Origin of the sequence: Sulfuricurvum sp., assembly GCF_023229695.1 — a bacterium.
GTDB lineage: Bacteria > Campylobacterota > Campylobacteria > Campylobacterales > Sulfurimonadaceae > Sulfuricurvum.
In genome coordinates this window covers 1-57671 of sequence record NZ_JALNYS010000015.1, presented here as the reverse complement: position 1 = coordinate 57671, position 57671 = coordinate 1, and the positions used below count along the sequence as shown (strand labels likewise).

Below are 57671 nucleotides of genomic sequence, written 5' to 3'. Positions count from 1 at the left end.
CTCAACTAACCTTCTCATATGGGGTCGAACAAACATAAAGTGTTTCGGGGGCAATATCGATTTCATTAGGCCATACCAATGTACCATATTCTATTTTTGCTCTTTTAAAATAGTTTTTGTCTTCAAACACATGAAACGGTTTTTGATCGATCAGTGTCGCACAATCAAACTCTCTTTTTTCACCATTTTCAAAGGTTAAGAGTATTTTATATTCATCCAAAAAAACAAAATTTACAACATCTAAAAGCATTTTATCCCCTTATTTCAATGGGTCAATTTTATAAATTTGTTCACCGACAATCGCCAAGTCCCAATCCGCCATTAGCTCATCTCTGTGTATCTCGATCCAAGCTTGAACCATTCTGAGCTGTTTTTTCGGTAGCGTACCATCGATTAGTTCTGCATCGGGTATACCGATCACTGCTTTATCATCTTGATAACGGACATGAATATGCGGGAGATTATGCTGTTGATTGTCTCTGAAAAACATCATCACAACAATGCCGTAAAACATACTGATGGTTGGCATATAATCTCCTCACTTCAATTTAGATAATTATATCACACTCGTCATTCACGGAATAATCAGGCAAGGTATCTTTTAGCTTCCAACGTAAAAGTAGCCTGTCCCCTTTTATCTTTTATTCTTCTCTCTTTTCTTTTCTTCTGTAAAAAATCCCGTCATTCCCGACCTGATCGGGAATCTAGCTTAGGAGTTATAGTTATCACATGACCACTATTTTTTTATTTTATTCTTTGCCTGAATAGCTGAACATATTTTACCGACTAATGATTTTGATTCCGCCACCAAACTATTTAAATAATCTTGTTCTATAACTACCTTTTCACCTTCTGTCCACTTTGCTTTATTGCCAGACTTTTTCAAATACACTTCATTAGCTATCCCTGAATTATGTATAATAATATCTCTTGTAGCTTTATACTCTTTCCATTTATCGAAAAGCTCAAAAAGCTTTTCATCTATTTTTATATTTAAAACTTTTTCTAAATATTCAAATTGTTTTTCTGGTGAAGCATAAAAAATACTAATCAACTCTTTTTTTATTATGAGTTCTAAAACCTCATCAATATCATTTGAATCAATTATTTCAGCTATATCTATTTTATTTGTATGGTCAATCCCTTGTACTCTGATTTTTAACCGTCGTTTATCTATCCTCAAAACTCCACGCACCAAATCTGATAAAAATGCTTCAATTTGTGCAACAATGAAAGTAAATATTGAATAATTGAAGTCAATATCGGCTGCTGCATTTAGAACTTCTTCTAAAGATTCTTTTGAGCGTGAAATTTCCTTAGTTTTCGATACAGATCTTGACGGGACTTTAAACGTCGAACTCGATAAAATCTCTACATTAGCACTAGCAACATTTATAGCTTCATACGCAATAGATGCCCATATGTGTGTATTATTAATTTTTTTTTGATAAATTTTTCTTAATTCACCAGCAAGTTCATACATTTCTTGTTTCAAAATCTTCATACTCCAAACATATTTTTTAATAATTTTACACTTTAATAAAAATATTTGCAAGGAGGAGGAATGAGATAGATCCAGTACGGGATGACGGAGAAATGGATTCCCAATCAAGTTGGGAATGACGAAGCACCCTTCGACTAGCTCATGGCGAACGGAAAATGAAATGATGTGAATTTTGTTTTGCTTTAAAGCTTATCGTCTTCGTATGGCTCATTGCTTGGAACTTGATTTAAAGCATTTAAAAAATCTTTTTTTGCTTTTGCCATAACATCTTCAAAAGGGATATACGACGCTTTCGGTGTGCTTTTACGTTCGCGGATGAGTTCTGCCAAACCGATGTGTTCTGCCATATCTGCCATAATTGATCCTAAGATTTATTTATTTTTTCTAGTATCCACTAAGATTTTTAATAGTCTTATTTGATTTGTTAGGAATTTTCATTAGTTACTTCAAAACCAATTTCACTCAAACTGAGAAAAGTTAAAAAAACATTTTCATCTTTAGCTTTTTCACGAAAACGTTCAATTCTATCTGCATTTAAACCGGTCTTTGTATTGGTTACTACGATCAAACGAAACTCTGATTTGATACCTGTGATCTTCTGATATTTTTCTACAAGTTCTTTCGATCTTCTTATCGAATGCATTATAAGTTGCAAAGAATATTCTGCATTTCGTATCCACTTCACTTCAAAAACAATACTTTTTTGATTATTATTTTCAGAAATCACACCATCAAATTCAACTGACTCTCCATCTTTTCTAAATCTGACATTTCGTTCAATGTTACCGTAGGTTTGTGATAAAAAGTCAAGTGTTTTTTCTTCAATATCAAATGCATATTTCATCATTTCTGTTCGAGACATATCTTGTAACTTCGATATATCTATCTTCTTTTCTTTGGAGATTTCATCATCAATTGTTTTACTAGCAACATATTCTTCTTCAAGTACTTCTTCCGCTTTTCTACGAATATTATCTTCTTTTGACAAGACTTCTTTTTTATAGTTGAAATAATTCTCATCTTTTCTAAGGATAGCTGCAAGATTTTGTAAAAATTCCAATTCTGTTACAGCAGTCGCAACAATAAATATCGCCGCAAAATATGTACTCCAATGTGAAGCAAAAAATGCAAGGGACGCAACCAGCAATATTGAAAACATCTTCGTTGCATGGCTTCGTAGATTTACTAAAAATGATATAAATAAACATACTATTGCAATAATAAAAGCAATAGTACCTATAAAATTTGAATAGCTATCTGGTAAAATAGCTGTGAATAGAGATTCCATTTTTTGTACCTTTTATTCATTACAAAAACGTACTTTTCACCTAATCCATATATAGATTATTTAGATACACAGTATTTCTGAATATCAAAACCTATCTATCAAAATTAAACAAAATGACATATTTTTAAAGATTTTACTGTGAAATAAAAAGATTTGCAAGGGGAGTGCGAATAAATCCCAAGCAAGATATTTTGTCATGCTGAACTTGATTCAGCATCTAAAGTGTATATTAGATCCCGTATCGAGCACGGGATGACGGAGAGTGTTTCGTTCGTGGTGCGCACTTGTGCCCTACAAGGTATGTCGAACCATGAACATACTATTTGTTTACCCTTCGACACACTCAGGGCGAACGGATAGTTATAGACGAACGATCTTCGCCCCAAATCCCCCTAAATGCTGAGGAGCATCGGAAAAGCCTTTGACACTCGGATGCACTTTTAGAAACTCTTTGACCGCATAGGAAAGTTTCCCCGTTCCGATCCCGTGATAGATAATCACCTCATCAAACCCCTGCAAGAGTGCATCCGAGAGAAATTTATCCATCCGCTCGCACGCCTCTTCCCCTCGAAGCCCATGTAAGTCAAGTTTGAGACCGCTTTTTTGCTCCACTTGCATCGTATGGGTGGTTTTGGGCTTTTTCGGGAGGTTACCGGAGGGTTTGAGATCCGTTAGCTTCACCCGGATGCGCATCCCCTCCACTTCGATCATCGCGTCTTTATTCCCCAGACTCACGATAGTGCCGCGCTGAGTACGGTATTTGACACTCTGCCCTACGGTAAAGACGATCGGTTCGGGTTCAGCAATCTTTGGAGGCTGATTTTTCGGCACCATCGAAGCGGCTTTGTTAAGCTGACGGTGGATAGCGGCCATGTCCATCCCCTTTGCCGCTTCTTTCGCTTCGCGTATGGCGGCGTCATAGCCGTATCGAAGTTTGCTCTTTTCTGCTTCCAGCTCATTTCGTAGATTTTCACGTGCTTCTTTGAGTTCGCGTTCCTGAGTTTTCAGCGATTCGAGACGCTCATCGACCTCTTTGTTCTTGCGCTTCAGTTCCCGTTCCAGCTCGCTTCCCCGTTCGATGAGGATATTGAGTTTTTCGTGGTTCTCGCCATAGACGACTTTCGCTCGGCTGATAATAGAAGGGTTGATTCCATATCGGGCCGCCGTCTCAAACGCGTAGCTTTTCCCGATGACGCCGTGCAAAAACTCATAGGTGGGAACACGCCGTTCCTCGTCGTACAGCGCGGCGAGCAGTTCCACATCATCACGGTCGGCCATCAGGGCCGCGAGCCGTTTATGGTGGGTCGTGACGATGATCTTCTGACCCCGCTTGATCAGCTCATCAAGGACAACGGCAAAAAGGGCCGCCGCTTCGTCGCTGTCGGTCCCCAGCTCGATCTCATCCACCCCGACAAGGGCGTTTTTATGATCAAACAGGTGGCTGAACTGTACCATCCGCCCCGCGAACGTCGAGATATCGTTGCTGACGTTTTGGGGATCGTCGATGACCGCAACGAGGCGTTTGAATCCGCCGATGCGGGATTTGTGGGGGTTGAGCTTCATCGGGATCAGGTATTTGGCCATCGCTGCCGCACTGAGGATCGATTTGAGGAGCATCGTTTTTCCCCCGGCGTTGACCCCGGTGATCATCAGAAGGTTCCCTTTGAACCGGACGCTGATCGGTTTGGGTTTGTGCAATGCGGGATGGGAGAACTCTTCGAGAATGATCTCGTTGTTGTTCTGCGGTTTGAGGATGGCATAGTTTTGCGCCCGCGCAAACAAAACACGCGCCTGATAGTGGTCATACCGCTCAAATTCACGGTCGATGAATCCGATAAAGGGGAGCAGCGGAGCAAGTTTCATCGAGAATTTTTTGGCGTACTCGTAGAGTTTCGCCTCCCGCTCCTGCAATATACCGCGCAGCTGCTCTTTGGAGCGGAGGATCGCGTCGGGGGCGACGTAGAAAAATCCCGCCCCCGTCCGTCCGATAACGGAGCCTTTGAACACATGGTTAAACCCGCCGCGCAGCAGCAGACACTCTTCGTCATTGATATAATGGATCTGGCTATCAACCAGATAGGGGGCAAGCTTTTGGGTAAATAACAGCCGCTTCATCGATTCGTTGATCTCGGTTTTAATCGCCTTGATCCGCTGTGCGATACGGTGAAGCTCTTCATCACGCGATTCGATAAATTTTCCGCTCTCATCAAAGTACTCGTCAATCTCGTCGAAAATTTCGGGAATGCGGATCGTCCCCATCCACTCACCGATGATTCCGGGATAGTCGTTGTTGCGCATCAAACGAAAATAACGGACCACCTTGATCACTTCAAACATCTCTTCAAACCGCAAAACACCCTGCTTTTTCAGATGGTTGATAATCCCCTCAAACGCCAGGCTTTTCGGAGGGGCTTTGAACTCCAGCGCATCAAGCGCCTGAATGTAGCGAAAATGGCGTTCCTGATCCCCGGGGATAGCGATATTCTGGTGACGGGAGAAAAATTTCTCTAATGCCGACAAATGGGGGAGCAAATCGAGTTTACCGAATAATTCGGCCAAATTAGACGACATGGAACTCATCGGCACTCACGCAGATTGAAAATTTGTTGATAATGACTCGTCCCTTTGTTTCCGATAAAGCTTTGGGTCCCGTCGCTGTAGGAAAATTCGCTCCCGTTGACTTCGATCCCCTGACATACGACGCGCTCGCCGTGTCGGTATTTGAGTTCGATGTCCGTCACCTGTGCCCGTTCCTGATCGCTTCGGATATTGTAGAGAATGGCACCGGACACCACCAATGCAACCGCGAGACTGATCATTGCTTTTTGACGAATATCCAGTTCCGTGAAATAGTGCATTATCCCGAAAATAACGATAACGACACTAAGCCACAGCCAGTACCCCATACTTACTTGACTCCCCGAAGCTGATAGGTCAAATCCCCGGCTCCGAATCCGACAATCAGATCGCGATCATACGTTCGTACCGCTTCATCACCGACAAGAGCTTGTATCGTATCCCCTTTGCGGTAGAGTTTATCGACCATCAATGGTGAATATCGTCCGAACAGCCCTTTGAAATCGATCTCTACATGCTCTTCACTTGCCGCCCATACCGGAAGAATGACCAACTCATCCACCCCTTCGAAACATTCGATAAAGGCATCGATATTATCCAGCGTCCGTGAGTATTTGTGCGGCTGCCAGATCGCAATGATACGATCAAACTTTTTGAGCTGCGCATAGGTTTTGAGCGACTCCATCGTCGCTTTGATCTCGGTCGGGTGGTGGGCATAATCGTCGATGATGACACGATCCGATCCTTTGAAAATCACATCGAACCGTTTTTTGATCCCTTTGAAGTGGAGGATATTGGCACGAATCGCCGCGATGCTCATCGTCTGAGCCGCCGCCAAAATCGCCAGTGACGCGTCCATGGCGATATGTTCACCGAATCCCCATACTTCGAACTCTCCCATGTTTTTGAGGGTAAAACGGGTGTAGGGTTCATCGTCGATGAGGGTGTAGCGGATATTGGTAATGTCCTGACTCGGGTAGAGACGGATCGCCTCACATTCGAGGGTTGCCATAAACGGATCTTCGGCATTGATGACACGGATCGGTGCCATCTCGACAAAACGGCGGTAGGCGTTGTGAAACTCATCGAGGTTGTAGTGATAATACTCCATATGCTCCGGCTCGGCATTGGTGACGATGGAACAGTAAGGGTTCGAATTCAAAAAACTCCCGTCTGATTCATCGGCTTCGAAAAGCATCACGTCGGTGCTTCCGTCGTAGCGGACGTTGGAGCCGAAATCTTTCGACTCCGCACCGATGATCGCGCTTCCGCTCATGATCGAAGCAAGAATCGCCGTCGTCGTACTCTTGCCGTGGGCTCCGCATACCGCGTACACTTTTTTCTCTTTGAGGATACGAAGCAGCGCGTCGCGTCGGTGCAGGACATCGATCCCTCTGTTTTTTGCTTCGACGACTTCGACATTGGTGTCGCGGATAATCGCCGAATGGATGACCAGATCACACCCTTGCGGGATATTGGCCGCATCGTGGCCGATCATGACCGTGATTCCGCGATCACGCAGCCGTTGGGTAATATGGGTCTCTTTCATGTCCGAACCGCTCACCTCATGACCGCTGAAACGCATGTATTTGGCGAGTCCCGAAATGCCGATACCGCCGATACCGATAAAGTGAATTTTCATTTTTTTCCCTTATTGTGCATATCTAATTTATAATAATCAATCAGCATATTCTGTGGAATATACTCAATCAAAACTTTCTCCAAATAACCAATCTTTTGGTTCTTTATCTGATAACTCTAGTCGTATACTTTTTTTAATTATTTCTTTTTCTTCATCTGTCAAAATATTTATTTCATGCTCTTCATCCAGTATCTCTTTTAATGTATTATCTCCAATATTTATAAAATACTGAAATTCATGATCCCTAACAAGCTCTAAAACAATTTTAAAAATTGTAGACCGTTGCCTTCTATCCATTTCTGAAAACAAACAGCCATCATGTGCCAAAAAGTTCAACAAATCTTTATTCAGTTGGTACAATAAAACATCATAACAAAATAATTTAACCTCACCTCTTCCTTGTGAACCTTCTTTTGGGATATGTGAATTGATAGTAAAAAGATATTTTGCATTTGGAGCTTCTTCAATTTTAAAGGAACCGCCCTGATTGTCATAAAACTTTTTTACCAAATCTCTAAATTTAGTTTCTAATAGTTCTAGTTTTTGATGATTTTTTTCAAGATATGAGATGCTTTCTTGTTTTATCACTGCATTTTTAACATCCAAGTCACTTTTATCTTTTTTAAAATCAACTAGGATATGCTCGTACTTTTCTAAGTTTTTTTGTTCTGCTTCCAGTGTCTTTATTCTATCTTTTAAACTATCTCGCTCTTCAAGTGCACCACTATTGTTTAAGTCTTTCAGCATACTATCTCTTTTTATAGAAACCGTATTTAAATCTAATTGTATTTTTTCAAGGGAAATTTTTAAATCTCTAATTTCTATACCTAACCTTTTTTTTCTACTATTTATTAAGTTATTATGAAAAGCTTGAGCATCTTCTAGTCTTTTTGTAATTTTGTTTTCAAAAAAGAAATGTGCTTCATTAAAAAGTTCTTTAATTTTTTCAATATCTATATTAGTATTCTCTGAACTTTCAAAGTTCAGCTCTTTCATTTTTAATTTTTTAGTTGTAAAAAATATCTGGTTCCTAAATTCATTAATTTCGTTCGTTAAAGCATCTGCCTCTTTTTTGAGTTTATCATAGTTTTCTGCGATAATGAATTCATCAACTTGTTTATTTAGTCTTATAATTTCATCTTTTATGTCATTAATATTTGTTTTATCTAAAGCTTTTTCATACTCATTAATAGCTTTTTTTGCACTTTCTAATTTTAATAATCTTTCTTTAATATCAAAACTTCTTTTGACCAAAGACATATCAATTCCCAATAAATATAGATTAGTATATTGCTGCTTATAATCTTCTATTGAGCGACCTTGCTGAGTAAGTATGTTACTATAATAAATCATACCATTATCACTACTGTATCGTCTGGCAAAACAATTAAATACTTGTTTGAACGATAAAGTCGAATTCTCCTCTAAAAAAATCTCATTTAATTTTTTACGATAATTAGTTTTAGCAATTTTTTCTTCATTAATATAAAACTCCGATTGAGAAAAATCTTTTCTAATCCTGTATTCCTTTTTTTTATGTGAAAAGGTCAATTCAAACACACCATATTTAGCTAAATATTCTTCTAATTTTTTTTCTGATTTAGTTTTAAATGTTGAGCCAAACATATAATGAATCAATGACAATGACATACTTTTGCCAATACCATTAATTGATTTTTTCTGTTCTGCTGTTAGTTGAGAACCAACAACTATGTTAAGTCCACTTTCAAAATTTATTGTTCTAAATTTGGGATTTTCAGATGTTAATTGTAATAATTTCATTCTCATCCTTTATCTTGTTTATAATATATAAAAAATCAACAGATAAAATCAATTTTTCAATGCTAATCTTTTTATAATATCGCATATTTATCTCTTCTAATAAATCATCTATATTCATGCCATTTACTTTTAAAATTTCTATCACTGTTGCGGATATACTTATCAGACTATCAACAGGCTGTATAATTTTTGTAGGCATAATCATTCTTTAATCCCCACATCACAAATTTCAAAAAAGAATGCAATAATAATCCAACTAATTTCTGTTGCATTAAAATCATCAATGATAATATGCTTTTTTAATTCCATATGTAAATTATGAATTATTTTATTAAAATCTAAAGCATATTCTTTTGATAAATGATGAAGTTCTGTTATAGTTAAATTCTCTAATTCATTTTTTGAAATTTTAGAAAACAACAGATCTATTAACACTTTTCTATATAAGACTTCAATTACAAAACTTTGTAACTTACTTAATACATTTTCTTCATCTTCAATACTATTTAAAATTTCTCTGTAATCTAACCCATTATTTATTTTTGAGGAAAACCTATCATTTATATTATTCAGCTCTAATTTTACTTTCGTATCTATACTTACAAAGTCATCATCATAATTAAAATTCATTTTGGTGTGATTTTGAACTAAATGCTTAAAAACTAAATTTAAAATCATCTCTTCTGTATACTTATTTTCAATTCCTTGAAAATATTTAGTATTTAATTCGATAAGTTTTGTGGTTTCAAGATTATTTATATCCCTGATTAAATCAGTATAATCTAATAATAAATTCTCTAAATCAATACTATATAAACTATTAAGTTCATCTATAGTTTTCTTGTCTGGTTTTGATTTATCGAGTAAAAAAAATATTTTTAACGTGTATTCTTTGTACTCTGGTTTTGTTAATGCTTTGAATGTTTTCTCAATTTTTTCTTTTGTTCTTGTTGTTGTAATTTGATAAGCTATTTTTTCATTTCTATCAATTAAGTCAATACATGCAATATTCTGACTTTCAAAGTTTGCATTTTCAAAGTTATATCCATAAACAAATCTAAATACATCTCTAAAATAATTTTCTGCATGAATATTTAATCCATAATCATTTATATGCTGTCTTTGTTCTATATCGAATCGTGTTATTGCTAATACTCTACTGATATTATTAAATGCTTGCTGTCTTAAATCAATCACTCAAACATCCTTATATTGATTCTTGGTCATACGGAATATTTTTATCAGCACAATATTTGACTATTTCTTCCTCTTTTTCATAAAACTGATCACATTTTCCATTTAATTCATTAATCGTCGAATCCAAATACCTATCTTCTGCATTTAAAATTTTTTCGATTTGCTCTATAAAATCTTTGTATTTGTTGTTAATGTGGCAAAGTTTATCTATCGTTTGATAATCTAAGTCCCGATAAGAGGATTGAAATAGCATTTGACTTTCAAATGGATTTGAATGCAATTTAATTACACCAATTCCAAAAGCTTTATTAAGACGTTCAATCTCCTCTTTCAAGTGATCTCCGATTTCAAAAGCAACTAAATAACCTCTATTTGCCCAACTCGAATTCGATACTGCTTGAAAATAACATTTTTTTAGTTCAGTATCAGAATTTATCTCTTTTTTAAGCTCATACGAAACAATCTCACATGAATCTTTTTTTTCAAGAGTTTTTAGAAGTTTGACGCTTGCATCACTTTTTAGTTTAACGAATTTCACACCAACAATATCTGGATGCGCCCATTTTTGTGTATCATCTTTACTATTTTTTGATTCTTCATGAAGAATAGTCTTTGCATAAATACTTTTACTTTTAAGATAACTTACAAAGAGCGGATGTAGATCTCTTTCTGTAAAATCAGTTTTATTACTTTTTTTTACATCAATCTTTTCTTCAGAAAAACTATCTTCGATAGTTTCATTAATTACTTCATTTTTTGTCAAATAGTAATAATATGTACGCCCTTCTTTTGTTCTTCCAATTCTCGTATCATTCTTACGAATAAAATCACCTAATAATGCTGATACTGTTGCATCAGGTGTAGACCCGTCAAATACATATATTTTATTCTCTAAAATATATTTTGTAACATCCTGATAGGTTGATGGTTTATCTATCTCATCAAGAGTTTTCAAAATTGCATCTTTAACAGTCATTTGACACCTTTTTTTTAGTCAATATCATTATACTTTAGTTCTACTCAATCGATTTTTTAAAAAAACTGATATAAAATTTGCCGCCGTTTTGAGTCGCATTCATATCGACGTATTCATCGATGAAATCGTCAAACGGTATACGCGCATCGCATGCCGCCCGGTGAATTTTCATCGCTTCGCTGAAAGAGGCGTCATCACTTAAACCTCCGAGAACTTCGAATAAGGCACTTGCATCACCTGCCGATCCCGCACTGTAGTGTTCGATCGCATACTCGTACAACGCCCGCAGCGTTGCGAAATCCTGCACTTCGCTCATATCAAGCCGCTCCAGATTCTCCAGCGCGTTGGTAAGCCGCTCAAGGGCGACATCGAGGATATTGGCATAATAGGCCATCAGAGTCTCTTCGTCAAACTTCTCATGCGCCTGGGATTCAAGAACGTAGAGAGCAGCAATGTCCCCTTCGCTCTGGGCTTTGTAAATTTTTTCTTTCAACTCGATCATTGGAGGGCCTCCTTCAGGCGGTGTAGTGCTTCGATCGTACGTGCGGTCTCTTCGACGAGGGCGATACGGAGATATCCGATCCCGGGATTTTCACCGCAACTGTCTTCGCGTGCCAAAAACTCCCCCGGGAGGACTTTGACATTATAATCGCGGTACAGGCGCCGGGTAAATTCCAGCGGATCAGAAACTTTAAGCCAGAGATAAAACGTCGCATCGGAGCTCTCGACCCCTAAAATTTCCCGTGCCGCTTTGAAGTTTTGGGCATAGACCTCCCGCGCAGCCTGAACATGAACATCATCGGCCCACGCCATCGCGGCGGCAGCCTGAAGCGGCAACGGAGACGCACATCCGACATAGGTGCGGTACTGTGCGTACCCTTTTAATATCTCTGCATCTCCGGCGATAAATCCGCTGCGCAGTCCCGGCGCGGAAGAGCGTTTGGAGATCGAGTTGATCACGAGGACATTTTTAAACGACCTATTCCCGACATGGATCGACGCTTCGAGAAGCGAAGGGACTTTTTCGGCCGTATAAATCTCGCTGTAGCACTCATCGTTGATGAGACAAAAATCGTGTTTGAGGGCCAGTTTCACCCACTCCCCCAGCTCATCGAGGCTCAGTACCGACGCGGTCGGATTGTTCGGAAAATTGAGGATCACGAGATCGCACTCGGCCAACTTTGCTTCATCAACCACCGGCTTAAAACTATTTTGCTCGGTCAGGTTCAGGTGGATCACCCGTGCGCGCGACGCGATCGCTGAGCCCTCATAAATCTGATAAAACGGATTGGTGTAGGCCATCACGGGATTTTGTGTATCAAACAGATAAAACTGCGGAAAGTTAAAAAGCACCTCGCGCGTCCCGAACGTGCTGATCAGCTCAGAAGGTTTCAGCTCCACCCCGAAACGGGTAGCGACAAATCCCCGCATCGATTCATTCAAATAGCTCTCCCCCGCCGTTTTCGGATAGCGGCGCAGCTCTTCAGAGTGTTTGCACAACGATTTTTGGATAAATGCGGGAGTCTCGAACTGCGGCTCTCCAATGGTGAGAGCAATCGGCGAATAGTCAGAATTAGGGGTAATCCCCTCCAATAGGGCGGTCAATTTTTCAAACGGATACGGCTCAAAATGCAAAGGACAGTCTTTGTAATGGAATTGTGTAGATATATTATAGCGATATGAGGCTGTAAATTTTAAATAGTACCGTCACAATTGACGGATCGTAGAAATTTTTGCGGGTATGGGGAACCAATCCCCCTCTAACGGGTGAGGACGCGAAAAAGTTTTATCGTCGTATAGGTTACCCACATCGTAGAGATGATGTAGCTTACGTTCGACCACGTTGTCGGGTCAATACTCAATTCAAATGTTCCGATTATCAATAAAAGAAGCGAAATTTCCAACGCATAATAGATAAAAGGTTTAAACAGACTCGGCTCTCTCTGATCTTCCAGCGTACCATCGAGTTTGATTTTTCTTCGTTTTCGATTTTTACCTGAAAAATTTTTTTGCATTTAAAAACCTTCCATAAAACTAAAATTCATTGTACCATAATCTTTTTTCGCCTTGCATCACTTTTTTAACAAATCAATTTGCATTAAAAACAATTGTTTCAAATCGTGCCGCGTCATCCCCGTTTTGCATCAAAAATCGGGGCTGCCCCAGCATCCCCTCTTCTGCCGATGCCGGCCGGCGGCCGATAGAAAAGGCCGCTGTATATCCGCACTTCTTTGCTATCGCTTCCAAATAGAGGTCATGAATCCCGAATGCCCAGGCCAGATACTTCACCTCATGCCCCATCTCTTTTTCCAATACCGACTTCGATAAGCCGAGTTGTCCGGCAACGAGTTTTTCATACTCCGCAGGAGGGAGTCTGCGCTTCTCGATCTTAAAATTGGGGTGCCAGTAGGTGTGCGATTCAACGCTAAAGTATTTCGTCGCCTCAAGTTCTCTGAGCTGATCCCACGTCATCGCATATTTGGCATTCGAAATGGCACTGGGGTAGATGAAGAGAGTCACCGGTACACGGTATTTTCGGATCAGCGGCGCCATATCGGTATAAACGCTTTTGTGGCCGTCATCGACCGTAATGACGACCGATTTTAGAGGGATCTCCTCTTCTCCCCGAAGAAATTTCACCGCCCTCTCCATCGGGATCACCGCATACCCATGCTGTTGCAACCATTTCAGATGCGTTTCAAATACGCGGTTGCTCACCGTCATACGCTCTGGCGCATTCGGCCCAAAGCGGTGGTACGCTAAAATCGATATCTTCTGCTCCGCCGCCAACGGAGAGAGGAAGAGACACGCAATCCAAAAAAGAATGGATCGGGCAGGTAGCATCACTCCATTTCCAAACGCATTAACAGCAAATCTTCCCCCTCATCCACCCGCACATCGGTGCTCTCGCACTCCGGACAGCAATAATGGGCTCTCTCAAGGGCATTGGTCGCATGGCAGGAACGGCAGGTGACGACAATCGGCTGAATGTGCACCACCAGCTCCGCAGAATCGCAGAGTGTATGTTCTCTAAACGTCTCAAATGCCGTGGAAAGGAGATGCGGTTCCACCCCGCTCATCACCCCCACCTTGATCTCGACGCGGGTGATCTTTTCGGCATCGTTTACCTTTGCATAGCTCTCGCATTGATCGAGCAGCGCTTGGACGATCGAATACTCATGCATTAACAAATCCTCGGTAGTAATTCGCCGTTCGGAGTCTCTAAAAATCGAAACGTCCCCCACGGGCTTTTTAAAATAACCTTTTTAGGGTATTTTTGGGTTAATATTTGGTTTTTTATACCGAATATTATAGCAAATTTTTTACGGCAACCAATTTCCAGTTCGCCCTGCGCTCAAGAAAACATCACTTTACGATCGGTACCCTTGTTTTGTCGAAGGGTCAATCGTTCATGGTTCGACAAGTTTACCACGAACGGAAAGTCTAATACTTCACTAGAGTTCTTGCAGAACTCTCTTTTAAACGTGCTTTGAGCAAAGCCCAAAGCACTACGCTAGCCGCTATGGCGCTAAAGCTTGCCTCTTCGAGGCAGAAAACTTCTTGCATAACAAGGTTATGCAAGAAGTCTACTATATTTTTTTACGGTAACCGATACTTAAATATTTTCAAAATGATAATTGTATCTCCGACACTATCGACATAATAAGGAATGGTATACCCTTTGAAAACCAAATCCCGCGCATTTTCATCGTCATAATATTCGGACTCTCTGAATTTGAAAGGGAAATGAGGTAAATCGACTATTTTCGCATCCAGCTCTTTTTTGAATGCTTTTGCGTTGTGAGGATTGTTTTGTGCGATAAATTGAAGCGCCGTTATCAGCTGCGTATTAAACGTTTTGGATTTAATGATTCGCAACGTCTAAACCGTCCAGCCAGTTATCGATTGCGTCCATCCCCTCTTCATACGGGAGGAAATTTTTATCCCCGTTTGTTTTATAGTCATCGATGAGATTTTTGATCTCTTCACGATGTTGTTGAAATTCAGGGTCGTTGGCACTTCTCTCTTTTTTGAGAAGGATAACTTTGATTGATTCATTGTCCGCAAACCCGTACTCTTCTGGAATGGTGATCGTTCCGTTATGGTTAATGGTTTCAAATTCGACTGCATACATCGCAACAACCTTTTTTATCCATTTTTTCAATTATAGCAAGAGTTTTTCTTTTTAGGGAAAACTCCGCCATTTTCAATACTTCACCGTCTCTTTTTTCGCTGGCGCCATCCGATCTTCCGTCCCGTCCACCATCCACTCGAACGCTTTGATATCATGTTTGCTCACCACCATATAGCGCCCCTGCGCCATCATGTTGTTGCTAGATGTAGCATGCCGGCGGTCGATCGTGAACGCCAGCATACCCCGCTCATCACCCCACCTTGATCTCGACGCGGGTGAGCTTTTCGGCATCGTTTGCCTTTTCATAGCTCTCGCACTGGGTTAACAATACTTGCACAATAGAGTATTCATGCATTAGCAGATTCTCGGTAACAACTCGCCATTTGGGGTCTCTAAAAATCGTGACGTCCCCCACGGGCTTTTGAGGATCACTTTTTGTGGATACTTTTGACTCACTTCACCCACCACCGAAGCCATAGCGCACACCTCAAACCCCTTGAGTATCTCCAGGGCTTGAAGCGCGTGATCTTTGTGGATCGCCAACACAAACGTCCCCTCATTCGCCAATGCCGTCGCTTCAAATCCCAGCATTTCACAGATCCCTTTGACCTCATCGCTCACGGGAATTTTTTCCTCTTCTACTTCGATACAGACGTTCGACTGTCTCGCCCACTCGTTGAGCACCGCCGCAACCCCTCCGCGCGTCGCATCGCGCATCGCCGTGATCCGCACCCCTGCATCCATGAGAGCTTTGACTTGCGGATAGAGCGAGTTACAGTCACTTTTGAGGGCACTGCTCATCTCCATCCCCTCACGCGCGGCGAAAATCGTCGCTCCGTGGCACCCGATGTCGCGATTGATGAGGATCACGTCCTCTTCGCTCACGTTATTCGAGCTGATCCCCGCTTGGACGATCTCACCCAGCCCTGTGGTGTTGATAAATATCTTATCCACGCTCCCCTTCGGTACCACCTTCGTATCGCCGCTGACCACGACCGCACCGTTAATAAGAAGCTCTTGTCTCATACTCTCGACGATCCGCTCCAGTAACTCTACCTCAAACCCCTCTTCGATGATAACGCTGCAAGTGAGATATTTGGGCTGTGCACCCATCATCGCGAGATCGTTACACGTACCGCACACCGCGAGCTTTCCGATGTCCGCCCCCGCGAAAAAGAGAGGACTCACCGTAAAACTGTCGGTACTCATCGCCAAATTTCCGATCACCGCCGCATCTTCGCTTCGTTCCAATATCTCGTTGTTAAAGGCTTTGTAAAATACCTTTTTGATCAGTTCGTTGTTCTCTTCGCCGCCGTTGCCTTGGGCTAATGTAATTGTTTTGGTCATTGGCTATCCTCATTTAGTTTATATGCGTCCAACTCAATTGCGAATACAGTGCGTTCGTAATTGGAAATACTCTGTTGTTTTCCATATTTATAACCTTTTAAACAAGTCCCAATTCTTCGGAGATGTCTTTGATGAGTTTGGAAAACGGTTTTTTTGATAAATCATCATTTTCATCTATAAGATTGAAAATATCTTTTTTGATTTGCTGGAACGGTATACCCGTTAGATTTTGCAATTCTTTTAAACGACTTTCTGGATAAAGTTCGGCATTTTGAATCATTTCAAAAACTATATCCTTGTGAACTCTATACCGCTCATCTAAATAAAGTTTTTCGATGTAATCTTTAAAATCATTAGAATAATTTTCTTTGAGAGGTATTTCTATATCTTTTTTGGATTTTATTTGTAAGTTTTGACACATTCCATCTAAAAAGAGTTTAAATTTTACTTTTTGCTCAAAATCGTATTTTTCTGAACTAGGTGCCAAATTAGTAAATTCAATAATTCCTTTTAATTTGGAATTACATGTATAACAACTAGGTACAAAATTATAGAGAGAAAGGGCTAGGTAGGGATAAGTTGATTTATCATAATAATGATCTAATGTAAATTTATTTTTCTTCTTACTCTTTGTATTGTAAGTATTTACAAAATCAATATTACAATAATAACATGTTGAAATATCGAGATGATTTTCAAAAAAAAGGCTTATTACATCTGGTTGTAAATCTGTATAATTAAATAAGAACTTTATATATTTATTTTCTTTTATTCCACCATTTGACTTTATTTGTTTTTTAATTTGTTGTATCTTTTCAAAATCACCAATAATCAAATCTTCCAAAGATATACTCATAAATAAACTTTCAAAATTACCTATTTTTAGAGACTTATAAATATCAAATAACTCTAGAGTACTAATCGTTTTTTTATTCTTATCAAGAGATATGTCTTTTAGCTCATCTCTAATCACATATTCTATTTTCCCATCTTTTTTAATACATTTAGAGTTTACTTTTTTACATACTTTTATATCAAATTTTTTATTTGCAATACTCGTATAATAAATATTGTTGTCAAAGCTCTTAGAATAATTAATTTTTAGCATTTTTCAAACTTTTCAAGGATTGTTTTCTTTTTTCAAGTTCAATTAACTCTTTATCAATTAAAGTTTTTTCATCAGAAAAAATCAGATGTAACTCGTCTAAATAATTGCCCATAATAGTCTTTAAAAATGGTTCACCTATGATTTTTTGGATATTTTCAAAGTCATCAATATTTTCTTTAAATTCTTGCTCAAGTTCTTCTATATTATTTTTACCTACTTGTACTTTCTCATAAAAATCTTTTATTGCTGTTATCTTCCCTCTCGCAAACTCCCCCATCAACCCTTTATCCATAAAAAAACCATGAGAAAGGAGCATGTGAATATTTGCACCGAATGTTTGTTCTGGGTCTTTGAAAGGAGAATCTTGTTTTCCATTTTTGAGAAATATCACGTTTTCTTTTGGTAAGTCTGAGAGGATAAAAGGAGAATGTGAAGAGATTATTATATTAAGTGGAACATTCAATTTTGAAAAAAACGGTATAAAAGTGTTTATAAGTTTTTTTTGCCATTTGGGATTTAGTCCTGTTTCAATCTCATCAAGAAAAATATTAATTGTATTTTCATTATGACTGAAAAAATGGGCATAGTATATAAGTGAATATACTAAACTAATGAAATTTTTCTCACCATAGCTCAAATCATTAAAACAAATATTATCTTTATTGTATGCATTAACTCTTATACAGGATGGTATAACTGGTAATACTTTGAGTATAGTTTTTGTATCATTCAACCTACGATTTAATATGTTATCATCGTTTAATATTTTTACGGCATCGATAAGCTTTGCAATTTCAACTACATCTACGTTAAGTCTATTTGCGTTTTCTTTTAGAGAGTCTGCAAGTTTAATATTTGAAGTTAATGTCATAAACTCTTCAATGTTCTCTAACAAATATTTAGTAAGCTTATAAACAGGAGGAACGACATCATTTTTGGGAATTTGTTTCTTTTGTTCAATGTAATTTTTTCTTAAATAGTCTTTGATGGAACCATCTTGAAAAAAATAGTCCTCAAATTCTTTAGTATCAAAACTTTCATTTGCAATAGACATTATTGAGGTAATAAAATAAGCATATAAACTTTTTAAGCTTAAATCATTGTAATTACTAAACAAAATCTCTTTTATTTTTTGATTATCATGTTTAATTAAGTACTCAGTATCATCTAAATTAAAAATAAAATCCACTTTTTGAGGAACAAAATTGAGCTTTGTATTATTGAGAAGTTGATTTAGTTTAAAATCAAAGTTTTTAATTTTCGAAACTTCTATCGACTTATACATTGTCAGAACAGCATTGTTTTCTAACTTTTTAATGTCAATCAAACCCTTTTTCTTAGATGGAAAAGCATAAATATTTAATGTGTCTGGTTTAAAATCCAAATCATAAATTGCACCATATTGATCTTTTAAACCATCACTAATATAATCAAGAAAGAAAGAACTTACTAACTCAATCGAGGGATTATAAAAAATATTGTAGCAGTCTCTTTTTTTAAATTTAGAGTTATAAAAATAATATTTTTTATACTCACATCCAACACAATTTTCTTTTATACCATTATCATTGGTATTGATCTTATCAAATCCTATATTTTCTGTACTGAAATATTCAATAGCAATACACTTTGTTTCATTGTCATAAATCAATACCCAAGATTTACTTGTATCTTCGGCATCTTTTTGCGAAGCACTATAAAATAAAAGCATCAATTGCTCAAGAATACTACTCTTACCACTCCCATTTTCCCCAACAATCGCGGTAACATTGATATTTTTTGGAAATATATGAACATACTCTTTGTTTTCATCAATCGTTAATTCATTTTTCTCAGGGTCATAATCACATCGATACCGCCCGCTAAAATTAAATCCCTGATGTTTTATATTTTTGTATTTTTCAACCCATAAATAGACTAATTCCATTCAATCTTCCCTCTATTGTTCATCATCCAACACTTCCCAATGCCCACTTTTCAAACTACCGACCCTTTGAAGTCGCCCTTGCTCTTTGAGTGTTGCCATATCTCTTTTGATGGTTTTATCGCTTACTTTTAATCGCTCGGCTATCTGTATCGACGTGATCTCTTTGTTTTTTTCGATCAGTTTTAGAATCTCATTCAAACGATTTTTAGGGACATTTCTAGGGACATTTTTAGGGACACTTTCATTCGAAGCATTTTTCAATGTTTTGAGTATAATCTCCAACATAAATTCTATAAACGGTGTACTCTCTCCCGCACTTCCCGAAGCTTCCAAAGCCTTATAATACGATGCTTGATGTTCTCGAACGACACTCTCTATGGGGATAAATCCGAAAATCTTTTTGTACTGGTTCAATATAACACTCTGCCAAAGTCGTCCCACCCTGCCGTTACCATCTTCGAACGGATGGATAAACTCAAACTCATAGTGAAAGACACAGCTAACAATGAGAGGATGATCTTTGGTGTTTTGTAACCATTCAAATAGATTTCCCATGAGTTCAGGTACAGCTAAAGCAGGCGGAGCAACATGGGTCACACCATTTTGATCGCCAACACCTACGTTAGTATGTCTATAACTTCCCGCACTGGATACAAGTTTTTCCATCATCAGTTTATGTGACAAGAGGAGATCTTTTTCTTTTTTATAGACGTAATTATCAAAATGCTCATACGCTTTTATCGCCCCTTGTACCTCGGCGATCTCTCTCATCGTCCCTAAAACGGTTATGCCGTTTATAACATTCGTCACTTTCTCTTCGCTAAACGTATTGCCCTCTATCTGCAAGGTTCCCGTAATACTTTTTACACGATTTTTTTTACGAAGTTTCGGCGTTTTTAAATTGGTTTCTATGTGCTTAATATCCGTTATGATTTCAACAATATCACTTACTAAAGAGAGCATTTTAGAGGTGATCGTAAACGGCGGTTGATAACTCATACCAAATTCCCATATTTGTACAAAAGCAAAGCCTTATGCCGCCGTTTCACTCCACCGCGCCACTTCTACGGTTACCTGTTTCTCTCGTGCGGATTCTACGATCTTTTCGAGTTTCGCCGTCGTATCATCGCTCAGCCACTCCTCGCCGCACTGCGAACACACCTGCGCAGGTACATCACGTACAACGACTACGCCAAATCCTAAATCGACGGTAAAAGTACTCATACCATCGACAATGTGTCCTTTACATAATGGGCAGTTATTCATCGTTTTTTCCTTGTTTTAAAATCGTTTTCAAATTCTTCGTTGTTCGGATGATACGCCGTGATGATATAACACGTTTCACCCTCTAATGCCATCACGATGTGTAACGGCTCACTCACTAATTCATATACCAAAAACTGGGAAAAGGATAATCGTTCGGATACGATTCGATGATCTCACCATATTGAGCACAATGGATAATCTCCTCGCGTCCAATAGAACGCTCCATCATCCGCTGAGCTGCATGTTTACGCCAAATAAATTGAGTAATATTACACATTATTTCTCTTTCATCGTATTGTCCACTATTATACCAAATTCCAATATTTTCATATTTACCCCATATACTGGTATATTTTATACCAGCATACTATAGAATTTTATAGATTATCTCGAATCTCTACTTGCAAATTCCCATACTTATAATACGCCGAACACGCCCCCTCAGAACTCACCATACAGCTTCCCACAGGACTGCTCGGTTTACACGCGGTGCCGAAGATACTACACTGCGGAGGGGAGGCTTTCCCTTTTAAGATGTCGCCGCAGATGCAGAGTTTGTGATCGTCAATCTCCTCTTTGGGCAACACGGCATCATACATCTTTTCGGCGTTGTAGCGATCATACTCGCTCCGCAGACCCATCCCGCTTTGGGGAATATCACCCAATCCGCGCCAGCGAAAGTCCACTTTGTGGAAGTATGTATCATTCAATGCTTGGGCTTTGAGATTCCCCTCACGCGTTACGGCACGTTTGTACTCCACCTCGAGTTCGCATCGATTTTCGATAAATTGTTTGACGATCATGCTGATCGACTGCATCACGTCCACCGGCTCGAATCCGCTGACGACGACGGGTTTGCCCCAATCGCGCGGAAACTCTTCGTAGATTTTGCTTCCGCTGATAACGCTGACGTGGGAAGGTCCTAAAAACGCATCGATGATACACGCCTCGTCGCTGATCAGAGCGCGCATCGGTTCGGGCACCGTGACGTGGTTGACGTGCAGGAGGATGTTTTTGACATCTTGGCGGATCACCGTGTCTAAAAGTGCCGCGGTCATCGGGGTCGTCGTCTCAAATCCGATGGCAAAGAAGATGACCGTTTTATCGGGGTTCTCTTGGGCGATTTTGAGACAATCGAGCGGTGAGTAGACGAAACGGACATCCGCCCCCTTACTCCGTGCATCTTGCAAACTTCCGTTGCTTCCCGGAACTTTGATCATATCGCCCAGCGTCACCAAAATAACGTTCTCTTGCATACTCAACACATAGGCATGGTCAATCCGCTCTTTGGGCATGATGCACACGGGGCATCCCGGACCGTGGACGAAATGGATGGTGGAGGGGAGCAGTTGAAGGATGCCGTATTTCATGATGGTGTGGGTATGTCCGCCGCATACCTCCATGATATTGATCGGATGCGGGAGTTTTTGAGCATCTGCGGCGATAATCTTCGCGTAGGCTTTTATCGTATCGGCATCTCGAAAGTCATCATAGAGATTTTTGAGTTCCAGCCCCATCTCAGGCTCCGCCGTTCGGACAATTGTCACTCTCTGCTATCGCGGCTAGTCGCTCTTGTTCATCCATAACGTCCAATATTTCCCGATAGACTCTGAGCGATTCGAGGGCATCTTCTTCATCGATTTTGTTCATGATAAATCCGATATGTAGGAGTACGTAATCGCCGATAGCGACTGTCCCCTCTTCCATCAAATCAAGTCCTGCAGTGCGCTGAACCCCCATCGTATCGACGGTTGCGGTATTGGTTTCGGGATCGATTTTGACCACTTTAGAGGGGATCGATAAACACATAATCAGTTTCTCATCTTTCGCTTAAATTCGATCCACTCAATCACCCGTTTTACCGAAGCTTCATCATTGATGTTGACTTCCAAAATATCGACATTGGGTTTGATCTTTCGCGCTTCGGCTTTTTCACGCTCGATATCGTATTTGAAATACGGTAACAGATCGGTTTTCGTGATCAGGATCAGATCGGCAGTGCGGAACATCACCGGATATTTGGCAATTTTGTCCTCCCCCTCAGGGATCGAGACAAGGACGATGTTGAGATGCGATCCCACATCGTAGCTCGCAGGGCAGACGAGGTTCCCGACGTTTTCGATAAAGCAGACATCCAGTGGAGCTAAGGGCAAATCGTGGAGCCCTTTGTGTACCATAAACGCGTCCAAATGACACGCACTCCCCGTCTGAATTTGCACCGCAGGAATCCCTTTGGCGATAAGACGATCGGCATCGCGCGACGTCTCCAAATCCCCCTCGATCACTCCGAATTTAAAGGGTGAAATCTCTGCCATCGCTTCTAAAAGTGCCGTTTTACCGCTTCCCGGTGAGCTCATCAAATTAATCGCCAGTACTCCGTGCTCGTTAAAATGCTCACGGTTGTGGACCGCTTCCCGATCGTTTTTATCCAAAATTTTCGTAATGACGGAGATCGTTTTCGGGTCATTCAGCTGAGGATTTTGGTGAAGCGTCTCGTGTGCCGCCTGATGGGTGTGAGAGTGTTTATCATCATGGTGGTGATCGTCGTGGGTATGCGTATATTCGTTGCCGAATTCGTCGACATGGGTATGGGAGTGATGATCGGTGATCGAACAGCCGCAATCTTTACACATTAATAAAATCTCCTTGTTATTATCATCTGATGTTACGCACTTTACGGGCATAGCCCGTAAAGTGGCAGGGACTAGAGTCCCTACAACCCCCTAAAGCTACCCGCATCTTCCGGATGCGGGAGAATAATTCCCCTTTTCGCACTTGCTAAAGCAAGGTGCGTAAGGTCCGTTATCATTTTAAACGTCGCAGAAAAAAATTTCAGGTTACGCCAACAACATATTTCCGCCGACGAGGATAGAGATGACCCCCACCGCCGTAAATACGCGCCGTACGTTTTTGATCGTCGTTAATATATCTTTATTAATCCAAAAAATAACCAAACCGAAGGAAAAAAAGACAACCATCACCCCCAATACAAAGGCAAAAACCATCGAAAAATCGACGACCTGTCCCTGAAGCACCCCTAACGTTACCAGCATGCCGCGCACTCCTCCGATCCCCATCAACACCCCCACACCGAACGCCGAACTGCCGGAATATTCGTGTTTGTGTTCATCCCCGAACCAGATATGGACGTGTTTTTTCCCCTCATGGGTATGAGATTTCATATGGATCTTGTTTCGAAAGACCATGCTCAGCAGATAGACGCCGACCGAGACGATCACGCTTGAGGCGATGATATCGCCGTATCCCAAGATCTCGGGGGGGATGGCCGTATGCATCATGATCTTTGCAAAGACGAACAGCATAATCCCATGCCCGATCGCAAACGCTCCTACGCTCAGAAAGGTTTTTTTGGTCTCTCTGCCGATGGAGAAATCGGCGATTGCGCTCAGATGATCGGGCCCGAAGGCATGCAGGATACCGTACCAGAAAATAACGATCAACCCGAGTTCCATGATCCCCCCATTTATGATGAATAATCATTCAGTAGGGATGATTATAGGACAAATGGGTAAAAAGATTATAAAATAGGCAGGTTCTTATACAGTTTCAGAACCCATCTCTCTCCCCATCCGCTACAATAGCTCTCATGAAAGCGCTTGAGCACTGTATCTACTGTTCCCAGCCTCTCTACCGGCTGAACGACGGAATGGTCAAATGCAGCAGCTGCAAAAAAAAGTACAGTCCGAAAAAATATCTCAACGATCTACAGATCATCCATGCATTTTGTGACGATCTCTCAGCCCTCCGCGTCTCCCGAATGCTCCGTATCAACTATCTCACCGTCAAAAAACGGTTTGACCGGTTTCGATGGCTCATCGCCGCCTATCAGGAGGAGTGCTACCTCTCCCGGAAGTGCGAGGTGAGCGAATACGAGGAGTATTTCTATCTCGAAGCGAACAAACGGCACGACCCGAAATCGATTTTCGACGCCCATAACTTTTTGACGTTTGATTACGGAGGTCTCATCTATACCCTCCTAATGCCCTCGCTTCAGCGCCACAAAGAGCAGTTTCTGGCCGACGGACTCGAAGAGAGCTATTACAAAGAGTTCAACAAATACATCCGTCTCAATCGCATTGCCAAACTTCAGCACCGCGAAAACCGGATCACCCGTTTCTGGGAGTTTTTCGAACACTTTATCCTCCGCTACAAAGGGGTGAGCGACGAGTTTTTCCCCTACTATCTCAAAGAGGCCGAATTCAAATTCAACCATCCCCAGCAGCGGCAGCGGGAGATTCTCGAAAAACTGTGGCTGGGTTTAAAGAGTTGATGCGTCAGGTCAGTTTTTTAGATAAAATAGCTCCTATAATCAAATTTTAGAGCCTGAAAAGGGGAGAATGTGAACACTAAAATGGCGAAAAAGATGATCCTTATCTATGCGATAGCGACACTCACCGCTCTTAATGCCGATCCATTGGAAACCTCCCCCGGTTGCATACGACCGATCAAACCCGTAAAATTTACCAACAATAATCAAGTAGAGCAATTTAATGCAGAGAGTCAACGCTACAAAACCTGTATCGATACCTTCATCGCCCAACATAAAGAGAATATTCAGCGCAGTACCGATGCTATCAACAACACTATTAAAGAGTGGAATAGCTTTGTGACGACTACCAATACTAAAAAAGATTCTCCCTTCCCCATCCAAGGAAAAACGGGAATAAGCGAAGGGGGTTCTCATAATGTAGGTTACCGTGATCCTACACAATTTACAACAGGCTTTAGCTTTTAGCTGATGTTATGCACTTTCTGGGCAAAGCCCAGAAAGTGGCAGGGACAGATGTCCCTACAACCCCCTGAAGCTACCCGCATCTTTCCGATGCGGGAGATTACTAACCTATTTCGCCCCTTTTGAAAAAGGTGCGTAAGGTCAGTTTCTTATTATTTAACTCGTTTAATGCTATTATTTAGATTCAAAATACATGTGTTTAGGAAAACTTTATAAGATGAAAAAAGCACAAACTTTAGAAGATATGTATAACAGTTTTGAATTCAACAGACCATTAAATGAAAATGAATATGATTTTTTTGAAAACATTTATGATGCCAAATTGACAAGATTTATAAGTGATGTAAAAAGAAATAAAATGCATCAAAACATTTTTTTCATTGCCGGACAGCGCGGTAATGGAAAAAGTACCATTTTAAATAACCTAAAAAATAAAAATCAAGCTTTTGAAGAGAGCTATGAAATTCGTCATATTCAGGCTATGGAGGTCTTTGATATCTCTGAAGTGGATATCGTAGACATTTTACTGGTTATCGGATTTGACCTGATAGACAACAATAAACTAGACGGTGCCAAGACGAAAGAGTTGCGAGATAAATTTGAAAAAAAACTCCAAGAACTTCAAGAATTAAGCTCAGGGGAGCTGGAAAAAACATCTTCCGAAGCAAGCTCTACGTTAAAACAAGGGAGTGTAGAAGGCAGCCTCTCTACAAAAGCAAACTTTTTTTCATACTTCAGTGCAGAGTCCAAACTGAGTGCTATCTACAAAACAGACAAACACATCCGTGAAGAAGCCAAAAAAAGATACCGATTTAAAACCAAAGATTTACTCAACACCATCAACTCTCTGATTGATGCGTACAAAAGATTGTCTAACTCTCCAAAAGAGATTTTACTGATACTGGATGGATTAGAAAGATTATCGAATATTGATAATATCAATAAAATTTTTACCGAAGACATAGCTCTTTTACGTGATGTAAAATGTTTTAAAATCATTACTATGCCGTTGTATTTAAAAGAGGTTATTGATATTAATGATATAAAACCTATCGATTTTACGATGGAAATCAAAGACGGAAAAATTAAAAATATTGATAAATTAAAAGTGCTTATTGAGAAAAGAATCGAGAACAGTGCACTTATGACACCCGAAGCGATCGATTTGGCCGTCCAAATGAGCGGTGGGAATATCCGACAGCTGTTAGAGATCATACAAAGAGCATCAACGGAAGCGATCGATATATTCGAAACCGATAAAGTAGATGTCGATGAAATTAAAAGTGCCATGGAAATCTTAAAAGGTCACTACGCCTCTCGGACACAGATCAATTCAGACTTTTTAAAGAAGATAAAAGAGACACATAAGATCGAAAATGAAGAAGATTACTCATCGTTGGCAAAGACGATCAAAGACGGTTTGGTATTTGCCTATTTTAACGGAACCGTTTATTATGACATCAACCCTATCATCGCAGAGAATTTAAACTAAAGCGATGCAATCACTCCTCCCCCAAGACAGAGTTGCCCTAAAAAGACTTGAATCCGATATCAAAAGGGTTTCAAATGCCAATGGGATATTGTTGGTCGGCGTCGATACGCAAAGATTAGCCGATGAGTTTCAAGAGCACCTTATAACTAATTTTGCTCTCAAATTTTTTACTTTTGAAAATGAAATTTTACGAGAATTAGCCAACAACGAGTGCTATAATAAAAATGATTTTTTTCTTGCCAATATCTATGGTCATAACAATCCAAAGGCTGTTGTCGCCGGATTACAGTTTCAAAGAGATTTCATCTATCTCAAAAATATAAAGATAGTGGTCATTCTCTCAAACGAACTGCTGGAATACCTCAAGTGTGAAGCCGGAGACTTGTTCTCTACGGTAAAATTTTCGTACTCGTTTAATGACCACTCTTTTTCATATATCCCTGAAGTAAAAGACGAAAAACTACAAAAAGCCATAGCTGACTACGAAAAGTATCTACTCTCCGATCTCAAACACAATAATATTCTTTATGATTTAACAACAAATATTGCTTTGGAAGCCCACAATATAGGTAATTTCAATCTCGCTTTGGAATACTTCAACCTCTCATTAAGCTACACCAATAATCATAAGGGTAAAAAAGCATACACTTTAGGCAACATAGGGATGACCTATAATAATCTTGGGAATTATCAGAAAGCTTTAAAATTTCAACGCGAAGCATTGGACTTACACAAAAAAATGAAAGATAAATATGGAGAGGCTAATTCACTCTCTAATAGTGGGAATGCTTACTCCGGTCTTGGGATGCTAAAAGTTGCATTGAAGTCCTTCAATGACTCTTTAAAGATTTATAAAGAGATTGATGACAAAAACAGCATCGCAATTTCATTAGGAAATATTGGAAATATATACTTCAAGTTAGGCGAATATAAAACTGCTTTACAATACCAGAATGATGCGCTAACAATACATAAAGAGATTGGTGATAAAAGCGGTATTTCAGCTTCGTTAGGAAGTATCGGTAATATTCATATGGGATTAGGTGAGTTTGAAATGGCTCTACAACACCAAAATGACGCGTTAAAGATAGAAAAAGAGTTCGGGGATAAAAATGGAATTGCTATAGCATTAGGAAATATTGGAGCTATCTATCAAAATTTAGGAGAATTTCAAACTGCTCTGCAGTACATAAATGATGCTTTGAAAATTCACCAAGAAATCGGTGATAAGCATGGAATTGCTACAGTATTAGGAAATATTGGCAAGCTATATCTTGAATTAGAAGAATTTAAAGCTGCAATGGAATACCTAAATGACTCTTTAAAAATTGAAAAGGAGATCGGCAATAAACTTGGGATTGCTTCGATATTAGGAAGTTTTGGAAATGTTTATCAAGGATTACAAGAATTTGAAACCGCTTTAAAATATCAAAATGATGCTTTAAAGACTTATAAAGGGACTGGCGATAAAAGCGGTATTTCAGCTTCGTTAGGAAGTATCGGCAATATCTATAGGGAGATGCAAGAGTTTAAAATCGCTCTAAGATACCAAAACGATGCTTTAAAAATTAAAAAAGAGATCGACGAAAAAAACGGCATTGCCAATATATTGGGCAATATCGGAGACACCTATCTAAAAGCTGGCGATTATGAAAATGCTCTTAAATATTGTCATGAAGCTCTGAAAATATCCAAGGAAAATAAATACATCTATTTAGAAGCCGAAACCTTAAAAGACATAGCCAAAATCCATAAACTGCAACATAATCCCAAAGAAGCCAAAACGCACTATCTCCTTAGCCGACATCTCTTTGAAGCGATGAAGTTAGAGAAAAAAGTGGAAGAGATACGTAAAGAGATAGAAGCACTTTAAACCCATTAATCACCGCATCCATTATGAATCCCCCACCATACTTGTCCGAGCGCAATCGATCCGTCATTGATCGGGGTGTCGCACTGGGCATAAAACTCTCGATCTCCGAAGCCATGGATCAACATACGGATCACCTCCCGGTTTTGGAAGACCCCGCCGCCGATGACAACTTTTAGAGCCGGATACCCATCGGCAATTTTGACAATGATCGCAGCAACGGTGGAAATAAAACGTCCGGCGATCTCTTTTTTGGCCGCTTCTTTATCAACGGTGTTGTGTTCGATGTCGATGATCTCACCGATCATCTCCGTCACATCGATCTCCCCCTCCCTCAACGCAAATCCAAACGGCGTATAGGGGCGATCCTCGACGTAGCTCTCCATTACCAGTCCCCCCTGCCCCTCATAATCAAGAGTCTGGATAAATCCCCCCAGCGACGCAACCGCGTCAAAAAGGCGCCCCATCGAACTGCTCATCGGGGAATTAATCCCTTTTTGCCACATATGGTGCATCTGCCGTATTTCGTGACTCATAAACGCCTCCGCACACGGGGAGTTCAGGCAAAGCACCTCATCGAGGGTGAAGCGTTCAAACAGCAGCGACAATCCGATCCGGCGGGGTTCTTTGATCGCCCTCTCTCCGCCGATCAGAGCAAAGGGTTTGAGGGTGTAGATCCGCTCATACCCGTGAAGATCGGCGATCATCACCTCTCCCCCCCATATACGGCCATCCTCCCCGTACCCGGTCCCATCATACGCAAACCCGACCACTTTTTCCCTCAGACCGTACTCCGCCATGCAGGCCAAAATATGGGCATAATGGTGTTGAATAAAAACTTTTTCCTTAACCGTTGCAGAAACAACGTAGCGGCTGGAGCTGTAATGCGGGTGGAGGTCTCCGATAAGACGGCGCGGAATGAAATCGTAAAATCGTTTCAGAGTTTTGATTGTCCGCTCAAAATAACCGTCCGCTTCAAGCGATCCCAGATCGCCGATGTGCCCTCCGAGGAGCACCGTCTTCTCGGCCGCGACCGCAACGGCACTTTTTTGGTGAGCCCCGACCGATAAGGTCGGGATATCGATAGGCTTCTCTAACGAAAGCGACCACGGAGCCGCCCCCCTCCCCATCCGAAGCGTCACTTTTCGCCCCTCAACAACCTGTATCACCGTGTCATCGAGAGCATTGACGATGGTACGGTTGTGGTCAAGTATTCCGTCCACAACATCACCTAACAACGCTACAATCTCCTCTTGACGGATGATGATCGGCTCTTCGGAGCGGTTCGCGCTCGTCGCGACGAGGGGGAAATCGATATGCTCAAACAAAAGACGGTGAAGCGGAGTATAGGGGAGAAACGCGCCGATACGGCGAATTAGCGGAGCGACGCGGGGACTGAGGATCGTATTGGACAGGGAGCGTAGAATCACGATCGGCTTTATCTCCCCCTCGATCCATGCCGCTTCCTCCTCATCGACCGCAGCGCATTCGCGAATCCGCTCCAGTGACGCAAACATCACCGCAAGCGGTTTGCCGGGGCGGCGTTTGCGCAGCCGCAATTTCTCGACCGCCGCATCGGAGGTCGCATCGCACATCAGATGAAATCCCCCCAGCCCCTTGAGGGCGATGATTTTCCCCTCATGCAGCATCCTCGCCGCCGATTCGATCGGATTACCTGTAATCACTTCTCCATTTTTATCAAAAAATTGTAACTGTGGACCGCATTTCGGACAACTTATGGGTTCGGCATGGTAGCGGCGCGATTCGGGATCGCTGTACTCCGCAGTGCATTCGGGACACATGACAAATTTTTTCATGGAGGTTCGGACGCGGTCGTAGGGGGGAGTCTGGATAATCGTATACCTCGGACCGCAATCGGTGCAGTTGATAAAGGGATAGCGGTAGCGGCGGTTCGCGGGATCATCCATCTCCGCCTCGCACGCCCGGCAAAGCGCCGTGTCAAGCGGAATCACAGCCGTACCGGGCCCCTCAATACTTTCACGGATTTCAAAATCGGCATAGCCCAAAGGATCGGCATCCGTGATCTCGACAAAATCCATTCGGGCACGATCAGGGTAAGCACAACGAAGCGCGGCGGTAAAATCATCCAGATTTTCCCCCTCCGCATCGATATAGACCCCCTCTGCCGTGTTGGTCACATACCCTTTGATCCCGCAACGCTTCGCTTCACGATAAACGAAGGGGCGAAAACCGACCCCCTGTACACGGCCGCGTACCGTAATAACGATCCGTTTAGAGATAGATCCCGCCGATGACTCCATTTTCTCTCCCGATCGGAAAACTGCGTGCCGCTAACGGCGACGTGTTTTTGAGATTGCGCATCATGCGGCTGTAGAGACTCTGGTTTGCGATCGCCGCTCCGCAGATCACCGTCTCTTGTGCTTTTGAACGCTGTTTCAATTCGGTGAGTATATCACCAAAATAATCCCCCAGCGACTCAAAGATCGAATAACATAAAAGGCTCTTCGGGACATCGGCCAAAACATAACTCAGGATGCTCGCCAAAAAGACGACGGGGTCGAAACGGCTGTCGGTGCTTTTGATGTCGATCTGCGTCCCCCCCTTGCCGTTAAAACGGAGCGATTCGCGCATCAACGCATCCAACGAGGGGTGATCGAGACCGATGATCATCGCGGCCGCTTCAAACACGCTGCACGGAGCCGATTCGATCTTCTCCAATGCGGCAAACACCTCGGGGCGTTTATGGCGGCAGTTTTCGACCAAACGCTCAGACCCCTCGCGCAGCCTCTTCAGCGATTCGATGAGCGACGCATGGTGAAACGTGATCGAGGGGACCGCACGGACCAGACGCTTGCCGTTGTAGTACAAAAACGAGATGCTCTCATCGAAATGGACCCCGACCGCACTGCAAGAGAGGGCGTCATGTTCGGCAAGGACCGCCATGAACGACCCCTCATCCTGAGAAAAATCGCGGCGGTTCGAATGGTTCAGCTCAAACGGCTCCCCCTCCAAAACCGACAGACGGCTCCCCGCAGCCGAAGCGAACCGTCCCGTCTGATCGATAAGCTCCCCCCCGCCTTGTGCGACATAGACCAATCCATGGGCGACGCTGAGGGTCGGATGGGCGGCAGGAAAGTGTGCCGGAAAGGAGACCCGCTCCCCTTTCTGGATAAAACGGACCTCTTTGTTGACGAAGAGGTGCAGATCGCTTTGGACATTCGTCTCCGGATCGAACGTCATCTCGGCATCATAGCCCTCAAAATTTTCCGTATAGCTGACCACACCGATGCCCGCTTCGCGAAGCTCCCGTGCCAGCAGAAGGGCAAACCCGTCATCGGGGCATTTGACATCCCGGCTCTCCCCCAGTATCTGCTGAAGGGCTTCGTCTTTGAGTGCCGTGTGGAGGATCGGCCGCTCGATGGCCGTAAGGGCATTTAGCTCCTCATCAATCACCGCCAGATAGTCGGTGATTTTTGTCATATCGCAGATCATGAGGGTCTCCGCCTCCCGAGTGCACAACTCATACCGCCGCTTTCCGAGGGTACTTTTGATACTCACTTTTTTCCCTTGCGAAATGAGGTGTGCGGCATGTTTGAAAAGGCGGCGGTATTCGACGCTGCTGCGGGCGCTCATCCCCTCAAATCTTACCGGGATCGGACATTCGTTGCAGCTAATCTGCGGATACCCCTCACGAAACCCCGCTTCCTTAGCCTCTTCTTCACAGGAGGGGCATGCACTATGAGAGGAGAGACGGGTATTTTCCCTGATATACGGATAATGTTCAAAAAAGGCATATTGACCGCCGCAGTGGTTGCAGGAGGTAAAGGGGTAATAGTAGCGCGCACCGGCAGGATCAAGCATCTCGCGGGTACAGGAGGGGCACAAACCGAGGCCCAGAGGCAAAGCGCGTTGCGCACCGCTCTGCTCATCCACCGCTTCATCATCGAACGCGTGGGTCACCGAACCCAGAAAGATCGACGAAGGGGCGGATGAAGAGAGAATCTCCATAAAAGACTCAAGAGCCCCGCTGCGCTCATCCAAAGCGCAGACAACTGAGTTTTTCTCTTTGATGATCCGGGCATTGATCCTAACTTTGCGGGCAAGCGCACCCAAATACCGGGGATAAAGAAGCTGATGCGACGCATCGGCGAAACGGAGAATAAATGCCATAGGTTAAAATGCCGCCATCGTCGGATTGGCGTAGGCATTGATAATCCGGTTCAACGATTTGGCCTCCTCTTTCGGCGTAGCCTCGACTCCCGCATCGCGCAATACCCCCAATACGGTTTGGATATAGGGGTCAAACTGCCCTTTGACCCGATCGGTGAGATCAATGACGACGCTTTGGATATCGTGCGGGATGATCCCGACGACGCTGACGTCCGCCATTTTATCGAGTAGGGAACAGATCTCCAGCATCTCGACCACCTCCACCTCATGGGCCGTCTGGCGATAGCTCCCCAGCCCCATCAGCGCATCGGCGGGAAGATGGTAGATACTGCCGGCCTCATCGTCGATCGTCACGGTATCGAGGATAATGACCCGATCGTACGACTGGTAATAGGTCATCAGTTTGAATCCCAAAACACCGCCGTCGATGATATCGATCGGGGGATTGAACGCAAAGTTCTCTTCGAGGTATTTTCCCGCATAAACCCCTACCCCCTCATCCATAAACAAGATATTTCCGACACCCACGACCACTGTATTTGACATCAATTCCCTTTTTTTACAAACTTGGTACCGCCGATAACGATGGCAATATCACCCTCTTTCCAGAAGATCGTTCTCCAGACCTGATAATAGACATGGAACATCACCCATGCCACGATCCACCACATCGTCATATGGTGGGCGATCCGTACCTCCATGTTTCCGCCGAATACGACCAGCGTCCAGTCGGTCGCCAGATGGAGCATCAGCGGCCACCATGCGCCGATACTGCTGATTCCCGATTCCAACCCCTGCACGTACATCTGCAACCCGCTGAGGAGCATAAAGATAAGCATCAGGTGCATGATAGCGAAATAAACGGCGTTAAAACTGTCACCGTGTTCTGAACTGAACTCTTTTTTCCGGTTGAGGGTCAAAAGATTGATGAAAACCTGTCCGAACTCCCGGATATTGTCGAGTGAAGGGATCAGTTTTTTGTACGCTTTTTCAAAACGGCTGAAAAAGTAGAGATAGGCGACGACGACCGAGGTGATGTCGAGGAGAATCGCCCCCATCAGATGGATCCACCGGTTCCACGCCATGACGTATTTGTCCACCGCCGGGTCGGCGATAAAACTCTGATAATAGGGATGGGCGATATAGAGGCCCGTGATCACCGCCGCGATAACGGAGATGACATTGACCCAGTGGATGATGCGCATCGCGCCGCTCATCCGCTTGACTGTTGTATAGGTGTTTTTCATTTCAGCCCCCTTAGACGGCGCAGAGGGTATCGACCCGATAGACCCCGAGTTCTTTCCCTTTCGTATCGACAATATGAACCGCACACGCGATACACGGGTCAAAACTGTGGATCGTACGCAAAATCTCCAGAGGCTGGTCGGGATCGGCGACCTTTGTCCCGATCAGGCTGGCCTCATAGGCTCCTCTGCGCCCTTTGTAATCGCGCGGGGCGGCGTTCCAGGTAGAGGGGACGATCGCCTGATAATTGGCGACTTTCCCCTCCTCGATCCGGACCCAGTGTCCCAGTGCGCCGCGCGGCGCTTCGGCCATACCGTATCCGCGCGCGCTTTTGCTGACGACATTAAAATCGAACTCCGTCCAGGTACGCAGGTCGCCCGATGCGACGTTTTTAGCCAATTCATCGACCCATTCGACCATCACATCGGCCATCAGCTCCGTCTCGATCGCCCGCGCCGCCGTCCGTCCGACGGTGGAGAACAACACCCCGATCGGGAGATTTCCCTTCTTGAGGAATGTCGTGACGTATTGGGTGATCCGCTCGTCTTTTGCGGCGACACCGACCACCATACGGGCCAACGGTCCCACCTCCATCCGGGTATCGTCGTAGATCGGCGATTTGATCCAGCTGTATTTTTTATCGGTGTCCAGATAGGCGATCCCGTTCTCTTTTTTACCGAATCCGGTGTAGTTCGGGATCGTCTGACCGTCATACGGATGGAGCGGTTTGCCCCCCTCATACCACGAGTGGGTGACGTCTTCGGCGATCTTCTCCTGCTCCAGCGGAAGGAGTTTGGAGATATCTCCGCCGATGACGATTCCGCTAGGAAACAGCAACGCCGATTGATAAAACCCGGTGTCATCCAGACGGAAATCTCCGTAGCTCAGATAGTTTTTCAGACCCGCGCCGGTCCCCTCAAGCGCCTCGTCGGCATACATCGTCCCCGCCATATAGACATCGGGAAGATAGGCCCGTTTGATGAAATCGCGAAACTTCATCAGCAGCTCTTTAAAGAGGGCGATACGGGCCGGGTTCTGGATATCCTGTACACAGGTCACCCCGCCGACGACGATGCTTTGCGGATGGGGGTTCTTACCGCCGAAGATCGCCTGCATCTTGGCCGCATCGCGCTGAAGGTCAAGCGCTTCGAGATAGTGCGATACCGCTACCAGATTTTGTTCGGGGGTCAATTTATAATGCTTGTTCCCCCAGTACCCTTTGGCAAACGGTCCGAGACGCCCTTGTTTGACAAACTTGGTCAGCCGCTCCTGCACCCCTTTATAGACTGAGACGCTATCGCCCCACGCATGTACCCCGGCAACACCGGCCCATTTCTGAGCCTCGGCAACCGCTTTGGCCGGATCGGCTTCGAGCGCTTTGGTGATATCGACCCAATCCAGAGCGTGCAAATGGTAGAAATGGACGACGTGGTCATGCAGGTACAACGCCCCTTGGATCAGGTTTCGGACGATCCGGGCATTTTTCGGGATCGTGACGTTAAACGCATGTTCGACCGCTTCGATACTGCGCTGATAATGGGTCCCCGTACAGACACCGCAGATACGCATCGCCAACAATCCGCAGTCGCGGGGATCGCGCCCTTTGAGGATCTCTTCGATTCCGCGAAACATCGTTGAAGCGCTATAAGCGTCAACAATCGTATTGTTCTCATCAATCACCGCCTCGATACGCAGGTGTCCTTCGATACGGGTTATCGGATCGATTACAATATGTTTACTCATTATGCTTCTCCCTCATCTGATTTTTTTCCGGCAACGGCGCTTGCCGCAGCGTGAATCCCGATACCGACGGCCGTAGCGCTGAGCAAGCCCAGACCGAACTCATCCACACTCTTCTCTACGCCGCCCGTAGGGGCTTTGATGTGAGCATCCGCCATGGGACGCTCATACGCGTATTTATCCCAAAAATCGGGCTCCGAACACCCGATACATCCGCGTCCGACCCCGATCGGCCAGTTGACCGCTTCGTTGTAGCGGACGATGGAGCAGTTGTTAAAGGTCATCGGCCCTTTGCACCCCATCTTATAGAGACAAAAATTGTTTTGTGCCCCCTCATCGCCCCACTCCTCGACATACTCGCCCGCATCGAAATGGGCGCGGCGTTCGCAGTTGTCGTGGATGCGATAACCGAACGCAAACTTCGGACGCAGAAGCGAATCGAGTTCCGGAACCTGTCCGGTCATGACGAAATGCAAAATCACCCCCACCATATTGGCCGGATTGGCCGGACAGGCGGGGATATTGATGATCGGTTTGCCTTTGATCACCTCCATCACCCCAACCGCTCCGGTCGGATTGGGGGCGGCGGCGGGGACACCGCCGAACGTCGCACAGCTTCCGACCGCGACAACCGCCGCCGCATCGGCGGCCACACGGAGCAGGTGCGCTTCAAAGGTCTCACCGCTTGCCCCGATCGTACACCACTCTTTCCCCGCACCGACGGGAATCGACCCTTCGACGAACAGGAGGTATTTGCCTTTAAAGCTCTCCATCGCTTCATGCAGCTGTGCTTCGGCCTGATGCCCCGCCGGAGCCATCAGCGTCTCATGAAACTCAAGTGAGATGATATCAAGGAGAATCTCATCGATTTTCGGCCCGTCACTGCGCAACAGCGCTTCGGAATTTCCCGCACAGTCTTGGAGTTCCAGCCAGATAACCGGTACGCGGTTCATCAATTCCGCCGCTTCGGCAACAAGGGGGGTAAATATAGGCGGAAGCATCAGCATCGCCGTCGCCGCACTGGCCCATTTTAAAAATTCGCGCCGGTCATACCCTTCGTCTTCGAGAATTTCCCGGAAATCGATCGCATTGAGCGGTGCCATCGCCTTGAGCTCATCCAGTCTCGCACGGCATCTCTCAAAAAGATTTTGGTAGTAGGCATCCCCTTTATTGGTCTGCACCTGAGCTCTGTCCGTCGTAAACAGACTCATTATCACGTCACGTCGCTGTGCCATCTGCTCCCCCTCTAAAATGAATAATCATTCACTATTCTAGACCTGGATAACTTAAACGAATATTTAAACTATAAAATTTAATTTAACATTTTATCTTCCTAGTTATTATTGGGACCGGCACAGAAAATCTTCCTCCGATACCGATGGATATCGCTCCGATCTCCCTTGACATTTATAAAGAACAACAATACAATTTCATCAATTAGTTGCATAATCAACTATCTAGGAGTTTTAATGAATCGATGTGAATGTCCGACGGGAGAATCTCTGGGTTGTCTCGCCAATCATGCCGCGTACGCTACACGGGCTTTTTTAACCAAACGACTGGAACAAAACGGTATCGATATGACAATCGAACAGTTCAAAGTGATGATCGTGTTGTGGAAAGAAAAAGTTTCGACCCAACAAAACATTGCCGACTTTGTCGGAAAAGACAAAACATCCGTAACCCGACTGATCGCCGGTTTGGAAAAACGCTCTCTGATCCAAAGAACAACCGCGTGTCAGGATAAACGGTGCAATCATGTCACCCTCACCCCTCAGGGGATCGCACTTGAGAAACCGACAATGCACGTGTTGGAAGAAGCTAACCGATATCTGCATCAGGGGATCGATCCCGATGAACTTGCCGTTACGCTGCGCGTTTTAAAACAAATGTGCCAATCCCTTAATACTCTACAAAAGGAATCTGAATGAATCGCCTCTCTTCCCTCGCCCTCTCTTCCCTTTTACTCCTCACGATCAGCGGATGCGAACGTCCCAAAGCGGCCGGTATGGAAAAACCGCCCGAAGGGCCTGTCCCGGTCACCCTCACCGAAGTGAAATCGGGAAATTTCCCCGCAGTTCTTGAAGCAACGGGGCAGACTCAGGCCTATTATACGGTTCAGGTCTACGCACGGGTATCGGGATACCTCCTTAAACGTGCCTATACCGAGGGGGAGATGGTCAAAAAAGGGCAAACCCTCTTTGAAATCGACCCTTCCGATTTGAAAAATGGACTTGAGAGCGCCAAAGCCGCTTACGAATTGGCATCGGCCAACCACACCAATGCCAAAGCGGTTCTAAACCGGATTAAACCGTTAGCCCAGGCCAATGCGGCCAGTCAGCAAGATCTTGATACCGCTATGGCCAATGAACGCAACACCGCCGCTGCACTCATGGGGGCCAAAGCATCGCTGGAACAGGCCAAACTCAACCTCAGCTATACGACGATCAAAGCCCCGATCAGCGGTTTTGCCGACAAATCCAAAATCGATATCGGAACCTACATCGCCGCCGGGGCGAACGGTCTGCTGAGCACAATGTATCAGAATGATCCGATCTATATCAATTTTACCTTCAGCGAAAACGAGCGGACCGCCCGCCAAAACGCCATCGCCGGCGGCAAACTCGTCGCTCCCAAAAACGGACAGTACGATGTGGAACTGACCCTGGGCGACGGAACGACTCTAACGCGAAAAGGGAAAATCAATTTCATCGCCCCCTTTATCGATTCAACGACGGGGACGATTACCTACCGGGCGATTATCGACAACAGCGATCATACACTCCTTCCGGGTCAATTTGTCCACGTAAAAGTGAAAGGGATGGAGTGGAAAGATGCCCTCTATATCCCGCAAAAAACACTCCTTACGGGGGATAAAGGGAAATTCGTTTACGGGGTTGAGGCCAATAACACCGTCACTCCCAGACCGGTTGTCACCGGTGAATGGGTCGGTGAAAATATCCTGATCGAAAGCGGCGTCAGTGTCGGCGATAAAATCGCTGCCGATGGGCTGCCGAAACTCAAACCGGGTGCCGATATCATCCCGAATAAAAAATGAAAAAGTTTCTTGAAATTGAATTCTGCCTCGCCAGAGGCAAGCTTCAGTGCCATAGCGGCCAGCGTAGCTCTAGGGGTTTTACCCCTAGAGCGTTCAACTATAAGGTTTGACCATGTTTAGTAAATATTTTATCAACCGACCTGTTTTATCGGCCGTCATTGCGATGATAATCGTCTTGTTGGGCTTTGCGGCGATCCGGAGTCTTCCGATTTCGCAGCTGCCCAATATCACCCCGCCGACCGTCGTGGTTACCGCCCAATACCCCGGCGCCGATGCGCAAACCATCGCCGACACGATCCTTTCTCCTCTGGAATCTCAAATTTCCGGAGCCGACGGGTTAATGTACATCTCCTCCAAAGCGGCCGCCCTCCCCGGAAGCGCTACGATCACCTGTACTTTTAATATCGGGGTCAATCAGGACATGGCAGCCGTCGACGTCCAGAACCGGATCAACTCCGTCCTCGCCCTCCTCCCCCAAAGCACCCGGGATCTGGGGGTAACCGTCCAGAAAAAAACCTCGGACATTCTCCTCCTCGTTGCGGTCACCTCGCCGGATGAGAGTTTCGACTCGATTCAGATCAGTAACTACATCTCCTCCACTCTCCTCGATGAGATCAAGAAAACCCCCGGTGCGGGAAGGGCACAGATTTTCGGTCAGCGCGACTACGCGATGCGCGTTTGGCTTAACCCTGACAAAATGGCCTCTTTGGGGGTCAGTACGACCGACATCGCCGGAGCGATCAAAGATCAAAACATCCAGGTCTCTCCGGGACGTCTGGGGCAAGGACCCACGACGCCTGAGCAGATGTGGACGATGCAGCTCACCAGCAAAGGGCGTTTTTCAACCCCCGAAGAGTTTCAAAACATCATCATCCGCTCCAAACCCGACGGTTCGACTCTGCGCCTCAAAGATGTCGCCCGAGTCGAGCTCGGCAGCCAAAACTACGAATTTTTCGGACGGGTGAACGGCAAACCGGCCGCCATGATCGGGATTTTTGCCGATACGAATGCCAATGCCCTCGACACCTCCGCCGCCGTAACGGCCAAGATGGAGAAACTGGCGAAGAAGTTTCCAAAAGGGATCGCCTACGACATCCCCTATAACACGACCGATTTCGTCAAAATTTCGATCGAAGAGGTCCTTTTTACCCTCCTCGCTTCGATCGTTCTGGTGAGTCTGGTCATCTACCTCTTTTTGCAAAGCACCCGCGCGGCCCTGATCCCGATCCTCTCGATCCCGATCTCGCTGACGGGAGCGTTTATCGGAATGTACCTGCTGGGGTATTCGATCAATACCCTCACCCTCTTTGGACTCGTTCTCGCCATCGGAATCGTCGTCGATGATGCGATCGTCGTCATCGAGAACATGGAGCGGATTTTACAAAGCGAAAAACTCTCCCCGCGCGAAGCGGCTATCAAAGCGATGATGCAAATCTCCGGCCCCGTTATCGCGATCGTCCTCGTCATGTGTGCCGTTTTTATCCCCGCCACCTTCATGGGGGGGATGACCGGACAGCTGTACAAACAGTTCGCCGCCACGATCGCGATCTCCGTCGTATTTTCCGGCTTTATGGCCCTCACCTTTGCCCCGGCTATCGGCGCTTTGATCCTCAAACACCACGAGAAGGAGCCGGCACGTTTCTTCCGCTGGTTCAACCGCGCCTTCGGAAAAATGACCGAGAACTACGTCCGCCGTTCGGGCTTTATGATCCGCAAATCGCTGATTTTTCTGGTGATCTACCTCTCCACCTACTTTTTCATCGGCTATTTTCACAAAACGCTCCCGAGCGCCTTTTTGCCGATGGAAGATCAGGGGTATTTCATCACGAGTATCAATCTCCCCGACGGAGCCACTTCCAACCGTACCCTCGAAGTGGTCAAGCAGGTAGAAGCGATCCTGGGAAAACAGGAAGGGGTTTACAAATTCACCGCCATTACGGGGCTCAATATCCTCACCTTTTCCCAAGAACCCAATTCCGCCGTTATCTTCACCCGGCTCAAAGGGTGGGATGAGCGAAAAACCAAAGAGCTGGCCGTCTTCGGTATCTTAAACACCTTGGGGCCCAAATTCGGAAGCATCAAGGAGGCCAAGGTGTTTGCCATGCCTCCGCCGCCGATTCGGGGAATGGGGCCGTCGGATATGTTCAGTTTCCGTTTGCAGCAGCCCGGAGACAACAATTTCAGCAAACTTGCCGACTCCACCAACTTTTTTATCGGCGAATTGCGGAAAGATCCACGGTTTAAAAATCCCTTTTCGACGATGAATATCACCACCCCGACCCTCTCAGTCGAAGTGGATCGGGAAAAAGCGAAAATGCTGGGACTCTCCGTCACCGAAATTTTCCAGACCCTTCAAGCGACGATCGGGTATATGAACATCAACCAGTTTGACAAAAACGGAAAAACCTACTGGGTACAGATTCAGGCCGACGCTCCCTACCGAACCAAACCCGAAGATATCGGCCGAGGATGGGTCCGCTCGTCAAGCGGCAAACTGGTCCCGCTATCAAGCGTCGTGAAAGTCTCCATGTCCAGCGCCCCCTCAAGTATCGAACACTTTAACGGGGTTTTGAGCACGACGGTGATGGGGGCTCCGGCTCCGGGGATGAGTTCGGGAGAGATCATACAGATTCTGGAAAATACGGCCGATACCGTCCTTCCCAACACTATCAGCTATGACTGGGACGGCCTCTATCTCCAAGAAAAACTCGTCGGTTCCAAGGCGCTGATCATTATGGTATTTGCCCTGATCATGGTGTATCTGATCCTTGCCGCACTCTATGAGCGCTGGACATTGCCGATCTCGATCATGCTGGCGGTCCCCTACGGAATCATGGGAGCTTATACGGTCGTATGGATGATCCCGTTCTTGAACAACAATGTCTATTTTCAGATCGGTTTGCTGACCCTTATCGCCCTTTCGGCAAAAAATGCGATTCTCGTCGTCGAATTTGCCGAAGAACAGCGCCATATGGGCAAAAGCATCTACGATGCGGCGATGGAAGCGGCACGTCTGCGTTACCGGCCGATGATGATGACCTCATTCGCCTTTTTGGCGGGGATGCTCCCCCTTATCCTCAGCTCCGGCGCTGGAGCCATGGGGCGCTTCTCGATCGGGGTGGCCATGTTTGGCGGGATGCTGGCGGCAACCTTTATTGAACGGTATTTTATCCCGTTCCTCTATTATTGGGTTTCAACGATTAAAGAGAAATTAGCCCCTGAAAAAGGTATCACACATGAATAGTTCTATCTCTTATGGATCGCTCATCCTTGCCCTCCTCCTCGGCGGATGCGCCATCGGTCCCGATTACAAACGGCCCGAAGTCGCCACTCCCGATACGTTTCGGCACATGGAGTCCAACCAAAGCACCGTAAAAACGGTCGATCCCCAATGGTGGAGAGCGTTTAACGATCCGCAACTCTCCGCGACCGTCGAACATGCCCTGATTAACAACTACGATCTTCTTGCCGCACAGACCTCTGTGGATGCCATGCTGGGAAAATTCGATCAGGCCAAATCGTATCTCTATCCCCAGATTAACGCCAACAGCTCCCTGACACGCAAAGGGGTTCAGAATGCGACTACCGGAGGGTATCAGCTTCGAGAAGGGGTTACGTCGACCTATGCCGCGTCCCTCTCTCTGGCCAGCTATGAGATCGACCTTTTCGGCAAAGTACGCCGTGCCAACGAAGCAGCGCGCGCCCTCCTCCTCACAACCGAATATGCCCGGCAAACCCTTCAAATCGCTATCGCATCGAGTGCGGCAGTTTCGTACATCAAGCTTGCCTCCCTCAACGGGCAAATTGCTCTGGCCAAAGAAAACCTCAACGCGTCCCGTGATATTGAACAGCAAAGCGCCCTTAAATACCGCCACGGAGTGATTACCGAATCTATTTATCTGCAAGCGCAATCGGAATACGAGGGTGCAAAAGCTACCCTCTCACAACTCGAAGCGGCCAAGATTGGCGAAGAGGCAACCCTCAATCTCATCTTAGGGGAGAATCCCCAAGCGATCAAGACGACCGATCTAAGTGCCATCCGTATTCCAAAAATCCCCGAAGCCCTCCCAAGCAGCATATTGGCAAACCGTCCCGATATCGCCGTAGCGGAACAAAACCTCATCGCCGCCAACGCGCAGATCGGTATTGCCCGCGCCGCCTATTATCCCAGTATCCGTTTAACGGGTATGCTGGGCGTTCAGAGTCTCGAACTCAGCAACTTTGTCACCAACCCGGCCCAATTATGGGAAATTGCCCCCGCAATCACTCTCCCTATTTTCTCTGCGGGACGGATAGAAGGGGAGATCAAAACCGCCGAAGCCGACCATAACAAAACCCTGTTACAATACCAAAAAGCGATTATCGGCGCTTTCAATGATGCCGATAACGCCATCGGACAAAATGCCAAGGCCAAGGAACAGCTGCACTATCAGTTAAAACGGACCGAAGCGATCCAGAAAGCGTATGAACAATCCCGTCTCCGCTACAAAGTAGGGACAATTTCCTACGGTGACCTCCTCCTGGTCCAGCAGCAATGGCTTCAGGCGTCACAACAAAACATCCTTGCCCAACAAAACACCCTGATTGCAACCGTATCGCTTTACAAAGCACTTGGCGGCGGATGGGATAAAAGTTCCCATCTTCCGGAACAAAATCTCCTCCCTGCAGGGCGGTAACGCCGTTGCTTTTGTCCCGCAAAAGCAAGTTCTGACTCTCTCTAATGGGTCGTACAGACCGAGCAGACGTCAAACGTCCTGAAAATCAACTCGGCGTGGGAGATGCTCTGAGACCCGCGCATCGCTTGTTGGGCGACGGAAGGGGTTGCCGCACTCCCTATCCCCAGATTCCACTGCGTCGGCGTAATAATCTCGTACCTCTCGATTTTCCCCTCCCGGACCCTCACTTTATGGATTAATGACCCTCGGGGGGCCTCTACGATCCCGATCCCCTCATACGACCCCGCACGTTGAGGGGAGATGTAGGAGGGTTCGGCCAAATCGATCGTATCGAGCCGATGGCGGATCTCTCGTATCAGCACCCCTATCTCCCCCAGACGTGCACCGACACGGCTCAAAACCCCTTCTCCGTAATCTCGAATCAGATTTTCAATACCGCTCCGATTGCTTACGATAGCCCGTGCGAGAGGACCGGTTTCGCAAAACTCCCCGTCGTATAATGCGTTTTTCGCATAGGTTTTCCCGCCGCGCATAAACGTATGGCGATCATCCTCCTGAATCAATGCAGAATCCACACACCGCCTTTCCCCTTTTTCGTACCATCCCGAAGCGCTAAACCCATCCTCCCCTGCCACCAGATAACGCCCATGAGCAATCCCTTTATTGCTGAGTTCCAAACGCTCCAGCACCCCGATCATCGTCCCGACATCCCCGCTATAAAGGGATAGATCTTCACAACCGAAATGTTCCACCTCCCCGTTCCACAGTTGCGTATGGGCAAATCGCTCAATCTCATCGAGGAGACGATGGGCATGAATGATTTCCAGACGGGTCGGATCGCACGTCACTCCTCCGGGAAGCGCATACGAGCTATGGGGCCATTGTCCGCTAAAAAGCGCGCTGAGGGTATTGGCCTTGGAGGCGATCTCCAGCCCCCTCAGAGGGCTTATTGCCCCTTTTCCCTCCATTTTCGCACACTGATATCCCAATACCAGATAGACCCATTTAATGTGATTTTGGAGTAATTCCGAAGCCAGAGTGAGTGCGCGCAATGCAACAGCTTTAGAGGAGAGTTCCACGCACACCCCGGCATTACGCAGTCCCGATTCAAGTGCGCGCACAGCGGCCATGAGATGGGAGTGGCCGCAGATACCGCAGACACGCGGAGTGATGACCAATGCATCCAGCGGATCTCTCCCCTCCAACACCCTCTCCATCCCTCTAAAATGTTCGAACCGGATGATCGCATCTTCGACGCCCCCATGCCGGTCGCACTGAAAATCGATACGCGCCTCCCCTTCGATCCGCTCAATCAGTTCATGCGTGATCATCCATCATCCTCTCTTCAAGCCGTTTGATCCGAAACGATTTTGCCGCCCCCGCCAACGCCAGATAACTCCGTTTAGGGATCCCCAGCGGCATTTCTGCGGGAATCGACATATAAGTTTGGGTCGAAAAGAGTCTCTCTTTGGGAAACGTCGGTTCGGTACACCCGATGCACGGCATTCCGGCCCGGGTTTTGGAGCTGACCGTATTCCAGAGTATCTTGTTGCAGCTGGCGTGTGTCATCGGCCCCTGACACCCCTGAACATAAAACAAACACCCCTCTTTTCGTCCGAAATCGTGTGCGTCCACTTTCCACTCAAAATACTCGCCGCGCAAACACCCCTGATGAACGAGATACGCATACAGTGCCTGAGGACGATACCATGTATCCAACGGCATCGGTGTACCGTTGGCCGCCATCTGTAGTACAAACGCCAGCCATTCAGGATGAATCGGGCATCCGCTGAGAACAACCATCTTCTCCCGGTAACGCTTTAGTAACGGGGTAGGGGTCTCCCGATCAAAGGCAATCCCGCTAATCTCTTCGGGGCGACATTGCTTCATCATCCCTCCGAAAGATGCACAACTGCCTAGCGCGATGATCATCCCGGTCTTATCCGCCAATCCCGTGAACAAATCCTCCATCGCCATCCCGGCGCGTTCAAAATCAGGACGGTAAGCCCCCTCAAAAATCAGAATATCCGATTCGGGAAGCGTCGATACAACCTCTTGCAAAGATAAGGGTGAGGGTAAAACGGGATGGTGGATAAAATGAATTTTCGCAAGGAGATATTCCAACGCGGGGTGATTCAGAAAGGAATGGGTATTGCCGTTGCACGTAATACCGCAGATCCATACGATACGTACTACGCTATTCACGGTAACAAAGCGCCTGATAGATGTTTTCGGAGATGGACTCTTCGTACTCGTTGATGGCTTTAGGGAGGATCTTTTCGCCGTTAAGAAAGACCATCCCCCCCAAATACCCCATAAAAAGGCCGAAGGCACTGAAAAAATCCTGATCGCGCAGCTCTTTGGAACGGACCCCCTCCTCGAAAAATATCATCATCTCCGTCGCAAAAGGGGTGACACAGATCATCCCCTCACACCCCTCTTTAAAAACTTCCCGATTCGAGAGATAGACCCTCAAAAAATATTCAATGATCTCCGGACGCTCCTGTGCCATACGAAAATACATCCGGACGATCGCCCGGATCTTCTCTGCTACACCCGTCGGCGTCTCATTGATGAGACGGATCTCACCCCCCAGCAACTCGGCAATATAAATAATCAGCTCTTTCGCCAACGTCTCTTTGGATGCAAAGTAATTATAAAAGTTGCCGACGCTCATCCCCGCTTTTAAAGCGATAGCAGGCATCGTCGTCTGATAGAATCCCTCTTTGGAAAAAAGTTCCAACGCTTTTGTCATAATCGTGATCTTACGCTCTTGCTTTGATGACCGACTCAAACCAACCCTTGTCCATCCTCTGATACCACCCTTCTAAAGGGGGAAGAGAAGTTTTTTATTTCATCAATAATAGCATGTTTTTCGTCACAGATTAACCTTTTTTATGCCCTCCAATAAACAACGATTGGTAAACTGATCCAAAAAAATCAAAAGAATTTCAAAAAAATAGACTTTATTGTCACATTTCTACCGATATCATCCGTTCATGAGAAAAACATTAGCGTTCTAAAACCCCGTAAAACAGGGAGTTGAAAAAAATATTTGAAAAATATACAAAATTTATTGACAACAATAGGGGAATTAGTGGTATACTTCCGCCATATTTTTTAAGGAGCCTTACCATGATGAAAATCGTATCTGCGTTGCTACTAGCTGCAATGTTTATCGGATGCAGCGACGCTGCAAAGACTGAAGAAGCTGCTGCACCTGTTGCAGAAGAAGTTGCTGCACCTGCTGCTGAAGAAGCTGCTGCACCTGTTGCTGAAGAAGCTGCTGTTGTTGAAGAAGCTAACGCTACTGACGCTGCTGCAACTCCTGCTCAGTAAGTTTTACTCATTGAAGCAGTTTCGCACTTCGGTGCGAAACTTTTCCTCTTTATCTCTTTCTCTTAAAACAAAATAAATCCAACTTATCGTACACTGTCCTAATCATAACTATTAGGAGTCCCATTATGAAATACTTGATACCTGTTCTGTGTTCCCTGCTTTTGATCGGTTGCAGCGAATCACCCCCGGCACAAACCTCCCTTAATACCTCCGGTGAACCTCAAAGCATCGCTCCGGCTCAAAACGAAGAGAATACCTCCGCCGTTCCGGAGACAGTAACTCCGGTAGCCGAAACACTCACGGCTGTACCGGCAGCTGCCGTCGAAAAGCCCGCTGAACCAGCTACCAAACCGGTCGCCAAACCCTCGACAAAAGCGATAGAAACACCCGTAGCAGCTGAAAAGACCCCGCCATCCGTTGATGCATCCGCACTGTTTGCTCAGAAATGCACTTCGTGTCATGGAACCAAAGGTGAAAAAGCAGCCTTAGGAAAATCACAGATCATCGCAGGGTGGAGTGAATCCAAAATCAAAGAGGCCCTCAAAGGGTATCAAGCGGGAAGCTACGGCAAAGAGATGAAAGCGCTGATGCAAGGGCAAGCCAAAGGGCTGAGCGATCCGCAAATCGATGCACTTGCACACTATATCTCAGCCCTTTAGCGGCAAAAGTTTACCCCTCGCTTTTCGGTAACGCAAACTTCTGCGTTACCAGCTCCCCCTCCTCATTAAAGAAGAGATAATAGAGTTTATCTTTTTTCACACTCAAGCCGGCCAAATAGCGTAAGGCAAGGTTCGCTTGCAAAGATGCAATATGCATAACAATCGGTGCGGCGATCCCTGCCGGTGTTTTGGTCGTAATTTTAAAGAGCTCGTTAAACGATGCCTCCTCGAAAAAACAGACCTGACCGTTAAACGCCTCTACCGATCCGTAGACCCAGGGGAGAGTGGCTGCTTTTGCATAGGTATTGATCGCTCCGCGTGAGGGGAGATTATCGGTAGCATCAATAATAAGATCTACCTCAATATTTTTGTGGGTAAACTCCTCAAAATTGCACACATGAGATATTGCCTTCACGTAGGGGCATCGTGCTTCGATCAACTCAGCGCACGCTACCGCTTTGTATTTCCCCTCATCACCCGTCTTAAAAACAATCTGCCGGTGGATGTTATGGAGACTCACCGTATCAAAATCGACCATGTGTATTTCACCGATACCGGAAGCCCCCAAAGCAAACGCAAGGGATGACCCTAACCCACCACTTCCGATAACGGCAATCCGTTTTGTCTGAAGTGCAGCCTGCGTCTCTTCACCCCATAATTGTACCTGTCGATGAAAATAGTGCATCATGATCTCTCTCCTGCGGAAAATTTAAAATTACTTGAATTGATGTTACGCACTTTCCGGGCAAAGCCCGCAAAGTGGCCGGGGACAATTTGTCCCCGGCACCCCCCTGAAGCTACCCGCATCTTTCGGATGCGGGAGATTACTACCCTTTAGACAAGATGCGTAAGGTCAGTTACTTTAACATCGATTGGTTTAAAACCGACACAATCTTGAGAGGTTAACTCAACGTTTCCGAATCCGATATCGGCAATCGAATGACAAAACAGGCACCATTTTCTCTGTTTTCGACCTGTATCGTCCCTCCGAAACTCTCTTCGATAATGTATTTGGACATATAAAGACCTAAACCGCTCCCCTGATCGGCATTTTTCGTCGTAAAATAGATATCAAAAATTTTATCCATTGCTTCCCGGGGGATCCCTCCGGCATTGTCTTCAATCGTCAGTTCAATGACCCCATTATTCTCATAAAGAGCAATATCAATCCGCCCCTCTAAATCTTTTTTCCCTTTGATTGCATCATGGGCATTTTTAATCAGATTAATCAAAACCTGTATCATCTCATTTTTGGCAAGCTTCGCTTTTTTCTCTGTTTTAATCGTTACCGTCGTTTTGATTTTTGCATATTTTAGAAATACATCCGAAAGATTCAGTGCATCCTGGACGAGTTCACCGATATTTTCAGAATGTTTCGCTTTGTCGGTTTTGTAATAATTCCGAAAATCATCAATTGTTTTGGACATATATTGAAGATGCTCATTGAACTGTTCATGAGAGCGTTCAAAACACTCTTCGGTACATTGGTTCAATTTATGCTTGACGTAGAGATTTTGGTTGATCAGCGCTAACGTATTCAACGGCTGACGCCACTGATGGGCAATTTGTTCAATCATCTCCCCGAGTGCGGCCAGCCGTGATTGCTGCACGAACATTTGATCTTTCATACGTGCCTCTTTCAATGCGTAATTGACTTTTTCGATCAACGTTTCGTTCAGATGACTGAGCTTATCAATGTATTCAGCCTGGAGTAAATGGACCCTCTCAGCCAATGCCCAGGAGAGAAAGATCATCTCAATCGCAGAGCCGATTTGCTGAATATGATTCACACCGTAGAAACCCGGAATAATATTGAATTTATTAAATGCAAAAATAAGGGTACCGATTAAAAGCGAACTCCATCCGGCAACATAAAATCGTGCAGGCCGGTACCCTCTATTCATGACTATAACCCCGGCCGTAAACAAAATTATCGGGACAATTGCCGCTAGCGCCGTATTGATCACAATCACCTTTCCGTACGGAAGAATCAATGAAGCCGATGCCATTGCCAATGAAAATCCCATTAGCATCCGGATTATGCTATTTACTTTTGGAGAGTAACGGGAGGTCTGCAAAAAACTTTGCCCGAAATAAAGGGCACTAAAGGCCGACATGGCTATCCAAAAACTCGCCCCATGCTCGATAAGCCAAAAACAGTCACGCCATAGATACTCCGTACCGACTCCGTCAAACGAAAGCTGCCACAAAATAAAGGACGATAGAAAAAAGATATACCTGAGATAATTGCGGTCTTTCGTATAAAAGAAAATTCCGCCGTTGTAAAAGAGAATGATTAAAAAAATACCGTAGTAAATTCCCATAGCAAGGTTATTACGCTCAACTTCCTGAAAAAGCGACTCTGACGAATAGATCGAAAGGGGAATTTGCATCGAACTTTGTGTTTTTACACTCACGTAGAGTACGGTTTCACTGTATTCGTACAGCGGGAGTTCCGTTACAAAATCACGCAGCGGAAGTTCTCGATCCATAGAAGAGATCGAAGACCCCAGATGCCGCTGAGAGATAAGATTGCCGCTTTTATCCACTAGATACACATCAATCTTCTCAAGCAGCGGATAATCGATCATAAGCCACCAACGGTTTCGTGCTGCCTGAAAATCCCGTTCCAGATCAATTTTAAACCAATAAGTCGATTTTGTAAATCCAAAATTTACATTTTCTTTTTCATAAGGGAGGAAAGATTTTTTTTGAACTTGGGATAGTTTTACAGTACCACTGCTGTCTTCGAAATAAGACAAATGCCCTTTTAACGTATAGTGATTTCCGTTGCCAAGCTGCAACGGGGATCCATATCCCCCTATGGCCATAAAGAATAAAAGCCATAGAATCCGTATCATCGGGTTATCGTCTCTTTCTGAGGGCCTCTTTGAAACCCCATCCTTTTCGTGCTTCCGTCAATACTTTTCGATCAATATCCACAATCAAAAGCTCTTCGGTATTGCCCAGATCGGCTTCGACTTCACCGTCGGGAGAAACCAGCATCGAATCGCCGTAAAACTTCCACGCGACACTCTCGTCGTTGTATTCGCCGATGCGGTTTGCACGCAGAACATAGCAGTTGTGGGTAAAAGCGCGCATTTTCACCAGCTCCCGCCAGCGATTGTGCGATTCAAACGTCGAAGCGCTGGGGACGAGAACCACATCCACCCCTTTGGTGCTCACTGCATCCCATAACGGGTCAAAATGGATCTCAAAACCGCCCATCACCGCAAACTTAACTCCGCCGATTGCAAAAATCATCGGTGCCCTCACCGGCTCGATCGGATTGGAAAAAAATTTCTCTTCGTTCCAGTGGGGATAGTTGATCAAAAATTGCTGCGGATAGTAGCTTACGCTGCGTGAACCTACTTTTGCAATCATTTTGGTACACTCTTTTTTCTTCACCGTAATAATGGGGGCGACAAAAATAAGATCGTATTTTTCGGCAAGATTTTTCAGCACCTCGATCTGATGGTTACTTTGTTCCTGAATCATCGAGAGGGGAGTTTCCATCAACTCTTTAAAAAACGGGTTCAGGAGATATTCACCCAACAAAATGAGTTTGGCCCCTTTTTGGTGGGCAACACGGGCATAATTCTCGAGTTTGTTCCCCCCCATCCCGATAGAAGGGAGCTGTAAAATGGCAACGCGCATCATTGCTCCTGATTTTTGATGATCTGAATCTGCACCTGTGCTTGTTCAATCATTTTTTCGGCGTTCCGAAGCTCATTCATCCCCTCTTCGTACGCTTTGACACTCTCGCTCATCGGTAAGGCGGGGTCCATCAGCTTTTCCAAAATGGCTTTAGCATTGGCAATTTTATTTTCAAAATTCTCTTCTTCACTCATAATGCCCCCCTGACATAATTTTCAATTTTCTCGATCTCGACCAAAAAGGCATCATGCCCGTAATCACTTGACACCCCGAAATAATCGACGTTCTCTTTTTTGCAAGAACGCATTACCTTGTAGATATGTTCCATTTCAGAGGGTAAAAAGAGTAGATCTTTCTCAAAACCGACCAGATAAAGTTCGCTGTTCACTTTTGAGAGGGCCTCTTCCAGAGAATCAAATCCCCGCGAAAGATCGTAAATGTTAATCGCCTTGGTAATGTACAAATAGGATAACGGATCAAACCATTTGGTAAAATTGTAGCCGTTATACTCCAGATACGACTCGATCTGAAATTTTCCGAACAGCTCATATAACCCATCCGTCCGCTTATACTCACGACCGAACTTCCGTTCCATTGATTGATGGGACAAAAAGCTGATATGACCGGCCATTCGCCCGATCGCCATACCGCTCAGACCGTTTTGGGCAATGACATCCGGATCGTAATATCCGTTTTTAAATTCGGGATCTTTTAAAATCGCTTCCTGCGCCACTTTGTTAAATGCGATAGCCCAAGGCTGCGTCGCGGCGGTTGTGGCCATCGCGATGATTTTTTTGGCAAAATTGGGGAAAAAGACACCGAATACCAGAGCCTGCATCCCCCCCATCGAACCGCCGATCACGGCATGAACCTGATGGAGTCCCAGACGATCAAACAGTATCCGCTGCGCTTTGACCATATCGAGAATCGTAATAACCGGAAATTTATACCGATACGGCTCATTATAGGGGTAACGAAGCGACATCGGCCCCGTAGAACCGAAACAGCTCCCGATCACATTGGTACAGATCACGAAAAAACGGTCAGTATCAACCGCTTTTCCCTGTCCTATCAGGCCATCCCACCAGCCGGGTTTGTTATCCCCCTCATAGGTCCCCGCCGCATGATGGGATCCGGTGAGGGCATGGCAAATTACAATCACATTGTCTTTAGCCTCATTCAGATGCCCGTACGTCTCGTAAACAATATCGTAGGGCTCCAAAATACGTCCGCTCTCCAGATAGAGAGGATTGGTAAAGTGTTCGCTGTGAATCTGCAGATTTAACATATTTCCCTTTACGCGTTTAATGCCTGTGTCAGATCGTCGATCAAATCCTGTGATGCTTCCAATCCGATACTCAAACGGATAAGACCGGAAGGGACGCCGCAGGCGATCAGCTCATCCGGACTCAGCTGCTGATGGGTCGTCGATGCCGGATGGGTGATGATCGATTTGGAGTCACCGATGTTGACCACGAGTGAAAACAACTTTGTCGCATCCACGATCTTTTTTGCCTCCTCGAAACTCTCCACCTCAAAACTCAGCAATCCGCTCGCCATTCCGCCCTCAAAATAGCGGTTCGCATTGGGATAATTGCTGTTGCTTTTCAGCCCCGGATAGTTCACTTTTTTCACTTTCGGATGGGCTTCGAGGAACTCCGCTACGGTCTGAGCGTTACGGGAGTGTTCCCGCATACGGAGTGAAAGGGTTTCGATCCCCTGAATAAAGAGCCATGAGTTGAACGGCGATACGACCGCCCCCAAATCGCGCAGCAATGAAAGACGGGCACGGAGGGTAAACAACGGCAGCGGCACATCGACATACACCAGCCCGTGGTAACTCTCATCGGGTTCGTTGAACTGCGGATAGCGCGGATTGGATTTGATCAGATCGATCAACCCCTTGCGCTCCACCATGATCCCGCCGATGGCAAGCCCCTGTCCTGTCGTATATTTACTGGCAGAGTGAACGACAACGTCGACGCCGTGTTCCAACGGACGGCACAACACCGGAGTTGCCACAGTGTTATCGACGATCGTGAGAATACCGTGTTTTTTCGCAATGGCCGTGATCGCGTCAATATCGGCCACATCGATACTCGGATTGGTCAATGTCTCGAAAAAGATCGCTTTGGTTTTCTCATCGACCAATCCTTCGATCTCTTCGGGAGTGTGTACGTTAAAAAAACGGGCCTGAATCCCGAACCGCTTAAGCGTATGGGACGCCTGCGTCAGGGTTCCGCCGTAGAGCTGTTTGGCGCAGACGATGTTATCCCCCGCTTCGGCCGCATTGGCGATCGCATAAAAAATCGCCGCCATTCCGCTTGATGCGGCCAAACCTGCCGCTCCCCCTTCAAGCTGAGCAAACCGTTTCTCAAAAACATCCGTTGTCGGGTTATTCAAACGGGTATAGATGTTCCCCAGTTCTTTGAGGGAAAAGAGATTCGCAGCATGTTCAACGTCACGAAATTCGTACGCAGTTGTCTGATAGATGGGAACCGCCATCGTGCTTTGAGAGTCTTTGTCGTATCCTGCATGGAGTGCTTCGGTTTGGAGCTGCATAGTCATCCTTTTACGTAAATTTATGCAATTATACCGTCATATCGTTATTTTCCCGAGAATCCAAACTGATTTTATCAGGATTCTCATTGACGAAAAAGTTTTTAGACGTGGTAATTCGGTGCTTCTTGGGTGATGATAACATCATGAACATGGGACTCTTTGAGTCCGGCACTGGTGATTTCGACAAATTCGGCTTTATCCCAGAACGCCTCGATGCTCTCAGATCCGCAATACCCCATAGAAGAGCGAAGCCCCCCCATCATCTGGTGAACGACCGCCGCAATACTCCCGCGAAACGGCACACGCCCCTCGATCCCTTCGGGAACCAGTTTATCCGCAGCCGTCCCCTCTTGGAAATAACGATCGGTTGACCCTTTCGTCATCGCTCCGATGGAGCCCATACCGCGATACGATTTGTATTGACGCCCTTGATACATAATGGTATCACCCGGAGATTCTTCGGTTCCCGCCAAGAGTGACCCCGCCATAATAACGCTCGCACCGACGGCAAGCGCTTTGGCAATGTCACCGGAGTAGCGGATACCGCCGTCGGCGATGATCGGAACGCCGTGAGCCCGTCCCACTGCGGCACACTCGTCAATCGCTGAGATTTGAGGAACACCGACACCGGCTACGATACGGGTGGTACAGATCGATCCCGGTCCGATACCCACTTTGACCCCGTCGGCACCCGCTTCGATAAGTGCCAATGTCGCTTCACCCGTTGCCACGTTTCCGGCGATAATATCGATCACCATCTCTTTTTTGATCGCTTTAACGGTATCCAAAATCCCTTTGGAGTGACCGTGAGCCGAGTCAAGTACCAACACATCCACACCCGCATCCACAAGAGCGCGCGCGCGTTCAAGCTGACCGACACCGATTGCGGCACCGACACGGAGACGGCCGAAGTCGTCTTTGTTGGCATGGGGATATTCGATCCGTTTTTTGATGTCTTTGATCGTCACTAAACCTTTCAACAATCCGTTATCATCGATAATCGGAAGTTTTTCGATTTTGTTAACGTGCATCATCTGCTCAGCTTCCGCCAATGTGATCCCCGCTTGCGCCGTTACAAGCGGCATCGGAGTCATTGCGTCGATCGCCAGCTTCGACAAATCTTTTTCAAAACGCATATCACGATTGGTCAAAATCCCCAGCAATTTATTGTGCGTATCGACAACCGGAACACCCGAAATTTTAAACTCGTTCATCAGCGCTTCGGCATCTTCGAGCGTAGCGGTCGGATGGACAAAAATCGGATCGATAATGATGCCGCTCTCTGATTTTTTTACTTTTTTGATCTGTTTAACTTGCGTTTCGATATCCATGTTTTTGTGGATAATTCCGATCCCGCCCAAATGGGCCATCGCAATCGCCGCACGGTATTCGGTGACGGTATCCATCGCTGCAGAAACCATCGGAATATTAAGGGAAATATTACGGGTCAGCATCGTTTTGAGACTCACCTCTTTCGGGAGCACTTCTGAGTATCTTGGAATGAGAAGAACATCTTCAAAAGTGAGGGCACGTTTACGAATATTCATTAAGTTATCCTTTTAGTTGAGTTTCGAGGCTCAGCGCCCCGTTAAATAGCGTCTGTTCCGCATACGGAGCCGCAATCAGTTGAAGACCTACAGGCATCCCGTTATCCGCTGTGTCCACCGGCAAAGAGAGTGCCGGAAGCCCCGCAAGATTGACCGAAATCGTATAGATATCGCTCAAATACATCTCAAGCGGATCACTCAAAGCCCCAAACTCATACGCGGTGCGCGGTGCAACCGGAGTGAGGATAAGATCGACCTCTTCGAAAATCTTATTATACTCCTCTTGGATCAGAGTACGCACCTTTTGTGCTTTCACGTAATACGCATCGTAATATCCTGATGAGAGGACAAAATTTCCCAGCATAATGCGGCGTTGCACTTCGGGGCCGAACCCACGTGAACGGGTTTGGAGAAACGTGTCTTTGAGGTTCTCCCCCTCCACGCGGTTACCGTAGCGGATACCGTCGTAGCGGGCGAGATTGGTTGTCGCTTCGGCGGTAGCGGTGATGTAGTACGCCGAAATGTCGTATTTCGGATCCATCAATTGTTTCTCGACAATGGTATGACCGCAATTTTGGAGCGCCGTTACCGCTTTGGTATAGGCATTACGTACCTCCGGCGAAGCATCTTTGACGTAATCGGGAACAATTGCGATTTTAAGCTTGCAGGCGGGATCGAGTTTGTCGCTCACTTTTCCGTCATGACGATCGCTGCTGGTCGAATCTTTCGGATCATGTCCCTGAATAATATCGTATAAAATCGCCGCATCTTCGACGTTTTGGGTCATCGGTCCGATCTGATCGAGAGAACTTGCATACGCCCCCAATCCATAACGGCTGACACGCCCGTAGGTCGGTTTCATCCCGACAATGCCGCAAAATGCGGCCGGTTGACGGATCGACCCGCCCGTATCGCTCCCCAGTGCCGCGACCGCAAGCCCTGCGGCGACCACTGCCGCCGATCCGCCCGAGCTTCCTCCGGGGACACAGTTGTGATTGAGGGGATTGAGCGTTTTGCCGTAGCAGCTGCTCTCCGTCGTCGAACCCATCGCAAATTCGTCCATATTGGTACGTCCGAACGGTGACATATTCGCGCCCAAGAGTTTGTCGATGACCGTTGCGTTATAGGGAGCAACGTACCCTTTAAGGATATTGGATCCCGAGGTGACCGACCACCCGCGTACCTGAATGTTATCCTTGATCGCGATGGGGATCCCCTCACCGACATTTTCCACATCGATATAGCCGTTCAATTCCGGATATGCGGCAATCTTGGCTTTTAACTCTTCTTTGAGTGAGATAAGTTCATCTTTCGAGAGCTTTAACGCCTCTTTGAGTGTTATCATACACTTTCCTTTCTATCTAATTATACGCCATCGGAATAAAATCCCGATTGGCTACGCTAACGCTGAGTTCACTTCGGCAGTGAGCCCTTCTTGTATTTTGCTTGTTTTACCATCACGATCCCTAAGCCAATGACGACAAAAATCACCCCGACCGTTTCCACAATAAAACTCATCGGAACAGGCTGTGCAAAATCGACCATTACGCCACTACCTGCGCACAGCGGGGGCAGAGACTCTCTTCGTCTTCGCTATGGTATTTCCAACATCTCGGACATTTGGCTTTGGAGGCAAGGGCGATATTGAATGTATCCCCCTCGATCTCAAACGTCCCTAAAATATCTTTCAATTCACACGCACACCATTTAGAGATGACGAGATACTCTTCGATGTCCCCTTTTTTCATTGCTTTGGCAGACTCTGACTTCGTAGAGATAACGAGTTCAAGGGTATTTTTAATCACCTTCTCTTTTTTCAATCCGTCCACGATCTCATTGAATTTTTCACGGATCACTTTCATCGTTGCGTCATCCCAACTGCTCTCAACCGCTTCGATAGAGGCATAGGTCACACCAAAGATATCATCGGCAGAGCCTTTGAGAACGGCAGGGGCATTCTCGAAAATATCATCGGCGGTATAGGTCAAAATCGGAGCGATAAGCCCCAACATCGATTTAGCGATAATCGCAATAGCACTTTGCGTCGAGCGGCGTTCGCTTGAGTTGGCCGCGTCACAATACATACGATCTTTGGTAATGTCGATGTAAATACCGCTCAGCTCATTGACGATGAAATAATTCAGAGCGCTCATCCCGTGGACGAAATTGTAT

At 45.3% G+C, this 57671-nt stretch carries 58 protein-coding genes; 10 read left to right on the top strand and 48 right to left on the bottom strand.

Going from position 1 to position 57671, the window contains the following annotated elements; all coding sequences use genetic code 11:
- Window position 1: 1 nt before the first annotated feature.
- From M0P91_RS11350 to M0P91_RS11210, 29 genes are all read right to left on the bottom strand, one after another.
- Complete coding sequence (locus M0P91_RS11350; protein WP_295067382.1) at window positions 2–250, bottom strand: DUF2442 domain-containing protein; 249 nt, start codon at window positions 248–250, stop codon at window positions 2–4.
- 9 nt (window positions 251–259) lie between these two features.
- Window positions 260–529 (bottom strand): DUF4160 domain-containing protein, encoded by a 270-nt coding sequence (locus M0P91_RS11345; protein ID WP_295067379.1) that lies wholly within the window; start codon window positions 527–529, stop codon window positions 260–262.
- Between the two features lie 207 nt (window positions 530–736).
- Entirely contained in the window at window positions 737–1504 is a 768-nt protein-coding gene (locus M0P91_RS11340; RefSeq protein ID WP_295067376.1) for a hypothetical protein, read from the bottom strand.
- 182 nt (window positions 1505–1686) lie between these two features.
- On the bottom strand, window positions 1687–1860 hold the full coding sequence (locus M0P91_RS11335) for a hypothetical protein (RefSeq protein ID WP_295067373.1): 174 nt from the start codon (window positions 1858–1860) through the stop codon (window positions 1687–1689).
- Window positions 1861–1928: 68 nt separating this feature from the next.
- On the bottom strand, window positions 1929–2792 hold the full coding sequence (locus M0P91_RS11330) for a hypothetical protein (RefSeq protein WP_295067370.1): 864 nt from the start codon (window positions 2790–2792) through the stop codon (window positions 1929–1931).
- A gap of 360 nt (window positions 2793–3152) precedes the next feature.
- Window positions 3153–5363 carry an endonuclease MutS2 gene (locus M0P91_RS11325; RefSeq protein WP_366934080.1) on the bottom strand — a complete coding sequence of 737 codons (2211 nt, stop codon included), beginning with the start codon at window positions 5361–5363 and terminating at the stop codon, window positions 3153–3155.
- A gap of 5 nt (window positions 5364–5368) precedes the next feature.
- Window positions 5369–5698 carry a hypothetical protein gene (locus M0P91_RS11320; protein ID WP_295067366.1) on the bottom strand — a complete coding sequence of 110 codons (330 nt, stop codon included), beginning with the start codon at window positions 5696–5698 and terminating at the stop codon, window positions 5369–5371.
- A 2-nt stretch (window positions 5699–5700) separates the two neighbouring features.
- Window positions 5701–7011, bottom strand: coding sequence for a UDP-N-acetylmuramate--L-alanine ligase (gene murC, locus M0P91_RS11315; protein ID WP_295067364.1), 1311 nt, complete (start codon window positions 7009–7011; stop codon window positions 5701–5703).
- 63 nt (window positions 7012–7074) lie between these two features.
- Window positions 7075–8793, bottom strand: coding sequence for a DUF2326 domain-containing protein (locus M0P91_RS11310; RefSeq protein ID WP_295067361.1), 1719 nt, complete (start codon window positions 8791–8793; stop codon window positions 7075–7077).
- Window positions 8768–8992 carry an ABC-three component system middle component 6 gene (locus tag M0P91_RS11305; protein ID WP_295067358.1) on the bottom strand — a complete coding sequence of 75 codons (225 nt, stop codon included), beginning with the start codon at window positions 8990–8992 and terminating at the stop codon, window positions 8768–8770. Before M0P91_RS11305 ends, M0P91_RS11310 begins: the two co-directional genes overlap by 26 nt.
- A 2-nt stretch (window positions 8993–8994) precedes the next feature.
- A complete protein-coding gene (locus M0P91_RS11300) occupies window positions 8995–9990 on the bottom strand; it encodes an SMEK domain-containing protein (RefSeq protein WP_295067356.1) in 996 nt (331 codons plus the stop codon).
- A gap of 10 nt (window positions 9991–10000) precedes the next feature.
- The gene (locus M0P91_RS11295) at window positions 10001–10966 is read right to left on the bottom strand and encodes a hypothetical protein (RefSeq protein WP_295067353.1); all 966 of its coding nucleotides are present in this window, start codon (window positions 10964–10966) and stop codon (window positions 10001–10003) included.
- Between the two features lie 40 nt (window positions 10967–11006).
- Entirely contained in the window at window positions 11007–11468 is a 462-nt protein-coding gene (locus M0P91_RS11290; protein WP_295067350.1) for a hypothetical protein, read from the bottom strand.
- Window positions 11465–12601: a succinyldiaminopimelate transaminase gene (locus tag M0P91_RS11285; protein ID WP_295067347.1), complete on the bottom strand. Its 1137-nt coding sequence runs from the start codon at window positions 12599–12601 to the stop codon at window positions 11465–11467. The genes M0P91_RS11290 and M0P91_RS11285 overlap by 4 nt, the downstream gene beginning before the upstream one ends.
- 125 nt (window positions 12602–12726) lie before the next feature.
- The gene (locus M0P91_RS11280) at window positions 12727–12981 is read right to left on the bottom strand and encodes a hypothetical protein (RefSeq protein WP_295067344.1); all 255 of its coding nucleotides are present in this window, start codon (window positions 12979–12981) and stop codon (window positions 12727–12729) included.
- A gap of 73 nt (window positions 12982–13054) precedes the next feature.
- Window positions 13055–13810, bottom strand: a complete 756-nt coding sequence (locus M0P91_RS11275) for a polysaccharide deacetylase family protein (protein ID WP_295067342.1) — start codon at window positions 13808–13810, stop codon at window positions 13055–13057.
- Window positions 13810–14151, bottom strand: coding sequence for a hydrogenase maturation nickel metallochaperone HypA (gene hypA, locus M0P91_RS11270; protein ID WP_295067339.1), 342 nt, complete (start codon window positions 14149–14151; stop codon window positions 13810–13812). The genes M0P91_RS11275 and hypA overlap by 1 nt, the downstream gene beginning before the upstream one ends.
- Before the next feature lie 415 nt (window positions 14152–14566).
- A complete protein-coding gene (locus tag M0P91_RS11265) occupies window positions 14567–14845 on the bottom strand; it encodes a type II toxin-antitoxin system RelE/ParE family toxin (RefSeq protein ID WP_295067337.1) in 279 nt (92 codons plus the stop codon).
- The gene (locus M0P91_RS11260; RefSeq protein WP_295067334.1) at window positions 14832–15101 is read right to left on the bottom strand and encodes a hypothetical protein; all 270 of its coding nucleotides are present in this window, start codon (window positions 15099–15101) and stop codon (window positions 14832–14834) included. The genes M0P91_RS11265 and M0P91_RS11260 overlap by 14 nt, the downstream gene beginning before the upstream one ends.
- Window positions 15102–15455: 354 nt before the next feature.
- Window positions 15456–16448 carry a hydrogenase expression/formation protein HypE gene (hypE, locus tag M0P91_RS11255; RefSeq protein ID WP_295067331.1) on the bottom strand — a complete coding sequence of 331 codons (993 nt, stop codon included), beginning with the start codon at window positions 16446–16448 and terminating at the stop codon, window positions 15456–15458.
- A gap of 97 nt (window positions 16449–16545) precedes the next feature.
- Window positions 16546–17556 (bottom strand): hypothetical protein, encoded by a 1011-nt coding sequence (locus tag M0P91_RS11250; RefSeq protein WP_295067329.1) that lies wholly within the window; start codon window positions 17554–17556, stop codon window positions 16546–16548.
- Window positions 17543–19483, bottom strand: coding sequence for an AAA family ATPase (locus tag M0P91_RS11245; protein WP_295067326.1), 1941 nt, complete (start codon window positions 19481–19483; stop codon window positions 17543–17545). Before M0P91_RS11245 ends, M0P91_RS11250 begins: the two co-directional genes overlap by 14 nt.
- A 12-nt stretch (window positions 19484–19495) precedes the next feature.
- Entirely contained in the window at window positions 19496–20482 is a 987-nt protein-coding gene (locus M0P91_RS11240) for a Fic family protein (RefSeq protein WP_295067323.1), read from the bottom strand.
- Between the two features lie 33 nt (window positions 20483–20515).
- Window positions 20516–20749 carry a type II toxin-antitoxin system MqsA family antitoxin gene (locus tag M0P91_RS11235; RefSeq protein ID WP_295067320.1) on the bottom strand — a complete coding sequence of 78 codons (234 nt, stop codon included), beginning with the start codon at window positions 20747–20749 and terminating at the stop codon, window positions 20516–20518.
- A gap of 115 nt (window positions 20750–20864) precedes the next feature.
- Entirely contained in the window at window positions 20865–21026 is a 162-nt protein-coding gene (locus M0P91_RS11230; protein WP_295067317.1) for a DUF4258 domain-containing protein, read from the bottom strand.
- A 100-nt stretch (window positions 21027–21126) separates the two neighbouring features.
- Complete coding sequence (gene hypD / locus M0P91_RS11225) at window positions 21127–22266, bottom strand: hydrogenase formation protein HypD (protein WP_295067456.1); 1140 nt, start codon at window positions 22264–22266, stop codon at window positions 21127–21129.
- A 1-nt stretch (window position 22267) separates the two neighbouring features.
- Entirely contained in the window at window positions 22268–22558 is a 291-nt protein-coding gene (locus tag M0P91_RS11220) for a HypC/HybG/HupF family hydrogenase formation chaperone (protein ID WP_295067314.1), read from the bottom strand.
- A 2-nt stretch (window positions 22559–22560) separates the two neighbouring features.
- Entirely contained in the window at window positions 22561–23382 is an 822-nt protein-coding gene (gene hypB, locus M0P91_RS11215) for a hydrogenase nickel incorporation protein HypB (protein WP_295067311.1), read from the bottom strand.
- A gap of 204 nt (window positions 23383–23586) precedes the next feature.
- Complete coding sequence (locus M0P91_RS11210; protein ID WP_295067309.1) at window positions 23587–24222, bottom strand: hypothetical protein; 636 nt, start codon at window positions 24220–24222, stop codon at window positions 23587–23589.
- A gap of 134 nt (window positions 24223–24356) precedes the next feature.
- Here M0P91_RS11210 and M0P91_RS11205 point away from each other — a divergent pair, with 134 nt between their 5' ends.
- The 4 genes from M0P91_RS11205 (at window position 24357) to M0P91_RS11190 (ending at window position 28867) form a co-directional block, all read left to right on the top strand.
- Window positions 24357–25040 (top strand): transposase, encoded by a 684-nt coding sequence (locus M0P91_RS11205; protein WP_295067306.1) that lies wholly within the window; start codon window positions 24357–24359, stop codon window positions 25038–25040.
- Between the two features lie 69 nt (window positions 25041–25109).
- On the top strand, window positions 25110–25505 hold the full coding sequence (locus tag M0P91_RS11200; RefSeq protein WP_295067304.1) for a hypothetical protein: 396 nt from the start codon (window positions 25110–25112) through the stop codon (window positions 25503–25505).
- A gap of 214 nt (window positions 25506–25719) precedes the next feature.
- Window positions 25720–26994, top strand: a complete 1275-nt coding sequence (locus M0P91_RS11195) for a hypothetical protein (RefSeq protein WP_295067301.1) — start codon at window positions 25720–25722, stop codon at window positions 26992–26994.
- Between the two features lie 4 nt (window positions 26995–26998).
- Window positions 26999–28867 carry a tetratricopeptide repeat protein gene (locus M0P91_RS11190; RefSeq protein WP_295067298.1) on the top strand — a complete coding sequence of 623 codons (1869 nt, stop codon included), beginning with the start codon at window positions 26999–27001 and terminating at the stop codon, window positions 28865–28867.
- A 5-nt stretch (window positions 28868–28872) separates the two neighbouring features.
- On the opposite strand, the gene hypF is transcribed toward M0P91_RS11190, so the two are convergent.
- The 6 genes from hypF to M0P91_RS11160 are packed head-to-tail and all read right to left on the bottom strand — an operon-like array spanning window position 28873 to window position 37236.
- A complete protein-coding gene (gene hypF / locus M0P91_RS11185; protein WP_295067295.1) occupies window positions 28873–31146 on the bottom strand; it encodes a carbamoyltransferase HypF in 2274 nt (757 codons plus the stop codon).
- Window positions 31118–33016 (bottom strand): hypothetical protein, encoded by a 1899-nt coding sequence (locus tag M0P91_RS11180; protein WP_295067292.1) that lies wholly within the window; start codon window positions 33014–33016, stop codon window positions 31118–31120. The genes hypF and M0P91_RS11180 overlap by 29 nt, the downstream gene beginning before the upstream one ends.
- A gap of 3 nt (window positions 33017–33019) precedes the next feature.
- A complete protein-coding gene (locus M0P91_RS11175; protein WP_295067289.1) occupies window positions 33020–33562 on the bottom strand; it encodes a HyaD/HybD family hydrogenase maturation endopeptidase in 543 nt (180 codons plus the stop codon).
- Window positions 33562–34263 (bottom strand): cytochrome b/b6 domain-containing protein, encoded by a 702-nt coding sequence (locus tag M0P91_RS11170; RefSeq protein ID WP_295067286.1) that lies wholly within the window; start codon window positions 34261–34263, stop codon window positions 33562–33564. The genes M0P91_RS11175 and M0P91_RS11170 overlap by 1 nt, the downstream gene beginning before the upstream one ends.
- Window positions 34264–34273: 10 nt before the next feature.
- The gene (locus M0P91_RS11165) at window positions 34274–36004 is read right to left on the bottom strand and encodes a nickel-dependent hydrogenase large subunit (RefSeq protein ID WP_295067284.1); all 1731 of its coding nucleotides are present in this window, start codon (window positions 36002–36004) and stop codon (window positions 34274–34276) included.
- Window positions 36004–37236 carry a hydrogenase small subunit gene (locus M0P91_RS11160; protein ID WP_295067281.1) on the bottom strand — a complete coding sequence of 411 codons (1233 nt, stop codon included), beginning with the start codon at window positions 37234–37236 and terminating at the stop codon, window positions 36004–36006. The genes M0P91_RS11165 and M0P91_RS11160 overlap by 1 nt, the downstream gene beginning before the upstream one ends.
- Before the next feature lie 234 nt (window positions 37237–37470).
- On the opposite strand from M0P91_RS11160, the gene M0P91_RS11155 reads away from it, so the two are divergent.
- The 4 genes from M0P91_RS11155 to M0P91_RS11140 all read left to right on the top strand — a co-directional run bounded on the left by M0P91_RS11155 (window position 37471) and on the right by M0P91_RS11140 (window position 43735).
- Window positions 37471–37932, top strand: coding sequence for a MarR family transcriptional regulator (locus M0P91_RS11155; RefSeq protein WP_295067278.1), 462 nt, complete (start codon window positions 37471–37473; stop codon window positions 37930–37932).
- A complete protein-coding gene (locus M0P91_RS11150; RefSeq protein ID WP_295067276.1) occupies window positions 37929–39059 on the top strand; it encodes an efflux RND transporter periplasmic adaptor subunit in 1131 nt (376 codons plus the stop codon). The genes M0P91_RS11155 and M0P91_RS11150 overlap by 4 nt, the downstream gene beginning before the upstream one ends.
- 112 nt (window positions 39060–39171) lie before the next feature.
- Window positions 39172–42303, top strand: coding sequence for an efflux RND transporter permease subunit (locus M0P91_RS11145; RefSeq protein ID WP_295067273.1), 3132 nt, complete (start codon window positions 39172–39174; stop codon window positions 42301–42303).
- The gene (locus tag M0P91_RS11140; protein WP_295067271.1) at window positions 42296–43735 is read left to right on the top strand and encodes an efflux transporter outer membrane subunit; all 1440 of its coding nucleotides are present in this window, start codon (window positions 42296–42298) and stop codon (window positions 43733–43735) included. Before M0P91_RS11145 ends, M0P91_RS11140 begins: the two co-directional genes overlap by 8 nt.
- A gap of 41 nt (window positions 43736–43776) precedes the next feature.
- On the opposite strand, the gene M0P91_RS11135 is transcribed toward M0P91_RS11140, so the two are convergent.
- From M0P91_RS11135 to M0P91_RS11125, 3 genes are read right to left on the bottom strand one after another with little or no spacing between them, the layout of a single operon-like run.
- Window positions 43777–45066 carry a nickel-dependent hydrogenase large subunit gene (locus tag M0P91_RS11135; protein ID WP_295067269.1) on the bottom strand — a complete coding sequence of 430 codons (1290 nt, stop codon included), beginning with the start codon at window positions 45064–45066 and terminating at the stop codon, window positions 43777–43779.
- The gene (locus tag M0P91_RS11130; protein ID WP_295067266.1) at window positions 45053–45940 is read right to left on the bottom strand and encodes a hydrogenase; all 888 of its coding nucleotides are present in this window, start codon (window positions 45938–45940) and stop codon (window positions 45053–45055) included. Before M0P91_RS11130 ends, M0P91_RS11135 begins: the two co-directional genes overlap by 14 nt.
- A complete protein-coding gene (locus tag M0P91_RS11125) occupies window positions 45933–46529 on the bottom strand; it encodes a TetR/AcrR family transcriptional regulator (protein ID WP_295067263.1) in 597 nt (198 codons plus the stop codon). The genes M0P91_RS11130 and M0P91_RS11125 overlap by 8 nt, the downstream gene beginning before the upstream one ends.
- Before the next feature lie 248 nt (window positions 46530–46777).
- Here M0P91_RS11125 and M0P91_RS11120 point away from each other — a divergent pair, with 248 nt between their 5' ends.
- Together M0P91_RS11120 and M0P91_RS11115 are read left to right on the top strand one after the other, a co-directional pair.
- Window positions 46778–47074 (top strand): hypothetical protein, encoded by a 297-nt coding sequence (locus M0P91_RS11120; protein ID WP_295067261.1) that lies wholly within the window; start codon window positions 46778–46780, stop codon window positions 47072–47074.
- A gap of 125 nt (window positions 47075–47199) precedes the next feature.
- Window positions 47200–47733: a c-type cytochrome gene (locus M0P91_RS11115; protein WP_295067258.1), complete on the top strand. Its 534-nt coding sequence runs from the start codon at window positions 47200–47202 to the stop codon at window positions 47731–47733.
- 10 nt (window positions 47734–47743) lie between these two features.
- On the opposite strand, the gene M0P91_RS11110 is transcribed toward M0P91_RS11115, so the two are convergent.
- The 10 genes from M0P91_RS11110 to M0P91_RS11065 form a co-directional block, all read right to left on the bottom strand.
- A complete protein-coding gene (locus tag M0P91_RS11110; protein ID WP_295067255.1) occupies window positions 47744–48421 on the bottom strand; it encodes a HesA/MoeB/ThiF family protein in 678 nt (225 codons plus the stop codon).
- A 214-nt stretch (window positions 48422–48635) separates the two neighbouring features.
- Complete coding sequence (locus M0P91_RS11105; protein WP_295067252.1) at window positions 48636–50594, bottom strand: sensor histidine kinase; 1959 nt, start codon at window positions 50592–50594, stop codon at window positions 48636–48638.
- 4 nt (window positions 50595–50598) lie between these two features.
- Window positions 50599–51390 (bottom strand): carbon-nitrogen hydrolase family protein, encoded by a 792-nt coding sequence (locus M0P91_RS11100; protein ID WP_295067249.1) that lies wholly within the window; start codon window positions 51388–51390, stop codon window positions 50599–50601.
- Window positions 51390–51584, bottom strand: coding sequence for an exodeoxyribonuclease VII small subunit (gene xseB / locus M0P91_RS11095; RefSeq protein WP_295067246.1), 195 nt, complete (start codon window positions 51582–51584; stop codon window positions 51390–51392). The genes M0P91_RS11100 and xseB overlap by 1 nt, the downstream gene beginning before the upstream one ends.
- A complete protein-coding gene (locus M0P91_RS11090; protein ID WP_295067243.1) occupies window positions 51581–52678 on the bottom strand; it encodes a homoserine O-acetyltransferase in 1098 nt (365 codons plus the stop codon). Before M0P91_RS11090 ends, xseB begins: the two co-directional genes overlap by 4 nt.
- Window positions 52679–52686: 8 nt before the next feature.
- Window positions 52687–53952: an O-acetylhomoserine aminocarboxypropyltransferase/cysteine synthase family protein gene (locus tag M0P91_RS11085; RefSeq protein WP_295067241.1), complete on the bottom strand. Its 1266-nt coding sequence runs from the start codon at window positions 53950–53952 to the stop codon at window positions 52687–52689.
- A 101-nt stretch (window positions 53953–54053) separates the two neighbouring features.
- Window positions 54054–55499, bottom strand: a complete 1446-nt coding sequence (guaB, locus tag M0P91_RS11080) for an IMP dehydrogenase (protein WP_295067238.1) — start codon at window positions 55497–55499, stop codon at window positions 54054–54056.
- 4 nt (window positions 55500–55503) lie between these two features.
- Window positions 55504–56844, bottom strand: coding sequence for an Asp-tRNA(Asn)/Glu-tRNA(Gln) amidotransferase subunit GatA (gene gatA / locus M0P91_RS11075; RefSeq protein WP_295067236.1), 1341 nt, complete (start codon window positions 56842–56844; stop codon window positions 55504–55506).
- A gap of 68 nt (window positions 56845–56912) precedes the next feature.
- Complete coding sequence (locus M0P91_RS11070; protein WP_295067233.1) at window positions 56913–57044, bottom strand: hypothetical protein; 132 nt, start codon at window positions 57042–57044, stop codon at window positions 56913–56915.
- On the bottom strand, window positions 57044–57671 hold a 628-nt coding region (locus M0P91_RS11065), incomplete at its 5' end, for a class I tRNA ligase family protein (RefSeq protein WP_295067231.1). The genes M0P91_RS11070 and M0P91_RS11065, both read right to left, overlap by 1 nt.

Bases quoted from the DNA above. Each gene is read 5' to 3' on its own strand.
- M0P91_RS11190 (WP_295067298.1), top strand. From the start codon at position 26,999: ATGCAATCACTCCTCCCCCAAGACAGAGTTGCCCTAAAAAGACTTGAA.
- M0P91_RS11220 (WP_295067314.1), bottom strand. From the start codon at position 22,558: ATGTGTTTATCGATCCCCTCTAAAGTGGTCAAAATCGATCCCGAAACC.
- xseB (WP_295067246.1), bottom strand. From the start codon at position 51,584: ATGAGTGAAGAAGAGAATTTTGAAAATAAAATTGCCAATGCTAAAGCC.
- M0P91_RS11250 (WP_295067329.1), bottom strand. From the start codon at position 17,556: ATGCTAAAAATTAATTATTCTAAGAGCTTTGACAACAATATTTATTAT.
- M0P91_RS11105 (WP_295067252.1), bottom strand. From the start codon at position 50,594: ATGATACGGATTCTATGGCTTTTATTCTTTATGGCCATAGGGGGATAT.
- M0P91_RS11070 (WP_295067233.1), bottom strand. From the start codon at position 57,044: ATGGTCGATTTTGCACAGCCTGTTCCGATGAGTTTTATTGTGGAAACG.
- M0P91_RS11275 (WP_295067342.1), bottom strand. From the start codon at position 13,810: ATGCTACCTGCCCGATCCATTCTTTTTTGGATTGCGTGTCTCTTCCTC.
- M0P91_RS11325 (WP_366934080.1), bottom strand. From the start codon at position 5,363: ATGTCGTCTAATTTGGCCGAATTATTCGGTAAACTCGATTTGCTCCCC.
- M0P91_RS11290 (WP_295067350.1), bottom strand. From the start codon at position 11,468: ATGATCGAGTTGAAAGAAAAAATTTACAAAGCCCAGAGCGAAGGGGAC.
- M0P91_RS11160 (WP_295067281.1), bottom strand. From the start codon at position 37,236: ATGGCACAGCGACGTGACGTGATAATGAGTCTGTTTACGACGGACAGA.
- M0P91_RS11150 (WP_295067276.1), top strand. From the start codon at position 37,929: ATGAATCGCCTCTCTTCCCTCGCCCTCTCTTCCCTTTTACTCCTCACG.
- M0P91_RS11175 (WP_295067289.1), bottom strand. From the start codon at position 33,562: ATGTCAAATACAGTGGTCGTGGGTGTCGGAAATATCTTGTTTATGGAT.
- hypB (WP_295067311.1), bottom strand. From the start codon at position 23,382: ATGTGTAAAGATTGCGGCTGTTCGATCACCGATCATCACTCCCATACC.
- M0P91_RS11170 (WP_295067286.1), bottom strand. From the start codon at position 34,263: ATGAAAAACACCTATACAACAGTCAAGCGGATGAGCGGCGCGATGCGC.
- M0P91_RS11280 (WP_295067344.1), bottom strand. From the start codon at position 12,981: ATGCAAAAAAATTTTTCAGGTAAAAATCGAAAACGAAGAAAAATCAAA.
- M0P91_RS11335 (WP_295067373.1), bottom strand. From the start codon at position 1,860: ATGGCAGATATGGCAGAACACATCGGTTTGGCAGAACTCATCCGCGAA.
- M0P91_RS11090 (WP_295067243.1), bottom strand. From the start codon at position 52,678: ATGTTAAATCTGCAGATTCACAGCGAACACTTTACCAATCCTCTCTAT.
- M0P91_RS11350 (WP_295067382.1), bottom strand. From the start codon at position 250: ATGCTTTTAGATGTTGTAAATTTTGTTTTTTTGGATGAATATAAAATA.
- M0P91_RS11180 (WP_295067292.1), bottom strand. From the start codon at position 33,016: ATGGCATTTATTCTCCGTTTCGCCGATGCGTCGCATCAGCTTCTTTAT.
- M0P91_RS11195 (WP_295067301.1), top strand. From the start codon at position 25,720: ATGAAAAAAGCACAAACTTTAGAAGATATGTATAACAGTTTTGAATTC.
- hypE (WP_295067331.1), bottom strand. From the start codon at position 16,448: ATGACCAAAACAATTACATTAGCCCAAGGCAACGGCGGCGAAGAGAAC.
- M0P91_RS11235 (WP_295067320.1), bottom strand. From the start codon at position 20,749: ATGAATAACTGCCCATTATGTAAAGGACACATTGTCGATGGTATGAGT.
- M0P91_RS11165 (WP_295067284.1), bottom strand. From the start codon at position 36,004: ATGAGTAAACATATTGTAATCGATCCGATAACCCGTATCGAAGGACAC.
- hypD (WP_295067456.1), bottom strand. From the start codon at position 22,266: ATGGGGCTGGAACTCAAAAATCTCTATGATGACTTTCGAGATGCCGAT.
- M0P91_RS11110 (WP_295067255.1), bottom strand. From the start codon at position 48,421: ATGATGCACTATTTTCATCGACAGGTACAATTATGGGGTGAAGAGACG.
- M0P91_RS11245 (WP_295067326.1), bottom strand. From the start codon at position 19,483: ATGGAATTAGTCTATTTATGGGTTGAAAAATACAAAAATATAAAACAT.
- M0P91_RS11100 (WP_295067249.1), bottom strand. From the start codon at position 51,390: ATGCGCGTTGCCATTTTACAGCTCCCTTCTATCGGGATGGGGGGGAAC.
- M0P91_RS11155 (WP_295067278.1), top strand. From the start codon at position 37,471: ATGAATCGATGTGAATGTCCGACGGGAGAATCTCTGGGTTGTCTCGCC.
- M0P91_RS11210 (WP_295067309.1), bottom strand. From the start codon at position 24,222: ATGGAACTCGGGTTGATCGTTATTTTCTGGTACGGTATCCTGCATGCC.
- gatA (WP_295067236.1), bottom strand. From the start codon at position 56,844: ATGATAACACTCAAAGAGGCGTTAAAGCTCTCGAAAGATGAACTTATC.
- M0P91_RS11330 (WP_295067370.1), bottom strand. From the start codon at position 2,792: ATGGAATCTCTATTCACAGCTATTTTACCAGATAGCTATTCAAATTTT.
- M0P91_RS11085 (WP_295067241.1), bottom strand. From the start codon at position 53,952: ATGCAGCTCCAAACCGAAGCACTCCATGCAGGATACGACAAAGACTCT.
- M0P91_RS11310 (WP_295067361.1), bottom strand. From the start codon at position 8,793: ATGAAATTATTACAATTAACATCTGAAAATCCCAAATTTAGAACAATA.
- M0P91_RS11260 (WP_295067334.1), bottom strand. From the start codon at position 15,101: ATGTATGCAGTCGAATTTGAAACCATTAACCATAACGGAACGATCACC.
- murC (WP_295067364.1), bottom strand. From the start codon at position 7,011: ATGAAAATTCACTTTATCGGTATCGGCGGTATCGGCATTTCGGGACTC.
- M0P91_RS11115 (WP_295067258.1), top strand. From the start codon at position 47,200: ATGAAATACTTGATACCTGTTCTGTGTTCCCTGCTTTTGATCGGTTGC.
- M0P91_RS11140 (WP_295067271.1), top strand. From the start codon at position 42,296: ATGAATAGTTCTATCTCTTATGGATCGCTCATCCTTGCCCTCCTCCTC.
- M0P91_RS11345 (WP_295067379.1), bottom strand. From the start codon at position 529: ATGCCAACCATCAGTATGTTTTACGGCATTGTTGTGATGATGTTTTTC.
- M0P91_RS11340 (WP_295067376.1), bottom strand. From the start codon at position 1,504: ATGAAGATTTTGAAACAAGAAATGTATGAACTTGCTGGTGAATTAAGA.
- M0P91_RS11240 (WP_295067323.1), bottom strand. From the start codon at position 20,482: ATGAGTTATCAACCGCCGTTTACGATCACCTCTAAAATGCTCTCTTTA.
- hypA (WP_295067339.1), bottom strand. From the start codon at position 14,151: ATGCATGAGTATTCGATCGTCCAAGCGCTGCTCGATCAATGCGAGAGC.
- M0P91_RS11205 (WP_295067306.1), top strand. From the start codon at position 24,357: ATGAAAGCGCTTGAGCACTGTATCTACTGTTCCCAGCCTCTCTACCGG.
- M0P91_RS11135 (WP_295067269.1), bottom strand. From the start codon at position 45,066: ATGATCACGCATGAACTGATTGAGCGGATCGAAGGGGAGGCGCGTATC.
- M0P91_RS11320 (WP_295067366.1), bottom strand. From the start codon at position 5,698: ATGGGGTACTGGCTGTGGCTTAGTGTCGTTATCGTTATTTTCGGGATA.
- hypF (WP_295067295.1), bottom strand. From the start codon at position 31,146: ATGGAGTCATCGGCGGGATCTATCTCTAAACGGATCGTTATTACGGTA.
- M0P91_RS11230 (WP_295067317.1), bottom strand. From the start codon at position 21,026: ATGTGTAATATTACTCAATTTATTTGGCGTAAACATGCAGCTCAGCGG.
- M0P91_RS11295 (WP_295067353.1), bottom strand. From the start codon at position 10,966: ATGACTGTTAAAGATGCAATTTTGAAAACTCTTGATGAGATAGATAAA.
- M0P91_RS11305 (WP_295067358.1), bottom strand. From the start codon at position 8,992: ATGCCTACAAAAATTATACAGCCTGTTGATAGTCTGATAAGTATATCC.
- guaB (WP_295067238.1), bottom strand. From the start codon at position 55,499: ATGAATATTCGTAAACGTGCCCTCACTTTTGAAGATGTTCTTCTCATT.
- M0P91_RS11145 (WP_295067273.1), top strand. From the start codon at position 39,172: ATGTTTAGTAAATATTTTATCAACCGACCTGTTTTATCGGCCGTCATT.